The sequence below is a fragment of the Streptomyces sp. NPDC001858 genome (genome assembly GCF_053594615.1).
This window is the reverse complement of sequence record NZ_JBSFEV010000039.1, coordinates 1-55,222: the sequence shown is the minus strand read 5'-3', so window position 1 is coordinate 55,222 and position 55,222 is coordinate 1. Positions and strand designations below refer to the sequence as shown.

The following is a 55,222-nucleotide window of genomic DNA, read 5'->3' as shown; positions in this document are numbered from 1 at the left end:
GCTCCGTGAAGGAGGCAGCGCGGCAGGCCCGCGAACGCGCCGTCTAAGACCGACCGGCACATGGGGCGCGACGCCGCCCCCATGTGCCGGTCGGTCTAAGGTCTAGCCATGGCTTTGCAGATCAGCGCCACCAACCCGGAGCACCCGGCAGTCCTGCTGGGGCTGCCCTGGCACCTCCCCCTGGAGGAGTGGCCCGAGGAGGTCCTCGTCCCGTTGCCGCGGGGCATCTCCCGCCACGTGGTGCGCTATGCGCAGGCCGGCGACGAGGTGATCGCCGTCAAGGAGCTCGCCGAGCGGCCGGCGCTGCGCGAGTACGAGCTGCTGCGCGACCTGGACCGGCTCGGCATCCCGGCCGTCGACCCGCTGGCCGTGCTCACCGGCCGGGCCGACGCGGCCGGTGAGCCGCTGGAGTCGGTGCTGGTCACCCGGCACCTGGGCGGTTCGATGCCGTACCGGTCGATGTTCGAGACGACGATGCGGCCGGCGACCATGCACCGGCTGATGGACGCCCTCGCCGTGCTGCTGGTGCGGCTGCATCTGGCCGGGTTCGCGTGGGGCGACTGCTCGCTGTCCAACACGCTGTTCCGGCGGGACGCGGGCGCCTACGCCGCCTACCTCGTCGACGCCGAGACCGGCGATCTGCACCCGCGGCTGAGCCCGGGCCAGCGCGAGTACGACCTCGACCTCGCCCGCGTCAACATCAGCGGCGAGCTGCTCGACCTGGAGGCGTCCGGGGCGCTGCACCCGTCGGTGGACGCGATCGAGTTCGGCACCGAGATCTGCGCCCGCTACGGGGCGCTGTGGGACGAGCTGACCCACACCTCGGTGTACCCGGCGGGCAAGTACCACTACATCGAGCGCCGGATCCGCCGGCTCAACGAGCTCGGCTTCGACGTCGCCGAGATGCAGATCCAGCACTCCTCCACCGGCGACTCGGTCACCTTCGTGCCGAAGGTCGTCGACGCCGGCCACCACCAGCGCCAGCTGCTGCGGCTGACCGGCCTGGACACCGAGGAGAACCAGGCCCGGCGGCTGCTCAACGACCTGGAGAGCTGGATGGCCACCCAGGACGACTACGCCCCGGGCGACCCGCTCGCGGCCCGCCCGGAGGTGCTGGCGCACCGCTGGGTGCGCGACGTCTTCCGGCCCACCGTGCGCGCGGTGCCCCTGGAGCTGCGCGGCTCCATGGACGCGGCGGAGATCTACCACGAGCTGCTGGAGCACCGCTGGTACCTGTCGGAACGCGCGCAGCACGACATCGGGCTCGACACGGCGGTCGAGGCGTACATCGAGAACATCCTGCCCAGGGCGCGGGAGACGCTGGAGCCGACCGTTCCCGAGTGAGCCGGCCGGCCCCGGCGGTGCGTCAGTCGTGGGGCACGACGGCGACGGGGCAGTCCGCGTGGTGCAGGACGCCGTGCGCCACGGAGCCGATCCGCGCGCCCACCGCCGTGCGCCGGGCCCGCCGGCCGACCACCATCAGCTGCGCCCGCCCGGCGACCGACAGCAGCACCTGTCCCGCGCTGCCCATCTCCACGTGCTCCACCACGGGCACGTCCGGGAACCGCTCCCGCCAGGGCCGGAGCGCCTCGGCCAGCGCCTTCTTCTCGTACGGCTCCAGGCCGCCGGCCTCGTCGAGGAGCTTCATCGAGCCGGGGCTGTAGGCGAACACCGGCGGCAGCGTCCAGGCCCGCACGGCGCGCACGCTCGCGCCGCGGGCGGCCGCCGTCTCGAAGGCGAGGCGCAGGACGGGGGCGCTGTCGTCCGCCTCGCCCTGCTGGCCGACGACGATCTCGTGCCCGGCCACCTCGGCGGACGGCTGGTCGCCGGCCCGGACCAGCACGACCGGGCGGGCGGCCTCGGCGATCACCTGCTGGCCGACCGAGCCGAGCAGGAATCCGACGACCGCCGCGTGCCCGCGCGAGCCGAGCACCAGCAGCTCCGCGTCCGCCGCGGCGGCCACCAGCGTCTCGACCGGGCCGCCCTCGCGGACCTCGGTGGTGACGGTCAGCCCCGGGTGCCGCCCGGTGATCGTGGCGACCGACTGCTCGGCCGCCTCGCGCACCCAGCGCTCCTGGGCGTCCCGGTCCGCCACCTCGGCGGCCGCGTTCGGCTGGAACCGCCAGGCGTGCACCACCCGCAGTTCCAGATCGCGCCGGACGGCCTCGCGGGCCGCCCAGGAGAGCGCCGCGAGGCTCTCGTCCGTCCCGTCGACCCCTGCCGTGATCGGGCTCGTCATGCCGTCGCCTCCCTGCGTAAAGATCATCCGTCGCAGGCCAGTCTTCACTACGCTGGAGCACATGAGCCTGGAATGGGAACAGACGATCGTCGACGCGGCCGATCCCTTGGCGCTGGGCCGCTGGTGGGCCGCGGCCCTCGGCTGGGTCGTGGTCAACGGCGCCGCCGACGAGTACGAGATAAGGCCCTCCCAGGACCGGCTCCCCGGCCTCCTCTTCGTCCCGGTCCCGGAGGCCAAGTCGGTCAAGAACCGGCTCCACCTGGACTTCCGCCCCGACGACCGGGATGCCGAAGTGGCCCGGCTGCTGGCCCTGGGCGCGCGCCGCGCGGACGTCGGCCAGGGCGAGCAGTCCTGGGTGACGCTGCTCGACCCCGAGGGGAACGAGTTCTGCGTGCTGGCGTCCCGGCAGCGCCCCTGACCGGTCCGCGCCCGGCACTGTTCCAGGAGTGCACGATCTGCCGCCGGGTACGGCTGTCCCGGGCGAACCGCAGGCATCGAACATACGATGGGCGAAGTCGGCGCGGAGCTTCGCCGCGCGCCGTGATTCGCGTACCGATCGCTCTCGGGGTGGGAGACGTATGGCACAGGCCGCCGACACCGCGCGGACCGTCATCCTGACCGTGGACGACGACCCGGGGGTGTCCCGGGCCGTCGCCCGTGATCTGCGGCGCCGCTACGGCGCCTCGTACCGGATCGTGCGCGCCGAGTCCGGGGAGTCCGCGCTGGAGGCGCTGCGCGAGCTGAAGCTGCGCGGCGACCTGGTGGCCGTCATCCTGGCCGACTACCGGATGCCGCAGATGAACGGCATCGAGTTCCTCGAACAGGCCCTGGACGTGTATCCGGGCGCCCGGCGCGTCCTGCTGACCGCGTACGCGGACACGAGCGCGGCGATCGACGCGATCAACGTCGTCGACCTCGACCACTATCTGCTGAAGCCGTGGGACCCGCCGGAGGAGAAGCTCTACCCGGTCCTGGACGACCTGCTGGAGGCCTGGCGGTGCAGCGACCACCGGCCGGTGCCCGCCACGAAGGTGGTCGGCCACCGCTGGTCGGCGCGTTCCTCGGACGTGCGGGAGTTCCTGGCCCGCAACCAGGTGCCCTACCGCTGGTACTCCGCCGACGAGCCCGAGGGGCAGCGGCTGCTGGCCGCCGCCGAAGTCGACGGACAGCGGCTGCCGCTGGTGATCACCGCGGAGGGCGCCGCCCTGGTCGAGCCGGACGCGCTCGAACTGGCCGCGCACGTCGGGCTGGCGACGACGCCGACGGCCGAGTTCTACGACCTCGTGGTGATCGGCGGCGGTCCGGCCGGGCTCGGCGCGGCCGTGTACGGGGCCTCCGAGGGGCTGCGGACCGTGCTCGTGGAGCGGTCCGCGACCGGCGGACAGGCCGGGCAGAGCTCGCGGATCGAGAACTACCTGGGCTTCCCCGACGGCGTGTCCGGCGGCCAGCTCACCGAGCGCGCGCGGCGGCAGGCCGCCAAGTTCGGCGCGGAGATCCTCACCGCGCGCGAGGTGACCGGGCTCGAGGTCAACGGGTCCGCGCGGGTCGTCCGCTTCTCGGACGGCTCGGCGGTGGCCGCGCACAGCGTGATCCTCGCGACGGGCGTGTCCTACCGCCAGTTGGCGGCGCCCGGCTGCGACGACCTCACCGGCCGCGGGGTGTTCTACGGCTCGGCGCTCACCGAGGCGGCCTCCTGCCAGGGGCACGACGTGTACATCGTCGGCGGCGCCAACTCGGCCGGACAGGCGGCGATGTACCTGGCGAAGGGCGCCAAGTCCGTCACGCTGCTGGTGCGCGGCGAGTCCCTGGCGGCGTCGATGTCCTACTACCTGGTCCAGCAGATCGAAGAGGCGCCCAACATCTCGGTGCGCCCCGGCACGGTCGTCGAGGCCGCGCACGGGGAGGGGCACCTGGAGCAGCTGACGCTGCGGGACCTGGCGAGCGGGGAGACCGAACTCGTCGACGCGCAGTGGCTGTTCGTGTTCATCGGCGCGGCCCCGCTGACCGACTGGCTGGACGACACGGTGCTGCGCGACCGGCGCGGGTTCATCCTCGCCGGTCCCGACCTCACCCCGGACGGCCGGCCGCCCGCGAGCTGGGAGCTGGACCGGCCGCCCTACCACCTGGAGACCAACATTCCCGGCGTGTTCGTGGCCGGGGACGCGCGCGCCGAGTCCGCCAAGCGCGTCGCGTCCGCCGTCGGAGAGGGAGCCATGGCCGTGATGCTCGTCCACCGGTATCTGGAGCAGTCATGAGCGGGCAGCCGATGCCGTGCAACCCGGGCGAGATCAGCTCGCTCTTCCTGTTCGAGAAGCTCTCCCCCGAACAGCTCGGACGGCTGTGCGGCGAGGGCCGGGTGGAGCGGTTCGAACCCGGTCCGGTGTACACCGAGGGCGATCCGGCGACCTGCTTCTACGTGATGATCGAGGGCACCGTCGTGCTCTACCGCCGGGTCGGCGCGGACGACGTCGAGGTCAGCCGGACCTCCCAGCGGGGGGTCTACGCCGGGGCCATGCAGGCGTACCTGGGCGACCAGGTGCCGCAGGTCTACAACAACACGATGCGGGTGACCGAACCGACCCGGTTCTTCATGCTGCCCGCGCAGTCGTTCTCGGACATCATGCGGGAGTGGTTCCCGATGGCGTCCCACCTGCTGGAGGGGCTGTTCTTCGGCTCGAAGAACACCCAGCGCGCCATCGGCCAGCGCGAACGGCTGCTGGCCCTGGGCTCGTTGTCGGCGGGTCTCACGCACGAGCTGAACAACCCGGCCGCGGCGGCGGTGCGGGCCACGGCCACCCTGCGGGAGCGGGTGGCGAAGATGCGGCACAAGCTCTCCTTGATCGCCTCCGGCGGCTATGACCCGGAGGCCCTGACCCGGCTGATCGAGATCCAGGAGCGCACGGCCGAACGCGTCGCGAAGGCACCGGCGTTGAGCCCGCTGGAGGCCTCCGACCGGGAGGACGCACTGACCGACTGGCTGGACGACCACGACATCACCGAGGGGTGGCGGATCGCACCGACCTTCGTGCAGGCCGGACTCGACGTGGACTGGCTGGAGCAGGTCGCGGCGGCCGTGCCCGAGGACACCCTCCCCGGCGCGGTCGGCTGGCTCAACTACACCGTCGAGACCGAGCTGTTGATGGACGAGATCGACGACTCCACCAACCGCATCTCGCACCTCGTCGACGCCGCCAAGCAGTACTCGCAGCTCGACCGCGCCCCCTACCGGGTGGTCGACGTGCACGAACTCCTCGACAGCACCCTGCTGATGCTGTCCGGCAAGATCGGCAAGCGCATCGAGGTCGTCAAGGACTACGACCGGACCCTCCCGCCGGTCCCCGCCTACCCGGCCGAGCTCAACCAGGTGTGGACGAACCTCGTCGACAACGCCGTCTTCGCCGTCGACAGCACGGGCGGGGAAGGCACGTTGACCGTGCGCACATCGCGCGAGGGCGACCGGCTGCTGGTGGAGTTCCGCGACACCGGACCGGGCATCCCGCCGGAGATCCGCAGCCGTATCTTCGACCCGTTCTTCACCACCAAGCCGGTGGGCGAGGGCACCGGTCTCGGTCTGGACATCTCCTGGCGGATCGTCGTCAACAAGCACCACGGCAGCCTGCACGTGGAGTCCGCGCCGGGCGACACCCGCTTCCAGGTGCTGCTGCCGCTGACCGCCCCCGACCCCGACAGCGACCAGGACCCCGAGCCCGCCGAGGAGCCCGTATGACCGACACCGACGCCATCCGTCCGGACGTCCCGCCGAGCGGCACCGGCTGCGCCGACTGCGACGCCGTGGGCGGCTGGTGGTTCCATCTGCGGCGCTGCACGACCTGCGGCCACGTCGGCTGCTGCGACTCCTCGCCCGCGCAGCACGCCACCGCGCACTACAAGGCGACCGGGCATCCCCTGGTGCGCACCTTCGAGCCGGACGAGGAGTGGTTCTGGGACTACTCCGGCAACGAGCTGTACGAGTCCGGCCCGGAGCTGGCCCCTCCGGTGAGCCACCCCGAGGACCAGCCCGTGCCGGGACCGGCGGGCCGGGTGCCGGAGGACTGGGCCCAGTCGCTGCACCGCTGAGACCGCTGAGACCGCGGGGGCCGATGCGGCCCTTGCAGGGCTCCGTTCCTGGTCGTGGGCCGTGTTGTCGGTGCCACGTGCCAGGATGGAGCCGTGTCGCAAACCGTGTTCGCCACCCCGTTCGCCAGCCCGTTCATCGGCCGGGAAGAAGAGCTCGCCCGGCTCTCCCGCGTGCTGGAGCGCGCCCAGGCCGGTGAGGCACGCGCAGTGCTGGTGGCCGGGGACGCCGGAGTGGGCAAGACCCGCATGCTCGACGAGATCGCGGCACGGGCCTCGCACTCGGGCATGACCGTGGTCACCGGGCACTGCGTGGACCTCGGCGACGTGGGCCTGCCCTATCTGCCGTTCACGGAGATCCTGGGCGTGCTCGCCGCCGACGAGCGGTTCGCCGCCGCCCTCGCCGCGCATCCGGTGGTCGACCGGCTGCTGGGCGCGGGCACGGACGCGTCGCGCGGGGACGTGGGCGGGCGGCTGAGGCTGTTCGAGGGCCTGGCCGCGCTGCTCGCCGATCTGTCGGAGGTCACACCGCTGCTGCTCGTCCTGGAGGACCTGCACTGGGCCGACCAGTCCTCCCGGGACCTGCTGCGCTTCCTCCTCAGCCGGGGCTTCCTGCAGCGGCCGGCCGGTCACGGCTCCGGTCACCGGCTGGCGGTGCTGGCCTCCTACCGCGCGGACGACCTGCACCGCCGGCACCCGCTGCGGCCCCTGCTGGCCGAGTTGGTGCGGCTGTCGGCCGTGGACCGGCTGGAGCTGCGCCCGCTGGCCGACGCCGAGGTGGCCCGGCTGATCCGCGCCCTGGAGGACCGTCCGCTGCCGGAGGCCACGGTGGCCCGGATCGTGGAACGCGCGGAGGGCAACGCCTTCTACGCGGAGGAACTCCTCGCGGCCACCGACGCCGAGGCCGGCGGCATGCCCAGCGGGCTGGCCGACCTCCTGCTCATCCGCGTCGAGCAACTCCCCGACACGGCCCAGCAGGTGCTGCGCACCGCCGCCGTCGCCGGCCGGCGCGTGGAGCACGACCTGCTGCGGGACGCGGTGGGACTCCCGGAGGACGAGCTGGAGTCGGCCCTGCGGGAGGCAGTGGGCCGGCAGCTGCTGGTCGCGGGCGACGACGGCGCGTACGCCTTCCGGCACGCCCTGGCGCGCGAGGCGGTCTACGCCGATCTGCTCCCCGGCGAGCGAGCGCGGCTGCACGGCGCGTTCGCCCGTCTGCTGGCCGACCGGGGGCATCGCGCCGAGACCGCGGCGGAGCGCGCCCACCACTACCGCGAGAGCCATGAGCTCGGCGAGGCCCTGACCGCCTCGCTGGAGGCCGCCGGCCATGCCCAGCGCGTCGGGGCGCCCGCCGAGGAGCTGCACCATCTGGAAGCCGTCCTCGACCTCTGGGAGTCGGTGCCCGCCGCCGCGCTGCCGTCGGGCGAGGGGAGCGACCGGGTCGCGCTGATGCTGCGCGCCTCGGCGGCGGCTGCGCACGCCGGGGAGGCGCACCGCGCGGTCTCGTTGACCCGGGCCGCGCTCGCCGGCGTCGGCCGGGACACCGACTCCGAACTCGCCGCACGCGTGCGGTACACGCTCGCCGGCACCCTGATGAACGTGGACAGCCTGACGGCCGCGTTCGCCTACAGCAGCGAGGCGCTGGCGATGATCCCGGCCGAACCGCCGTCGCCGACCTGGGTGTGGGCCGCCGCCACCCACGTCCTGGCGGCGCGTCACATCGGCGACAACGAGACCGCTCTGCGGGTCGCCCACCGGGCGTTGGCCGTCGCCGAGCAGCTCGATCTGACGGACGCGCGCGCCGACCTCCTGGTCTCGCTGGCCAACCTGGAGGGCGAGGGCCGCCGCTCCCCCGAGGCCCGCGCGCGCCTGGAGGAAGCACGTGAGCTGGCCCGGCGCGCGGGCAACACCCCGGTGGAGATGCGGGCCCTGTTCACCCTCGCCATCGGCGCCTACGAGGCCGGCGAACTGGCGGAGTGTCTGCCCTGGCTCGCCGAGGGCCTGGAGCGCGCCCGCCGCGCGGGGCTGCTGTCCTCGCCGTATCCGCTGGAGATGCGTTACCTGCAACTGCTGGTGCTGTACACGCTGGGCCGCTGGGACGAATGCCTGCGGACGGCGAAGACCGATCTGGCGGTGCTGCCGTCGTCGGGCGGGTTCGCGATGGGCCCCGCCCTGTACGTGGCTCTCGCGCGCGGCGAGCAGGACGTCGTCGAGCGGGCCAGGGCCCTGTTGGAGGGGCGCTTCGACTGGATGGCGGCGCTCGTCGCGGACATCGTCCTGACCGACGCGGCCGCGCTGAGCGGTGACGCCGAGGCGGCGGTGGCCCAGTTGCGGTCCTCGATCGAGTCCCTGATCGACGACGCGGGATCGCGTCCGGACGTCACGGTCAGGCTGACCGCGCTCGCCCTCGCCGCGGTGGCCGACGCGGCGGCCGCGGCACGGCTCACCGGTGACGAGCCGGCGGCCCGGCGCTGGTCGGCCGTCGCGAGCGAACTCCTGGAACCGGCCCGGGCGGTGGCCCGGCACGGCCAGACCGGCGTGCCGCAGGGCCCGGAGGGGCGCGCCTGGCTGGCTCGCGCGCAGGCCGAGTGGGCGTGGGCCACGACGGGTCCGGACCCGGCGGCCTGGGAGCGGGCGGTGGCCGCGTTCGGCTTCGGCGACGTGTACGAGCTCGCCCGGTGCCGACTGCGCTACGCGCAGGCCCTGTTGGCGGCCGACCGGCGCGAGGAGGCGGCCGCCGAGGCCCGCGCCGCCCGGGACACGGCCGTACGGCTGGGCGCCACGCCGCTCCTGGAGCGGGCGGACGCGTTGATCCGGCGCGGGCGGCTCGCGCCGCACCCGTCGTCCATCGCCGGGGACCGCTCGGTCACGCTGACGGCCCGGGAGCAGGACGTGCTGCGGCTGCTCGCGCTCGGCCGCAGCAACCGGCAGATCGGCGAGGAGCTGTTCATCAGCGGCAAGACGGCGAGCGTCCACGTCTCCAACATCCTCGCCAAACTCGGCGCGGCAAGCCGCACGGAGGCCGCGGCGATAGCCCACCGAGAGCGACTCCTCTGACTCTGACGGGCCGTCGTCGTCGCCGGGCGCCTCCGGGAGCGGCGCTCCCGGCCCGCTCGCCGGGCGGCTCCGGACGGCGAGCGGGCGGTCCGCGGTCAGGCGGGCCCGTGCCGACGATCAGGCCGCTCGCCCGGGCTCCGGGAACCCTCGGGGCGGGCGGCCCGTTGTCCGGGCAGGGCCGCGGCGGGGCCCGTGCCACGACAGCAGGGCGGTCGGATGAGCGAGTTGGTACCCGGGGGCAACCTGCCCCTTCCCGGCGGCGCCCTGGCCGTCCGGGTGCCCGGTCCCTTCGACGTCAGCGCGCTCGTCACCGACGACGGCGGCCGCGTCCGGGGCGACGCCGACTTCGTGTTCTACAACCAGCCGACGGCGCCGGGGGCCCGGCTCCAGGGCGACACGCTCACGCTGGAACCCGGCAGGCTGCGGGCCGGCGCCACCCGTGTCACGGTGGTCGTCAGCGCCGCCGAGCCGGGCACGCCCCTGGCCCGCCTGCCCGTTCCCACGCTCCACGTCAACGACCCGCAAGGCCGCGTACTGGCCCGGTTCACACCGCCGCCCTCGCAGCAGGAGACGGTCCTGCTGCTCGCGGAGCTCTACCGGCGGGGCGGCGGCTGGAAGCTGCGGGCGCTCGGCCAGGGGTACGCGGACGGACTGGCGGGCCTGGCCCGGGACTTCGGGGTGGACGTCCTGGCGGAGGACACGGCGGCCACGGCAACCGGCCGGGCCCCTGCCGGCCAACGGCGCGACGGTCACGCGCGGGCCGCCGGCCGACCACAGCCACAGCCACAGCCACAGCCACAGCCACAGCCCATGGTCCCCGCGCCGCCCGGCGCCGCCGCCGGTGGCCCGCCGCGCAGCGCCTCGCTCGCCCGCCCGGTTGGCCTGCCCGCGCGTCCCGCCTCGCCGCCGCCGGGGTCCGACCCCGGCGGCGTCCTCGCCCTCCTCAACCCCGTTCGGGCCGCGGCCGGTTCGTCGGCCGTCTCGCTGGACGCGCGGCTCGCCGCGGCCGCCTCGGGGCACGCCGCCGCCATGGCCGCCGCCGGGCGGCTGGGCGTCGAGGGCCGGGACGGCGTCTCGCTCCACCAGCGGATCACAGCCGCCGGATACCGGTATCTCGCCGTGGGCGAGCACCTGGTCTCCGGTCCGCGCACGCCCGCCGAGTTCGTCGACTACTGCCTGCGCACCCACCGGACCCGCCGTACCCTGCTCGAACCGGCGTTCACCCACACCGCGCTGGCGCATGTCACCGACCGCGGCGGCACCACCTACTGGACCGCCGTGTGGGCGAGCCCGCTCACGCCGGACGGACTGGCCCGGACGGCCGCCGAGGTCGTCGAGCTCACCAACCGCGAGCGGGCCCGCGCCCGGCTGCGCCCGCTCGCCGTCGACCGGCTGCTCACCGCCGCCGCCCAGGCGCACAGCACGGACATGGCGGTGCGCCCCTTCTACTCCCACACCTCGCCCGAGGGGAGCCAGCCGTGGGACCGGGCCGCCGCCGCGGGCAGCACCCGGCGGACCATCGGCGAGAACATCGCCTGCGGCCAGCGCTCCGCCGCCGAGGTGGTGGACGGCTGGATGAACAGCCCGGGCCACCGCGCCAACATCCTCAAGCCCGCCTTCACCCACATAGGCGTCGGCTTCGCGGGCGGCGGCCCGTCGGGCACGTACTGGACCCAGCTCTTCGGCGCCTGAGACGCCCCGGCCACGACCTGCCGCAAACTGGCGGCGACCCGCCCCGACCTGCCGCGATACTGACGGAGCAACCGGACAGAAGGGTGACTGCCTTGATCGGCATCACGGACATCGAAGCCGCCGCCGAGCGGATCGCCGGACATGTGGTCCGTACCCCGACCGTGCCCAGCCCGGGCCTGACCGCGCTGCTCGGTGTCCCGGTGACCACCAAGCTGGAACTCCTCCAGCGCACCGGTTCGTTCAAGGCGCGCGGGGCGACGGCGAAGCTGCTGTCGTTGAGCGAGGCCGAGCGCGCGGCCGGGGTCGCGGCGGTGAGCGGCGGCAACCACGGGATCGCGCTCGCGGTCATGGCGGCGGCGCTGGAGGTGAAGGCCACGGTCGTGATGCCGCGTTCGGCGCCCGCCCGGGCCGTGGAGATCGCGCAGGCGGCCGGCGCCTCGGTGCGGCTCACCGACACCATGGACGGCGCGTTCGCGCTGGTGGACCGGTTGCGGGACGAGGGCCTCACGCTGGTGCACCCCTTCGACGATCCGACGGTCGTCGCCGGTCAGGGCACGGTCGGCCTGGAGCTGGCCGCCGACGCCGACCCCGACGCGCTGACGGACGTACTGGTCAGCGTCGGGGGCGGCGGACTGATCTCCGGCGTCGCCGCGGCCCTGCGTGCCCGCCGCCCGGACCTGCGGATCTGGGGCGTGGAGACCGAGGGCGCACAGGCCATGTCGGAGGCGTTGGCGGCGGGCGGGCCGGTCCAGGTGGCCCTGTCGTCGATCGTCTCCACCCTCAGCGCGCCCAGCGCCTCGCAGTTGACGTACGACCATGTCCGCGCCCTGGTCACCGAGGTGCTGGTGGTTCCCGACCGGGAGGCGGTGCGGGGTTCCCTGGACCTGGCCGAGCACGCCAAACTGTGGACCGAACCGGCGGCCGGCTGTCTCCTGCCCGCGGCCCGCGAGGTCGTGGCACGGGTGGGCGACGGCGCGCGGCTGGGACTGGTGGTCTGCGGGGGCAACGCGACGCTCGCGGACATGACGGCTTGGGCGGATCGGTTCGGGCTGCGCTGACGCGACTCGGCCGCGTTAGGGAAATCCGCCGGAAGGGCCTCCGAGCAGGAATGGCCCGTCGCCGAGAAGGTCGTTTTCGAGATCCTCAATGAGCCCCGACCGAACCTCTTACCGCTGGTTACACCGCAGGAGGGGCCCCGTTCACGTCCCCGACAAGCCCCGTCAATTCCCTTTTCTCGTACATACACTCGCCGAAACCGACACACCAAACCGACGGCGCTTTGAATGAAAGACAGAAATCACGACGGAGTTGCCGCCCAATTGAACGGACCCCCGCGCGCCGGTCGTACCACTGGGAAAGGTGATTACCAGCGGTTCAGCGAGGGATGACCATGGTCAAGACGCACGTCTCCACGCACGAGTTGGTCGCCGGCAGGTACCGGCTGCTCGACGTCGTCCACCAGGAGACGAACCGCGTCAGCTGGTACGGGGAGTACGTCGAGGACACCGGGGCGGCCCGGCCGTGCCTGGTCACCAGGATCGGGCTGCCCGTCGACCAGGCCGAGGAGAAGTCCCGCCAGGCCGCCGACCGGGTGCTGCGCGTGTCGGAGACGATGGCCGGCCTGTGCCCGGGCCGGATCGCCGAGGTCGTCGACGCCGTGCAGGAGGAGGGCTCCCTGTGGACCGTCACCGAGTGGATCGACGGCCTGCCGCTGAGCCAACTCCTGTCGCAGAAGGGCACGTTCAGCACCGCCAAGGCCGCGTCGATCGGGTTGCAGATACTCGAAGTGCTGGAGGCCGCGCACGATCAGGGCATCACCCACGGCGAGCTCAGCCCCGGCCAGGTCTTCCTGCGCAACGGTGGCCCCCTCGTCCTCACCGGGTTCGGACTGGCGGGCGCGACGCTCGCGCCGCGCGTGGCGGCGCCGTCGTACGCCTCTCCCGAGCAGGCCCGTGACGAGCGGATCGGTCCGGCGGCCGACATGTGGGCGCTGGGCGCGATGCTCTACGCGATGGTCGAGGGACGGCCGCCGTACCGTGATCGGGACCGGCCCGAGACCACGCTGAAGGGCGTGGACCGGCTGCCGCTGCGCACCCCGCTGCGCACCGGTTCGCTCACCCCGACCGTGCAGGGACTGCTGCGCAAGGACTCCCGGGACCGGCTGACCCGGACGGTCGTACGCCAGTCCCTGACCCGGGTGCTGGAGGAGGATCCGCACACCGCGCCCCCCGCGCCCCGGATGCAGCGGGTCCGGGCCGCCGCCCAGCACGTCGGCCCGCACTGGAGCGGCCGGGCCATGGCGGCCGGGACGGTGCTGGCCGTCGTCACCGTGGCGGTCGCCGCCCTCGCCGTGACCAACCAGCTGCCCGGCACCGAGGACACGTCGGCGAGCGGGGCGCAGGCCACGCCGTCCGCGCCCGACACGGCGCCCGGTGAGGGCTCCGTCGAGAAAGGCACCGCGACGGCGCTCCCGACGCCGACCCCGACCGCGTCGAACGGCTCGTCCCCGAGTCCCTCCGCCTCGCCCTCCGCCTCCGCCGGCGGTCTCCCGGCCGGCTACAGCGTCTACCGGGCGGCCGAGGGTTTCTCGGTCGCCCTGCCCAAGGGCTGGAAGCGGCTGGACACCGCGACCGGGGCCGACAACTCGTACCGCGTCACCTTCGGGGCGGCCGGCGATCCGCGCACCCTCGCGGTGACCTACAGCGAGAGCGCCGGACCGGACCCGGTCGCCGTCTGGCGGGACGACGTCGAGCCCTCGCTGAAGAAGGACGCCGGTTTTCAGCGGATCGGCGCGATCGCGCCGACAACGTACCTCGGGTTCAAGGCCGCCGACATGGAGTGGCTGACCGACGCCGACGGCACCCAGGTGCGCACGTTCGGGCGCGGTTTCCTCCTCGGCGGGCACCGGAGCTTCTCGCTGCGCTGGACCACGCCCGTCGCGGACTGGGACGACGCCGCCAGCAAGGAGGCCCTGGACACGTTCCTGGCGACCTTCCGGCCGGGTTCGGCCACCGGGCCGAGGTGAGCGGCGCGGGCGGCGGGCGCGGCGGGCCGCCGTGCAGCGGCGCGGTGTCCCAGTAGGCTGCCGGTCTGCACTTCCGCAGTGCTGATCCCTTGCCCAGCAGCCCGCAGCCCGCAGCCCGCAGCCCGCAGAGGAGAGTCATCCCGTGACCCTGGCGATCGACCTGCCCGAGACGTCCGTCGAGGCATCCGCCGAGGACTTCGTCGTCGTGCCCCTGTCCGACCTCGTGGCGCGGGACGCGCGCGAGTTCGGCGTCTACGCGCGGACCGGCGGGTGGGCCTTCGGCCTGATGGTGGCGCGCAGCGTGCGGCCGGGCGGGCAGAGCGCGGACGAGACGCCGAAGGTGTCGGCGAAGGAGTTCGCCGAACTGGCCGGCTGCTCCCCCGAGCGCGTGATGCGCTACTACAAGGCCTGGGACCGGGCCGCCGACGGCGGTCTCGTCCCGCACTTCGAGGAGCTGGCGCCCGGCCAGGAGGTCGAGCTGCCGGACGCCGACGTATGGCTGACGTTCTACGTCTCCCGCTCCAGCGCGACCTCCGAGCGCGGCGCCGCGATCGCGGAGGCGGCCGAGGCGGAGGGCATCCGCCCGACGAAGGCGCTGGAGGTCGCGGAGAACCCCACGGCCCTGCGCGCCGCGATCCTCGCCGACCCCTCCACCGCCCGCGCGGCCCGCGCCGCGCTGCTGGACCGCATCAAGGAGGACCCGGACCTGCAGACCGAGCTGGCCCGGGACGTCGTGCGCACCGACGACCTGAAGAAGGCCGTGGCCAGCGAGAGCCGCTCGGCCGACCGGATCGGGTATGTGCGTCAGATCGCCGAGTCCGGCCAGATCAAGACGCCCGCCGGGCAGACCGTGGACGCGCCGGCCGAGCTGCGCCAGGAGGCCGAACGGCATCTGTCGCTGCTCGACGAGCTGGACGACGCCGAGGACGCCGGCGAGTGGGCGTCCGAGGCCTACGACACGATGAAGAACCTGGTCGTCGAGACGGTGGAGGCCGATCCCGAGCTGCGCGTCCAGGAGCGGCGGACGAAGTTCTACAGCAGCCTGTCGCGGGCGACGAAGGTGTTCGAGGAGCTGACCTTCGACGACGCGCAGGAGTTCTACGAGGACGACATGGTGCAGCAGTTGGAGGAACTCCAGCAGGCGATCGGCAGCTGCATCTCCGCACTGCGCGGTGCGCGCGGCAACGCATCCGGGGCTGAGTAGCCGTACTCGCGCCACCACCCGGCGCGCGACCCGACGACGGGGGCTCCCAAGACGTTCACTTTTCAAGGAGCCCCCGATGCCCGCCGCCGCCCGCCCCTTACCGCGCGGTTCCCTGCCTTGCCCTTGCGGGCCGTGGTGTCGAGCCCCTCCAGCGTCGACTCCCGGATGTTCTCCCGTGCGGTCTCCGCCGTCGCCGCGCCGACTGGCGCGGCTGGACGCCCTTCGCCGGCCTCCAGGTGCCCTACAACCTGCTGAACCGGGACATCGAGCGCGAACTGCTCCCCATGGCCGAGGCCTTCGGGATGACCGTCGCAGCGTGGAGCCCCTTGGCGCACGGCATCCTGACCCGCCGGTCCTCCGACCTCACACCACAGCAGCACACCGCGGTCAGCGCCGTGCGAGAGGTCTCCGCAGAGATCGGCGCCACGCCCGCGCAGGTCGCCCTCGCCTGGACCCGGTCACATTCCGCGGCCGTGCATCCGATCCTGGGCGCCAGCACTGCCGAGCAGCTGACCGACAACCTCGGCGCGCTCGACACCACCCTGTCCGACGAGCAGTTGCGACGCCTGGAAGCCGCTACCGGCTTCACCCCGGGATTCCCGGGCGACTTCCTCGCCCAGACCCACGCTGCAGTGTTCGGCACAGCCACAGCCGGCCTTGCCCGAGGCAGCAGAAGGTGACGAAACCGGGACCGATGGACGCCACGGCAGCAGACTGCTCCTGACCGCACCGCCTCACTCGTCGAGGTCGGGGGCGTCCGGATCGCGCAGCGGACGCAAGGCACCACCCACCGACTGGGTGGAGGCGAAGCTGCAGCGGCCCAGGACATCGCGGTCGCGGATCTCATGCCCCTCGGCCCGGAGCTGGACGAAGGCGTCGTCGATGAAGCAAGACGTCCAGGTACGCGTCCCGGCCCACCACCACCTGCGGCAATTCCGCTGGGGTCCTCGATGCCCAGCTGCCCGGCCAGGTGCTCCACCACCGGCCACGGCACATCCAGCGGGTCCTCGCCCAGGAACAGGCCCACATACCGCACCGTGCGCATCTGGAGCGCGAAACCGAGCTGGTGATGCTGCGTACGCCGCAGCGCGATCAGATCCCGGTCCAATCATCACGGACTGACAGTGCAAGCGCCGGTTTTCGCTCTCTTGTTCCTCAGCCTCTGGGATCCTGACGAGGAGGAGGACGACTAGCAGGTGTGGTCGAGATCCTTCGCGATCACGCTGTGCAAGGTGGCGCTGTCCGGTGCGGCGGGGTCCGGGACGACGAAGGTGTAGTCGACGCCCTGCGGGTACTCCCCGACGACGACGGTGAGTTGGTCGGTGAGCGTGGGGAACGTGCGCGCTTCCCCCTCCACCCCGGCCGCACGGAGCAACTCTTTCAGCTCCCCGAACGTGACCTCCGACGCGAGGGGCACCGTCTCCCCCCGCCGCCCGGTCGGCACGTCCACCGTCCCGGTCCAGGTGCTCAGCGCGACCTGGAAGATCTCGCGACAGCCGCACACTTCGAGGCGCACGTCCCCGTACACGAAGGTCCGGGGCCAGGTCCCCTTCGGGTGGGGAAAGCAGTCGGCCTCGACCGGCGGTCCGAGTACCTCGGTGACGGCGTCCAGCGTGGCTCCGGGCCTGAGCACGCCGACGCCGCCGGTCGTCGCGTAGTCCGTCAGCACCTGTCGCATGTCCATGCCGGAGATGATCTCAGGCTTCGGCAAGACCGCAGGCCCGCCAGTCGACGTACAGGGTCTTCGTGAGGAAGCTCGCGGTCAGCAGGCGGCCCCGGTGGTGCATCCGGCCCTCGTGCAGGAGCCGGCGCATCGCCGCGTCGACGATCGGGTAGCCGGTCCGGCCCGCCTTCCACGCCTCGACGTCCTCCCGCGCGTCCTCGCCGGACCGCCAACGGCCGTGTTTCGGGCGGTAGTCGGTGTGCGCCGCGTGCGGGCGGGCGGCGAGGACCTGCGGTGGAAATCCCGCCGCGCAAGCTGCCGGACGAACGCCGCCGCTCCGGCCCCGGAGAGGTCGTCGTGCCGGCCCTCGTACGTCGCGATCCCGGTGTGCAGGCTGTCGGCTGTGCGGCCTGCTCGCGTTCCATGCGCCGGTGCCTGCGGCGGACGTGTTCCTGGCCACCCACCGGGCGCCGAGGCAGGGGTCAGTCCGTCGTGTGGCGCCACCGGGTCCACAGCGGCAGCGCGAACCAGCACAGTCCGTACCACATGACCACGCCGGCGACCAGCCACGGCACGTAGTCGTCGTCCGTGGCCACCCGCAGGATCAGCAGCAGTGAGGCCGTCATGGTGGCGAGCAGCAGCAGGAGACCGACGAAGGTGAGCCGGGACGCCCACCGCACCGCCTGCGCCTTCACCCGGCGTCCGGAGACCAGGCGGTGCAGGGAGACGGGGCCGATGAGGGCGCCGGTCGCGCAGGCGCCGAGGACAACGGTCACGATGTAGATGACCTGGTCGGCGTCGCGCAGGTCCGCGTAGCGCGGGGTGAACACGACCGTCAGGAGGAAGCCGAAGAGGATCTGCACGCCCGTCTGGGCGACCCGGATCTCCTGGATGAGCTCCCCCCACATCCGGTCGGCTCGCTCCTCCTCGGTCTCGTCGCGCCCGCTGCGTTCCTCGGCTCCCGCCGCCGTGTCCGTCACGTGGCCTCCTCCGCCCGGTGCGAGCGACCTTCGGGTCGTCTCCCCCGGCCGAGTACCCCGTGGGCGGCGATCCTCCCGCGATCACCGCCCGGGGCGGCCTACCAGCGTCCCTCGACCTGCTCCTTGATCCGCCGGTCGTAGAGGTCGCGGACGGCCGCCAGCGTCGCGTCGGAGAGCTCCGGGAGCCGGGCGGCGGCCGCGTTGGCACGGGCCTGCTCGGGCGAGCGGGCGCCCGGGATGACCGTGGTCACGCCGGGCTGCTGGATGATCCAGCGCAGCGCCAGCTGGGCCGGGGTGTACCCCTCGGGGGCGAGGGCCGCGAACTCGACGGCGGCCTCGACGCCGGTGGCGTAGTCGACGCCGGAGAAGGTCTCGCCCTGGTCGAAGGACTCGCCGTGCCGGTTGTAGGTGCGGTGGTCGTTCTCCGGGAAGACGGTGTCCTTGGTGTACTTGCCGGAGAGCAGGCCGGAGGCGAGCGGGACCCGGGCGATGATGCCGACGCCCGCCGCGCGGGCCGCCGGGAGCACCTCGTGCAGGGGCTTCAGCCGGAACGGGTTGAGGATGATCTGCACGCTCGCCACGCCGGGCCGGGCGATCGCGGTGAGGGCCTCGGCGCAGGTCTCGACGCTGACGCCGTACCGCGCGATGCGCTCCTCCTCGACGAGCGTGTCGAGCGCGTCGAACACCTCGTCGCTGGAGTAGACGGGGGTGGGCGGGCAGTGCAGCTGGACCAGGTCGATGCGGTCGACGCCGAGGTTGCGGCGGGAGCGGTCGTTCCAGGCGCGGAAGTTGTCCAGGACGTAGTTCTCGGGGATCTGGTCGACGCGGCGGCCCATCTTGGTGGCGACCAGCACATGCAGATCGGGCCGGCCGGCGAGGAAGGCGGCGATGGTCTGCTCGCTGCGTCCGTCGCCGTAGACGTCGGCGGTGTCGAAGAAGGTCACTCCCGACTCGGCCGCCGTCTCCAGCACCGCCAGGGCCTCCTTGTCGTCGACGTCTCCCCAGTCGGCCCCCAACTGCCAGGTGCCGAGACCGACGACGGATGCGTGCTGACCAGATGTACCGAATTCGCGCTCGTCCATGGCGTCAGTCTGTCATCCGTCGCGGCCTGCCGCGGAACGGGCCGGGCGAAGTCGGCTGCGGTTCGGCAGCGCCCTGAAGGGGCGCGGGGAACTGCGCGACCAGCCACAACGGCGTCGCAGCCGAACGACGGCACCTCGCGGCACCTCGCGGCACTTCCAGCGGAGCGCTCACGCCGGGTCCTGGGCGTCCAGGTGCGCCTGGACCGTCGGCGCGTACCGGTCGACGATCTGTTCGACCGGCAGCGCCCGCAGCTCCGCCCCGCGGGCGATGCCGAACATCACGCCGAGGCCGAGCAGGGCGGCCAGGGCAAGTTCGGCGCGGGCGCCCGGATCGGGTCCGGTGAGCCGGGCGGCGAGGCGATCGGTGACCTGGGCACGGAAGTTGGCACGCAGGATGTCGCCGTGGTCGCCGTGCAGGGGCGCGAAGACGATGCGCACGACGGGGTCGGCGCCGCGCTCGCGCTGACTGACCAGCACATGCCGGACCATGTGCCGGCCCAGCTGGTCGAGCGGTGCGTCGAGCAGGGCGTCGGCGTCCTCCTGGAAGGACATCACGCGGGCGAACAGGGCGTCCTTGTTGCCGAAGTACTTCAGGACCAGCGGCGCGCTGACCCCGGCGCGCTCCGCGACGGCCTTGAGGGTGATGTCGGCATGCGCCTGACGGGCGAGGAAGTGCCGGGCGGCGCGCAGGATGGCCGCCTTGGTCGCCTCGGCGTCGCGCCGGGCGGGGGCCGGCGGGTCGCTCACCGCCGAGGCGTCGGGTGGGGTGCTCACAGCACTCATGCTCCCTCCATCACCCCGTCGCCCACAGCCCGGATGGCACGGCCCCGGCCACGCCGCGGGTCCCGCGGGCCGTCGTCCGGGCCTGCGTCGCCGGGGATGGTGAGCGCCACCGCGCACGCGGCCAGGGCCACCGCGCCCGCGACGCCGAAGGCCAGCAGATAACCGTGCAGCGTCGGCACCCGGGCCCCGCCGACCAGGCTGGTGTGGTGCACGAGGACGGCGGCGACGGCGGCGCTGGAGACGGCCTGTCCGATCGTGCGCATCAGGACGTTGACGCCGTTGGCCGAGGCGGTCTGCCCGGCCGGGACCGCCCGCAGGATCAGCGCGGGCAGCGCCGAGTAGGCGAGCGTGGTGCCGGTCGCCACGACGGTCGCGCCCACCATGATCATCCACAGTTCACGGCTGTCGACCACGCGCAGGCCGTAGCCGAAGGCGATGACGGCGGCCCCGAGGGCGAGGGTGATCCGCGGCCCGCGCGTCTCGGAGATGCGCGCCGAGACCGGCGAGAACAGCAGCATGGTGATGCCGCCGGGCAGCAGACACAGGCCCGTCTGGACGATGGACAGCCCGAGCCCGTACCCGCTCGCCTCGGGGGCCTGCACCAACTGGGCGGTGACCAGCGAGTTGGCGTAGAAGGCGAAGCCGGTCAGGAGCGCGGCCACGTGGGACAGCCCGACCCTGGGCCGGGACACCAATCGCAGGTCCACCAGCGGCCGTTCGGTGCGCAGCTGCTGCCACCACCACAGGCCGAGGACGACCACGGCGGCGCCGAACAGCGCGAGGATCCGGGCGCTCGCCCAGCCCCACTGACCGCCCTGGGACACGGCGAGGAGCAGACAGATCAGCCCTGCGGCCAGTCCGAGCGCGCCCGTCACGTCGAACCGGCCGGGCTCGCGCACCGGTGACTCCGGAACCGCCCAGCGGATCAGCGCCACGCCGGTCGCGCCCAGGGCGGCGGTCACCCAGAACATCACATGCCAGTTCGCGTACTGCACCACCACGGCAGCCGCGGGCAGCCCCAGCGCCGCGCCGATCCCGACGGTGGAGCTCATCAGCGCCACGGCGGAGCCCCGGCGCTCCAGGGGCAGTTCGTCGCGCAGGATGCTGATGGACAGCGGGACGACGGAGGAGGCGGCCCCCTGCAGCGCGCGGGCCGCGATCAGCACCCGGATGTCGGAGGTCAGGGCGCAGATCACCGAGCCGACCGCCATCAGGGCGAACGACAGGAGCAGCACCCGCCGCTTGCCGTACATGTCGCCGGCCCGGCCGAGGACCGGGGTGAGGACCGCGCCGGACAGCAGCGAGGCGGTCACCATCCAGGAGACCGCGCCCGCGGAGGCCCCGGTCAGCCGGGGCAGGTCGGGCAGCAGGGGGACGACGACGGTCTGCATGACCGCCATGAGGATGCCGCAGTACGCCAGGACCGGGATGGTGAGCCGGGTCCGCAGACCGGCGCCTTCGCCGGTCGGGGCGGATATCGGAGCGGGCGACGCCATGGAGCACTCCAGCGGCCTGTGCGATATGAAAAAAGGGTGAATGGCGATTCACCATAGCAATGAATCGCCATTCACCCAAGGTCGGGCGGGCTGGTCGGCCGGGTCAGTCGCGCGAGGTCAGTGCCCTCGCGTGCGCGCCGCGCGCCAGCTTCGGACCGAGCCAGCGCTTGAGACGGCGCAGGGCTTCCGACTGTCCGGCGGCCTTGTCGAGCCGGTAGTAGAGCTGGGGCGGGACATAGGGCAGCAGGGGCGAGTGACGCTGGCCGAGCAGGGCGAACATCTGCTCCGGGGGGAGGTGGATGTAGCGGGCGAGGTTCTCGTACCACTGGGCGCTGTAGCGGGCGGCGCTCTGCGGGGTCAGCAGGGCGGACTTGCGTTCCCGTTCGTAGCGGGCGAGGGCGCCGGGGAGGTCGGCGCTCTCCCGCAACGCCTCGGCGAGGGCGATGGCGTCCTCCAGGGCGAGGGTGGTGCCGGCGCCGATCGAGTAGTGGGTGGTGTGGGCGGCGTCGCCGAGGAGGACGAGGTTGTCGCGGTGCCAGGTGCGGTTGGTGAGCGTGCGGAAGGTCAGCCACGGGGAGCCGCCGTCGGCCGCCGTGGCGCGGCCGGTCAGGGGGTGGCCGTCGAGGATGTGCGCGAAGAGCTTCTCCAGGTCGGCGAGGCCGTCGGCCTCGCTCGCCCGGTCGAGGCCGAGTCCGGCGAGGGTCTCGGGGGCGCACTCGATCACGCAGGTGCTCTGCTCGGCGCTGAAGGGGTAGCCGTAGCACCAGATCCAGCCGTGTTCCGTCTCCACGAAGGCGAAGGTGAAGGAGTCGAAGACCTTGCTGGTGCCGAGCCAGACGTAGGAGTTGCGGCCGGGTGTGAGTTCGGCGCCGAAGTCGTCGGCGTGGTGGGTGCGCAGGGCGCTGTGGACCCCGTCGCCGGCCACCACCAGGTCGGCCTCCGGCAGGTCCTCCGCGCTGATCTCGCTCTCGAACTCCAGCCGTACGCCGAGTGCGCGGGCGCGGTCGGCGAGGATCTCCAGCAGCCGGTGACGGCCGATGCCGTGTCCCTCGTCGCCGGGCCGCCGGGTCGCCAGGTCCCGTACATGGGCGACGCCTTCGTTCCAGCGGACGGAGCTGTCCTCGATGGCGCGCGCCGACTCGGGGTCGCAGACATGGAGTCTGTCCAGGAGCGCCCGCCAGTACGTGACGCCCCAGCCGTAGGTCGAGCCTTCCGGGTTGCGCTCGTGGACGGTGATGTCGTGGGACGGGTCCTGCCGCTTGAGCAGGATCGAGAGGTAGAGGCCGGCGGGCCCGCCGCCGACACAGGCGACCTTCACGCGCACTCCCAGGAGTTACCAGACGTGGTCGATTGACGACGCAGGGTAGCAGTGCGCGACGTCTGTCGGTGGACGCCTCACCCGCCCGTTCGCGCCGGTTTCCGCACGTCGGCGCGCGGGGTCGTCAACCGGACGCACTCCACGATCACACCGCGCGCTAGACATTTCGACGCCGGCCGATCGCCGCCCCGACGGTCAGCTCGCGTCGGCGTCCGCCGTGCGGCACTCCGGGTGGCCCCAGCCCTGCGCGTTCTTGGCGATGTCCTCGCCGGCCGCGTAGGGGCGGCCGCACACACAGCGGCCGGGGAACTTGGCCTTGATCGTGCGGGACGACGAACCACCGCTGCGCCGGGGCGACTTGCTCCCGGCGGAGCGGGCGGACTTCGGCCCGGACTTCGCCTTCGGGGTGTCCGGCGAGGCCGGCGGCTCCGGGGAGCCCCGGTCGCTGCCGGCCGGCTGCTGGACGATCGCCGCCTGGCTGGCGGCCCGGTCGGCGAAGTCGTTGAGCGGGTCGCCGTCGACCTGGTGGGCGGGCACATAGCGGAAGTCGACCGTGCGGCCGACGAGCAGTTCGTCGATGCGGACGACCAGCTCCTGGTTGGCCACCGGCTTCCCGCCGGAGGTCTTCCAGCCGTTGCGCTTCCAGCCGGGCAGCCAGGTGGTGACGGCCTTCATGGCGTACTGCGAGTCCATCCGGACCTCGAGCGGCACCGCCGGGTCGGTGGCCGCCAACAGACGCTCCAGGGCAGTGAGTTCGGCGACGTTGTTGGTGGCCTTGCCGAGCGGGCCCGCCTCCCAGCGGTCCGGCGCCTCGGCGCCGTCGGCGACCACCCACGCCCAGGCCGCCGGCCCGGGGTTTCCCTTCGAAGCCCCGTCGCACGCGGCCACCAGTCGTTCACGCATGCGCCCGATCATGCCATGGCCGCCCGCACCGACCGCTCAGACGGGTGTGGTCCCCGGCACCTCGCCCTCCGTCGTCGTGAGGTCGATCACCGAGAAGTTCGCGCCCTGCGGGTCGGTCAGGGCCGCGAACCGGCCGAACGGGCTGCTCATCGGCCCGAAGCGCAGGACGGCGCCGAGCTTGGTCGCCGTGGCGACGGCGTCGTCGCAGTCGGCGACGACGAAGTACACGTTGACGTAGGACGGCACCTCGGGCGGGAACTCCTCCGTCATCTTCATCCGGCCCAGCACGGTCTCGTCGCCGACGTTGAACATGCGGAAGTCGATCGCGTCGTCCTCCAGCTGCTGCGCCGTGTACGGGAACACGGCGCCGAGGAACCGGTCCGTCTTCTCCGGCTCGCGGGTGAAGACCTCGGCCCAGCCGTACGCGCCGGGGACGGCCTGCGCCTCGAAGCCCTTGTGGGCGCCCGCCTGCCACACGCCGAACACCGCGCCGCTGGGCTCGCGCCCCAGGCACATCGTGCCGAAGTCGCCGACCTGCATCGGCTCCATCAGCACCTCACCGCCGTTGGCACGGATCTTGCCGGCGGTCGCGGCGGCGTCCGGGGAGGCGAAGTACAGACACCACTGCGACTGGCCCTCCTGGCCGGACATGGGCGGGACGACGGCGGCGACCGCCTTGCCGTCGGCGTAGGCCTGGGTGTAGTTCCCGTACTCCGACGACGCCTCGCCGAAGGTCCAGCCGAGCACGTCGCCGTAGAAGCTCTTGGCGCCCTCCAGGTCGCTGAACATCGCGTCGGCCCAGCAAGGGGTTCCCTCTGGTCGTACGGCCATGACGACGGCCCTCCCGATGAGATGAGTTGTCGCGATCAGATGAGTTGTCCGGTTTCTCACGCTAGTCACCCGGCCGTCGACTCGCGCGCCGAACCCGGAACCAACCCTCGGGGACCCCTGAGCGCCCCCGGCGTGCGGAAGCACGCGCACGGAGCGGCCGGTCCACCCGAGCCGCACCCCGCCTCAGGCGACCGGTTTACACCTCCGCGTCACGAAAGTCGCCCCCTTCACGCCGTACCCCTTCCGTCACTCACGGTGTTTGGCTGGTCCTTGCGGATCACCGAACCGATCTTCGGGGACGGTCCGCTCATCTCCGCGCACCTTCCTGGAGGGAATGTGTCCACACCGGACAGCGCCACCGGTTCCGCCCTCGACGAACCCGCCCCGCAGCCGTCCGCCGAGGGGCAGCTCACCAGCCTCAGCACCCAGGCGGCCCGCCAGCTCGCCACCACCCACAAGTCCGAACCCCAGATGCAGGCCATCAGCTCGCGCTGGCTGCTGCGGATGCTGCCCTGGGTGGACGTCAAGGGCGGCACCTACCGGGTGAACCGGCGCCTGCAGCTCAAGGTCGGCCGGGGGCGGGTGCAGTTCGAGCACAACGGCGCGGACGACGTGCGGGCCATCCCCGAGACCCTGACCGAGCTGCCCGTGCTGCGCGGCTACTCCGACAACGGGACCCTCGCGGAGCTCTCCTCCCGGTTCCAGGTGCGCGAGGTGCGGGCCGGGCAGGTCGTCTTCGAGGCCGGGCAGCCGGTCACGGAGACCTACCTCGTCGTGCACGGCCGGTTCACCCGCTTCACGGCCGGCAAGTACGGCGAGGAGGAGATCGTCGGGGTGGTCTCCGGCGGCGACCAGCTCGGCGACGAGGCCGTCGGACAGGACGACCCGCTGTGGCTCAGCTCGGTGCGCGCGGACACCGCGGGCGTGCTGCTGGCCCTGCCGTGGGACGTGCTGATGGAGTTCGTGGGCCGTGTGCCGTCGCTCGCCGCCCATCTGACCGCTTACGCCGCCCGGCAGCGGCTGCCCATGAACCGCAAGGGCGAGGCCGATCTGCCGATCCAGGCCGGTCATGTCGGCGAGCCGACGCTCGGCGCGGGCTTCGTCGACTACGACCTCTCCCCGCGCGAGTACGAGCTGTCGCTGACCCAGACCGTGCTGAAGGTCCACACCCGGGTCGCCGACCTCTACAACGACCCGATGAACCAGACCCAGCAGCAACTCCGCCTCACCGTCGAGGAGATCCGCGAGCGGCAGGAGTGGGAGCTGGTCAACAACCGGGAGTTCGGGCTGCTGCACAACGCCGACTACTCCCAGCGCGTCAGCACGTTCACCGGCCCGCCGACCCCGGACGACATGGACGAGCTGCTGTCGATGCGGCGCAAGACCAAGCTGTTCCTGGCCCATCCCAAGGCGATCGCGGCCTTCTTCCGGCAGTGCAACCGGCGCGGTCTGATGCCGGGCACGGCCACCGTCGAGGGGCATGAGATCCCGGCCTGGCGCGGGGTGCCGATCTTCCCCTGCAACAAGATCCCGATCACCCCCCAGCACACCAGCAGCATCCTCGCCCTGCGCACCGGCGAGGCCGACCAGGGCGTCGTCGGCCTGTACCAGACGGGCATCCCGGAGGAGTTCCAACCCGGCCTGAACGTGCGGTTCATGGGCATCGACCCCAACTCGATCATCCGGTATCTGGTGACGGCCTACTACTCGATGGCCGTCCTGGTGCCGGACGCCGCCGGGGTCCTGGAGAACGTCCAGGTCGGCCGGACCGCCGAGTGAAGCCGGGGAGTTCGCGATGAGCACCGGGTTCACGATGCCCGGCCCGCCCGATCTGGCGAGCGGGGTGCGGGCCCGGCGCACCGGGGCGGTACCGGGCCTGCGCTACCGGCAGGTGGCGCCCGCCGATCCGGAGAAGGCGGCGGAGGTCGATCGCCGGCTGGAGGAGTGGGCGCGCGGCCTGGATCTGTTCCCGCCTGCCTGGGACGGGGACTTCGCGGAGTTCCAGGTCGGCCGGGCGGTGGTGCTCCAGCATCCGGCGGCCCTCGACCTGGACCGGCTGACGGCGGCCGGCAAGCTGCTGCTCGCGGAGAACGTCGTCGACAGCTGCTACTGCGAGGAGGACGAAGGCCGCGGCGCGTCCCGCAGCGGCCTGGCCGGACGGCTGGTCCTCGCGCAGTCGGCCCTCGACCCGTACCACGGCCCGCCCGGCTTCCAGGCGCAGTGGGAGGAGGGCATGCAGGCCGACGGTCCGCTGCGCTCCTACTACTGGGGGCTCAAGGACTTCGCGGCCCTCGCCACCCCCAGTCAGACGGACCGGTTCGTGCACGACATGTCCCGGCTGCACCTCGGCTATCTCGCCGAGGCGGCCTGGGGCGAGACCGGGTACCGGCCGCGGACCTGGGAGTACCTGGTGATGCGGCAGTTCAACAACTTCCGGCCGTGTCTGTCGATCGTGGACGCGGTCGACGGCTACGAACTGCCCGAGCAGCTCTACGCCCGTCCGGAGATCCAGCGGGTCACGGCGCTGGCGTGCAACGCCACGACCATCGTCAACGACCTGTACTCCTTCACCAAGGAGCTGGCCTCCGATCCCACCCATCTCAATCTGCCGCAGGTCGTCGCCGCCAACGACCGGTGCGGTCTGCGGGCCGCGTATCTGCGGTCGGTCGAGATCCACAACCAGATCATGGAGACGTTCGAGGAGGAGTCGGCCGTGCTGGCCGCCACCTCGCCGCTCGTCGCGCGCTATCTCCAGGGGCTGTCGGACTGGGTGGCCGGCAACCACGAATGGCACTCCACCAACACCCACCGCTATCACCTGCCCGACTACTGGTGAGCAGCTGCTGAGCATCTGGTGAGCAGCCGGCAGCAGCGAATCCCCGCTTTTCCCGACAGACCGTCATATCCAGCGTCACAAGGAGCCACCGTTGACCACAGCCCACGACGCCGGCACCAAGATCGTCCCGGTGCCCACCCAGTCCGTGTACCAGAACCGCGTCGCGGACTACTGGAACGCCGAGGAGAACCCGGTCAACCTCGAACTCGGCAGGATCGACGACCTCTACCACCATCACTACGGCCTCGGCGACGCCGACTGGTCGGTGCTCGACGAACCCGACGCCGAGCTGCGCCGTAAGGCCGTCACCGCCGAGCTGCACCGGCTGGAGCACGCCCAGGCCGAGCTGCTGGCCGGCCGCCTCGGCCGGCTCACCCCCGCCGACCGCGTCTTCGACGCCGGCTGCGGACGCGGCGGCGGCAGCATCGTCGCGAACCTGCGCCACGGCTGCCACACGGACGGCGTCACCATCTCGGCCAAGCAGGCCGAGTTCGCCAACGAGCAGGCCCGCAAGCGGGGCGTCGACGACAAGGTGCGGTACCACCACCGCAACATGCTGGACACCGGCCTCAAGTCCGGGGCGTACGCGGCGTCCTGGAACAACGAGTCGTCCATGTACGTCGAGCTGGACCTGCTCTTCGCCGAGCACGCCCGGCTGCTGCGCCGCGGCGGACGGTACGTCGTCATCACCGGCTGCTACAACGACACCTACGGGCAGGCCTCGCGGGAGGTGTCGCTGATCAACGCCCACTACATCTGCGACATCCATCCGCGCTCGGCGTACTTCCGGGCGATGGCGGCGAACCGGCTGGTTCCGGTCCATGTGCAGGACCTGACGGAGGCGGCTCTCCCCTACTGGGAGCTGCGCAGTCAGGCCGACCACCTGGTCACCGGCATCGAGCAGACGTTCCTGACCGCCTACAAGAACGGCAGCTTCCAGTACCTGCTGATCGCGGCGGACCGCGTCTGAAATCCGTCGGACGGCGCGGAGGTCGATCTCGGGCAGCGGGGCGAGATCGACCTCGACGCCCCGTCCTACTCGCCGTCGTAGGCCTTCTTCAGAGCGGCGACGTCGAGCTTGCCCATGGCGTACATGGCCTTGGTGGTGCGGACGGCCTTCTCGGCGTCGGCGTCGGTGACCATCTCGATCAGGCCCTCGGGGACGACCTGCCAGGACAGGCCGTACTTGTCCTTGAGCCAGCCGCAGGGGCCGGGCTCGCCGCCGTTCTCGGTGAGCCTGGTCCAGTAGTAGTCGATCTCCTCCTGGTCCGCGCAGAAGATCTGGAAGGAGATCGCCTCGCTGAACGTGAACTGCGGGCCGCCGTTGATGCCGATGAACCGCTGCCCGTTGGCCGTGAACTCCACGGCGAGCACGGAGCCCGCCGGGCCGGGGCCGGCCTCGTTGTAGCGGCTGATCCTCCCGATGCTGGAGTTCTTGAAGATCGAGACGTAGTGGTGGGCGGCTTCCTCGGCCTTGCCGTCGAACCAGAGAGACGCGGTGAGTCCGTCGGTGGTCATGAGTACCTCCTGGGCGTGGAACGCGGTCATCAGTGTCGACCGCCGCCGCCCCCGGAACTCATCGCCCGCCAGGAAGATTGATCCGAACGGCCCCGCCGAGCGCCCTGAAGGGGCGCAGGGGTTGCGCGACCAGCCAGGACGGCGCCGCATGACGTCACCGGGCTGAGACCGGGCTCTGCTCGTGGCGAATCTGCCGCGGGCAGAGAAACCGCTGAAGGACGCCTTCCCGGGTCAAGAGTGGAGTCGACGGCATCCCCGCCACCACGAGGAGAACCGATGACTCCACTCACCACGCTCGCCCCGCGGGCCGAGGAGGGCGACACCTCGCCCACCCGCTTCGACGACCAGTTGGCCGCCCAGTTGCTCGGTCAGCGGATCGTCCTGCTGGGCACCCAGGTCGACGAGGTCTCCGCGAACCGGGTCTGCTCCCAGCTGCTGATCCTGTCCGCGGAGGACCCGCGCACCGACATCAGCCTGTACATCAACAGCCCGGGCGGCTCGGTGTACGCGGGCCTCGCCATCTACGACACGATGCGGCTCATCCCCAACGACGTGTCGACGCTCGCCATGGGTTTCGCGGCGAGCATGGGCCAGTTCCTGCTCTGCGGCGGCGCGCCCGGCAAGCGGTACGCCCTGCCGAACGCGCGCATCATGATGCACCAGGGGTCGGCGGGGATCGGCGGCACCACGGCCGACATCGAGATCCAGGCGGAGAACCTGGACCACAGCAAGCGGACCATGGAGCGGCTGCTCGCCGAGAACACCGGCCAGACGCCGGAGACCATCGCCCGGGACGGCGACCGCGACCTCTGGTTCACGGCCGAGGAGGCCAGGGAGTACGGCATGGTGGACCGGGTCGTGGAGTCCCTTGCGAACGTTCGCCCGGCCGCCTCGAAGCGACGGATGGGGCTCTGACATGGGGAACTACACGATTCCGTATGTCGTCGAGCGAACCGCGCACGGCGAGCGCTCCTCGGATGTGTTCAGTCGGCTGCTGTCCGAGCGGATCATCTTCCTGGGCACCGAGATCGACGACGGCGTCGCCAACGTCGTCATCGCGCAACTGCTCCATCTGGAGTCGGCGGCCCCGGAGAACGAGATCGCGATCTACCTCAACTCTCCCGGCGGCTCGTTCACTTCGCTCATGGCGATCTACGACACGATGACGTACGTACAGGCGCCGATCTCGACGTTCTGCGTCGGACAGGCCGCGTCGACGGCGGCCGTGCTGCTGGCCGGCGGGGATCCCGGGCGGCGGTTCGTGCTGGAGCACGCGCGCGTGCTGCTCGGGCAGCCGGCCAGCGGCGGCAGCCGGGGCGCGATCTCCGATCTCGCCCTCCAGGCCAAGGAGATGGTCCGCATCCGCGGCCAGGTCGAGGAGGTGCTGGCCCGCCACACGCACCACGACGTGGCGACCCTGCGCGCGGACATGGACCGCGACAAGGTGTTCACCGCTCCCGAGGCAGTGGCGTACGGGCTGGCCGACGAGGTGGTGAGCCGGCGTCTGCTGAGGCCGTGAGACACCCGGTAGGACACCGGGTGTCCTACCGACGCCGACTCGCGCGGCTCGTCAGGCGGCCAGGCAGAGACCGTCGTGCGACGAGGTCGTCGTCGTCCCGCGCCGGTCGGGGCGCCGGAGGGACGGGCCGCCGGTGAGCCGGACCAACTCGCCCTGGGTCCGGGCCAGCAGGTCGCCGAGGCTCAGGCCGAGGGCTCGGGCGGCGGCCGCGAGGACCTCCGAGGAGGCTTCCTTGCGGCCGCGCTCCACCTCCGAGAGGTACGGCATCGAGATCCGGGCCGCGTCGGCGACGTCCTTCAACGTGCGCTCCTGCGCCCGGCGTTCACGGCGCAGGACGTCTCCGACCAGGTCGCGCCACAGCGGCTCGCGCTCGGCGGACGGGCGCAGGGGGATCACGCGGGCTCGGTTCGGCGCCTGCTTCGGCGCTTGGTTGCTCACCTCTCAAGCCTAGGAACGCGGGCCGCCACGGCAAGGGTCCGGCATTGCGCCCTCGGTGGAATCGGGGGGCCGGTGTTCGCGACGCGCTCACATCCGGCACGCATGGGCCGCCCAGGAGCGGGTAGCCGCCCCCTGAGCGGGCCCGTCCACACGTGTCCGATCGTGACTGTCCAGGGAGACGAGGGAGAGCCATGCAGACCGCCGTGATCCGGTCGGAGGCCAAGGGTGTCGAGGGCACCGCCGGCACCAGCACGGACGGCGCACCGCTGCCGGGTATCGAGGCGCCGCGCAGCGTGGCCCCGCGTGACGCGCGTGAACTGTCCCGGCAGTTCTTCCAGCGGCTGGCCGTACTCGAAGAGGGCACCCACGACTACCAGTACGCCCGCAACACGCTCATCGAGATGAACATGTCGCTGGTGCGGTTCGCCGCCGGCCGGTTCCGCAGCCGCGGGAACGACATGGAGGACATCGTCCAGACCGGGATGATCGGCCTGATCAAGGCCATCGACCGGTTCGAGATCGCGCGCGAGGTGGAGTTCACGTCGTTCGCGCTGCCGTACATCGTCGGTGAGATCAAGCGTTTCTTCCGGGACACGACGTGGGCCGTGCATGTGCCGCGGCGGCTGCAGGAACTGCGCGTCGAGCTGGCCAAGGCCCGGGACGAACTCGCCAGCCGCCTGGACCGGGAGCCGACGGTCGCCGAGCTGGCCACCCTGATGAACCTCTCGGAGGGTCAGGTGGTCGAGGCGCAGATCGCCGCCAACGGCTACAACTCCTCCTCGCTCGACGCGGCGCTGACCGGAGACGGTCCGGAGAACGGCGAGGCGGTCCTGGCGGACTTCATCGGTGTGGAGGAGGACGGGCTGCGGCTCGTCGAGGACTTCCACTCGCTGGCCCCCCTGATGGCCGAACTCAGCGAGCGCGACCGGCAGATCATCCATATGCGGTTCGTGGAGGAGGCCACCCAGGCGGAGATCGGCGAGCGGCTGGGCTGCTCCCAGATGCATGTGTCCCGCCTGATCAAGCGGATCATCACCCGACTGCGCCAGGGCATGCTGGGCGAGTTGGGCTGCGCCTGACCGCAGCGCCCCAAAGGGGCGCGAGGCTCTGACATCTGCGGCTCCGCCGCGCGGGCGCGACCAGCCACGACGGCGCCGCACCGAAACGACAGCACATCGCGGAACCACGGCACATCGCGCCACGGCCAGCGCAGCGCTCAGCTCTCGAAGCGGACCACGGCACGCACCCGCTTGCCGACCGGCACGCGCTCGGCGGTGACCTCCGCCGCCAGCGCGTGCACGATCTCCAGACCGTGCCGGCCGATGCGCTCGGGGTCCTTCGGGAAGCGCAGGGGCAGCGCGTCGCTGCTGTCGTAGACGCACACGGTGACCGAGGCGTCCGTACCCTCCAGTTCCAGGATGTACGGGCCGTTGCTGTGCCGGTCGGCGTTGGTGACCAGTTCGCTGACCACGAGCATCACCTCACCGCTCGCCCGGGCGCCGATCGCGGCGCACCATTCCGTTCTGAGCTGGTCGACGAAGTGGGCGGCGAAGGCACGGGCCTCGGCGATGCAGCCGGGTTCACCGCTGTAGTGCGCCGCCCGCCGCAGCGGTTCCACGGGTACGTCGAAGCCAGTCGGTATCACTGCCCCGTCCAGGTGCTCGATCATGCGTTTCTCTCTCGGAGGCCGGACTGGCCGGACGCTGCTGTGCACCTGTGCTCGTACCCCGTGCCGGGCCGTGCAGTCCCGTCTGTCGTCACACCGTCCCCGCGCCGCCCAGGCGACGCCTCACACGGTGGGGGAGACGGGCGCCGACCGGCCAGTCGTCGCGGACGAGGACAAAGAGCTGTCCGGCAGGCCCGTGACATCGGGCACCAGGCCCGGCGCCGAGTCGGAGCTCGGGGGCTCGGGGCTGCGCGGCGCGGAACTCGGGGGCTCCGACGGCGGCGACTCGGGGCTCGTCTCGTCGCGGCCCGGGGCTTCCGAGGCCGGCGATTCGGACTTCGGGGACTCGGACGAGGGCGACTCGGAGTCCGGCGACTCCGACGACGGCGACTCCGACGACGGGGAGGGCGAGGACTCCTCGGACGACGGCGGGGGCGACACACAGTCCGACGGCTTGCCGCCGGCGCACGTCGTCGGGGAGGTGGACGAGCCGGGGCTGGTCGGCGGGCTCGGTGTGCTGATGACGATGGACGGCGTCTGCTTGGGCGGCGGCTTCGTGGGCCGGTCCTTGTCGCCGTCGTCGCCCCGTGGCCGGGCGATCCAGTGGTGGTCGGGATCGGGGTCGTAGAGCACGAAGACGTCGATCACAGTCTTGGACGGGGTGACCACCACGGTCGTCGAGGGGCTGTACGACGGCCAGGTGGTGCCGGTCCGCTTGTAGCCGCTCTGCTGGGCGACGGGCGGGGTCAGCGGGTTGCCGCAGGCGCAGCGCACCTTCGGGACGCCGCGCGCGTCGATCAGGACGGCCGTGCCGGCCTGCAGCACGGCCTGGAAGCTGGTCGCGGCGCCGTCGCGGTATCCGTGGTTGGTGACCCGGGTGTCCAGCCGCAGCTGCACGGGGGTGAGCGAGCGCAGGTAGGCGGGGACCCCGGCGGGGGCGACGCCGGCGACGCCCGCGAACGCCCGGTTCTTGGCGGGGACGGCCGTGAGGGCCTTGATCTGATGCTCCACGTCGCAGCTGGAGACGTTGAGGGTGCCGCCGTACAGTCCGGCCTGTCCCCCGTCCACCGCGGGGACGGCGTTCGCGGGCGGGGTGGAGGACGACGGCGCGATGGAGGCCGGCGGGGCGGAACTCCTGGTGGGGGACTCCGTGTAGGCGTCCGGGCCCGTTTCGCCGGCCGGCAGCATGAAGACCTCGCCGGCCTGGGTGGAGCTGTCGCCGCCCGACAGGGTGAGCACCAGGGCGAGGGCCGTGGCGGCCACGACGGCGGTGGTGATCAGCGCGACCCGGGGAGCGGACCTCCACCACGGCGGGCGCGGTTCCCGGCCGCCGTCCGAGAAGTCGGCGGAGTCGTCGTGGGGCGGTGGCGGGGTGGGCGGCTGGGAGGGCGGTCCCGAGGGTCGCGAGGGTCCCGAAGGCGGCTCCGAAGGTCCCGAAAGGGGCCCGGAGGGCGGTCCGGCCGGTCGCCCGCCGGTGGGGTCCGTGGGGCGGCCTGATGACGGCGGTTCGACGCTCACAAGCACTCCCGACGTGGGTTTTCCGCGGCGGTTCATCCGATGGATCCCGTCCGGGCCCGCTGCACGGCGGGGCCGTTCGGTGGGCCGTGCGGCGACCGTGCGAGGGGCGGTGCGGCCGCCCCGACCGGCCCATTCGATATGCGCCGCTTTCTTCCACAATCAACCCATTGTGTGCTCCGGTCGGGCGCCGCTCGCAAGCCGGACGCGGACGGCCCACCCGACAGGCGCGCGCTCCCGGGGCTGCTTAGCGTGGACAGGGTGAGCGTGCGCACCCTGCATGACCAGGCAGTATCCCGCCACGGGTGGGTCCAGGCGGTCGCCGTGGCACTCGCCGGGCTGATCGCCATGGTGGTCATGGCCGTGCTGGGGCTGTGGGCGGCGGGCGCCTCGGATCTGCCCCAGGGCGCGTTCCCCCAGGTGGTCGCGGCGACGGTGGTCACGGCCGTGGGCGGCACGGTCGAGCTCTCGGGCAGCGCCGGTGGACTCGCCGGTACACAGGCCGGGCTGACGGTGACTCCGCTGTCCGTGACCCTCGTCGGGGCGCTCGTCGTCGGCGCGGGATTCCTGCGGCCGCTGCGGCACCGGGCGGTCGCCGGGGCCCCGGAGCTGGCGGGCTGGGCCCTGCGGATCGCCGTGGTGTGGCTGCTCGGCCTGCTGGGCCTGGCGCTCGCCGCCCGCAAGACCTTCACCCTCGACCTCGGCGACGACACGCTGAGCGAGCTCGGGGACCTGTTCGGCGTCCGCCCGAAGGTCGGGTTCACCACGGATGTGCCGCTCACCCTTCTGGTCGGGCTGCTGTGGCTGGCCGCCGTGCTGGCGCTGGCGCTGCTCGTGTCGCCCGGGGCTCCGCTGCCGGCCCGGCTGCTGCGCTTCCAGGAGTCGGTGCGTCCGGCCGCCCACGCGATGGTCGTGCTGCTGCTCGCGTGCGTGGCCCTGGGGCTGGTCATCGCCCTGGTCGTGGCGGCGACCCGCGGCCGGCCACGGGAGACCTTCGCGGTGATCCTGCTGGGCCTGCCCAACCTGGTGTGGCTGGTGTTCACCCTCGGTCTGGGGGCCACCTGGAACGGGCGTGTGGAGGGCCCGTTCGGGCTGCCCATGCCGCAGGTGCTGGACCAGGTGCTGCGCAGCGACGACACGGCCGCGCTCAATCTGAGCAGCATGGCCGAGTACGACGGCCGGGTGTGGTGGCTGGTGGTGGTGGACGCGGTGCTGCTGCTCGGGGCGGCGTTCGTGATGGCGGCCCGTTCGCCGGCCCGGATGCGGGCCTGGCAGCACGCCCTGCACATGGCGCTGGCGCTGGTGCTCACCGTGCTGATGCTCTGTCTGATCGGCCGGATCACCGCGCATTACGGCCTGACCGTGCTCGGCATCAACGACGTCTCGGGCCTGTCCGGCGATCTGTTCCTGCACCCGGACATCTGGCCCGCCCTCGGCCTGGCCGCGCTGTGGGGCCTGGTCACCGGGTTCCTGGGCGCCCTGGCGGCCCGACCGGTGCACCGCCGCGGCGAGACGCCCTCGCCTTGACGGTGGTTCAGGGCTGACGTCGGTTCAGGGCTGACGCGGGTCGAGGACCGGGCGGGCCCAGCTCGGGGGTCGGGGGGCTGGGCCCCACGGATCGGCCGGTTCCGTCGGGGGGCGGGGCGTGCGATGGCCGCCGGTCTCCGTGGACCTCAGTTCCGCGACGAAGGCGGCGCAGGTGGGGTGGCGGGACTCGGGGTTCTTGGCGAGGGCCCGCGCGAACACCCCGTCGACCTCCCGGGGCAGGTCGGGGCGCACCTCCGTCAGGGGGGTCGGGTCGGCGTTCTGGTGGGCCCAGAGCAGGGCCATGTCGTCGTCGCGGAGATAGGGCGGGCGGGCCGCGAGGCACTCGTAGACCACGCAGGCGAGTCCGTAGACGTCGCAGCGGCCGTCGACGGGCCGGCCCGAGATCTGCTCGGGGGCGACGTAGTCGAGGGTGCCGACGAACTGGCCGACCGTGGTGAATCCGGTCAGCGACAGCGACTTCTTCGTCAGGCCGAAGTCGGTGAGGTAGACATGCTCGGGATGGTCGCTGTCGGTGCCCCGGGACACCAGGATGTTGCCGGGCTTGACGTCACGGTGGACCAGCCCGTGGTCGTGCGCGGCGTCCAGCGCGGAGGCGACCTGCGCGGCGATCCGGACGGCCGTCGCCAGCGGCAACGGGCCCTCGCGGTCGAGGAGATGGCGCAGGTCGCTCCCCTCGACGTACCGCATGGCGATGTACAGCACGCCGTCGGTCTCGTCGGCCTCGAACACGGGCACGATGTGCGGGTGGTCGATCGCCGCGGCCACCCGTGACTCATGGGTGAAACGCTTGCGGAAGGTGTCGTTGCGGGCCAGTTCCGGGGCGAGCAGTTTGAGCGCGACCGTCCGGTCCAGGCGCAGGTCACGGGCGCGGTAGACGACGGCCATCCCCCCGCGTCCGATCTCGCGCTCGATGCGGTAGCCGGCGACCTGGCGGCCCACCAGTTCGGAGGGCCGGCCGGCGAACGGGCTCGTGCCGTGCGACATCAGGGTTCCCGGTCGGGGTGGACGATCCGGGTGGGGGCGTGCGACTGGTCGTCGAGCACGTCGGTGGCGTCGTTCTCGGCGGTCTCGGCGGTCTCGGCGGTCGCGGCGGTCGCGTCCGGCGCCGCGAACGCGTCGCCGACGTCGAGCGCCCGGTCGGTGGCGTAGGTGCTGAGGCGGGTGCCGTCGCCGTACACCCAGCGCCTGCGGGCGGAGTCGTACAGCCACATGTCCTCGCCCTCGACGACCACCCCGATCCGCAGGCCGTGGGTGCGGCGGCGGAAGGACTCGCCGTCCAGGCCGCCGTCGGCCAGCTCCTCCACCGCCGCCCGGTAGCGGGCGAGGGACTGTTCGGCGCGGCCGAGGAGGGGGCGCGGGTCGGCGGAGGTCGCGAGGGGGTCGTCGGAGCGGGGCGGGTCCTGGGGGACGGCGATCAGGAAGCGGCCGTCCACCCAGGCCGACCAGCCGTTGGAGCACAGCACATGCCCCCAGTCGCCGCGCCGCTCGGTGAGCCGGACCGGCAGCAGCGCGTCGAGCGGCACGGTGGGCCGGGTCGGGTCGGGGGCCTCCCAGGCGGGCATGCCGTGCTGGGGGACGACGTGGGTGGGACGGAATCCGGGAGTCGTCATCGGCCGCCCCCTACTTCCGCATCACGACGGGCTCGTGCCGGCGCAGCAGCCGGGAGACGGCGAATCCGAAGGCCACCGAGAGCACGACGAGCATGCCCATGTTGAGCAGCCACACCCCCGCCGAGTGTTCGAACAGCGGGTCGGCGGTCTTGGCGCCGGGCACGATCCGGGCCAGCTCGATGGTGCCGGCCATCGCGCCGAACGCCCAGCGCGCGGGCACGAGATAGGCCAGCTGCTCCAGGACGGGTTTGCCGTCCAGCTTCAGCAGCGCGCCGCAGAAGACCACCTGGACGACGGCGAGCAGCACCAGCAGCGGCATCGTCACCTCCTCCTTGCTCACGAGCGCGGAGACGAGGAGGCCGAGCATCATGGCGGCGAAGGAGAGCATGGCGACGGCCACGGTGATCTCCAGCAGCGGTGGCATCAACACGCCTTTTCCGCCGGGCGCGTTGAGGTCGACGCCGAGCAGGGCGACGAGCGTCAGCACCACCGCCTGGACGACGGTGACCGTGCCCAGCACGACGACCTTGGACATCAGGTACGCCGATCTGGACAGGCCGACGGCCCGTTCCCGCTGGTAGATCACGCGTTCCTTGACGAGTTCGCGCACGGCGTTGGCGGCGCCGGTGAGCACGCCGCCCACGCACAGGATGAGCAGCGCGTCCATCGCGCTGTCCAGGACGAGTTTGCTGCCCGCCAGGGCGCGGTCCATGGCGCCCATGATGAACGGCAGCGCGATCATGATGGCCAGGAAGGTGCGGTCGGCGCTGAGCGCGGCCGTGTAGCGGCGGATCAGGGTGCTGAGCTGGGCGCCCCTGCTGCGCGGCCGGGGCGGCGGCAGGACGACCACCGGGCCGGTGCGCGGCAGCCGGGGCTGCTCGCTGGAGTTGACGACGTACTCCCGCTGGAACGGCGAGTCGCGGAACTCCCCCGCCCAGTCCCGGCCGTGGTCGCCCTCGAACGCCTCGAACGCCTCGGGCCAGTGCTCGAAGCCGAAGAAGGCGAGGGCGTCCTCGGGCGGGCCGAAGTAGGCGACCTTGCCGCCCGGCGCGAGCACCAGCAGCCGGTCGCACACTTCCAGGCTGAGGACGCTGTGGGTGACGACGATGACCGTGCGGCCGTCGTCGGCGAGGCCGCGCAGCATGTGCATCACGGAGCGGTCCATGCCGGGGTCGAGGCCGGAGGTCGGTTCGTCGAGGAAGAGCAGCGACGGCTTGGTCAGCAGTTCCAGGGCCACGCTGACCCTTTTGCGCTGGCCGCCGGAGAGGCTGTGCACGGGTTGCGCGGCGCGCTCTTCGAGACCCAGTTCGCGGATGACCTCCTCGACCCGTTCGCGGCGCTCGGCCTTGGCGGTGTCCTGCGGGAAGCGCAGTTCGGCGGCGTAGGAGAGGGCGGCGCGCACGGTCAGCTGGGCGTGCAGGATGTCGTCCTGCGGAACCAGTCCGATGCGCTGGCGCAGTTCGGCGTAGTCGCGGTAGAGGTCGCGGCCGTCGTAGACGACCGTGCCGTGGTCGGCGGGGCGCTGTCCGGTGAGGGCGTTGAGCAGAGTGGACTTGCCGGCGCCACTGGGGCCGACGACGGCGAGCAGGCACTTCTCGCCCACCGGGAACGACACGTCGTCGAGGAGGACCTTGCGGCCGCGGTCGACGGTGACGGTGAGGTCCTGGACGTCGAGGGAGACCTCGCCGGTGTCGACGTACTCCTGGAGTTCGTCGCCGACCAGGCAGAACGCGGAGTGGCCGATGCCGACGACGTCGCCGGGGCCGAGCGGGGCGCGGGTGACGGGCGAGCCGTTGAGGTAGGTGCCGTTGTGGCTGCCCAGGTCGAGGATCTCGTGGCCGCCGTCGGGCAGGGTGCGCAGTTCGGCGTGCCGGCGCGAGACGACGAGGTCGTCGACGACCAGGTCGTTGTCGGTGGCGCGGCCGATGCGGACGGTGGTCGTCGGCATCGGCCGGACGTTGGTGGGCTGTTTGAAGGTGCTCGTCAGCGCGGGCATGGAGACGGCCGTCGGGCGCCGCACCACAGTCGGCGGGCGGCGGTCCGACAGGGAGACGGACGGCCCGTCGGAGGGACTGCCGAAGCGGATCACGCTGCCCGGGCCGACGCCCCACTCGCGGATCCGGCGGCCGTCGGCGTAGGTGCCGTTGGTGCTGTGTTCGTCCTCAAGGGTCCAGTGGTCGCCGTCGGGCCGCAGCACCGCGTGATGCCAGGAGACTCGGGTGTCGTCGATGACGACGTCGCTGAGTGGGTCCCGGCCGACGTGGTAGTCGTGGCCCGGGGACAACACCAGGGAACCCGACTCGGTCTCCAGCACGAGTTCGGGCGCAGTCGAGGAGACCGGACGCTCCGCCATGCCCTGATTCTATCGATTGATCACCTTATGTGCCCGACGGAGAGATCCGTGCCGGGCGTCAGCCGACGGAGACGACGAGGGCCGGAACGGTGCGCTGCATGCGCAGCGCGTCGACGGACTCGGCGAGCAGTTCGTACTCGGTGGTCTCGTCGCCGACGGCGATCCGCACGAGCCGGCCGCCCGCCAACTCGTCGGCCACCAGCTCCTGTCGGTCCCCGTCCGCGCACCAGGCCCGCAGCAGTGCGGGCACGTCGGGCACGGTGTCGGCCACCGGGACCAGGGCCCCCTGCGGGAAGTGTTCGCTCTCGGGCTGCGGGTCCAGCCGTTCGGCCATCCAGGACGCCCGGTCGCGCAGCCACCACAGGGCGAGTGCCAGCGTCGGCGCACGGTAGGTGCCGAGCGGTACGCCGATGCGCCGGCCGTCACAGACGCCGTACGCCGTGACATGGCACAGGAATTCGTCGTGCACGTCTTCTCCCCCGGTGCTCGCCTGTCGGTTGCGCCTCGCTTCCGTGCGGCTCCTGTGAGTGAAGTGCCTTGACGTTCGAGTATGTTCACTACTGAAACAGTGTCACCATGAATTTCCGGCCAGTCTCTTGGCATATTCGCCGACGTTCATGGCCGGAATACGGCGAGCATCCGGGCGTGATGCGGTCGCCTGACGGAAAGTCGACCAGGACGGCGGGCGCGGGCAGGCCGCTCCCCCGGCGATCGCGCCGGAACGACGAAGGCCGTCGATCCCGGTGCTGACCAGGATCGACGGCCTCCGCGCGGGCATGGTTGCCCCCACCCGCGAATACTGTGGGTGACGAAAACGCCGTGGCTGACCGCCGCAAGGCCGAAACGCGCGCCGCGGAGTCGTTCCCGGCCCTCAGCCGTTGATCACCGCGTCGATCCGGGCCAGCTCGGCGTCCTCGAAGTCCAGGTTGGTCAGGGCGCCGACGCTGTCCTCGATCTGCCGGGCGCTGCTCGCGCCGACCAGCGCGGAGGTCACCCGGCCACCGCGCAGCACCCAGGCCAGGGCGAGCTGGGCGAGGGACTGACCGCGGGACTTGGCGATGTCGTCGAGGGCGCGCAGCTTGCCGACGAGCTCCTCGGTCAGCTCCTCGGAGTTCAGGAACGGGCTGTCGCTCGCCGCGCGCGAGTCCTCCGGGATGCCGTCCAGGTAGCGACCGGTCAGCAGGCCCTGCTCCAGCGGCGAGAAGACGATCGAGCCGACCTGGAGCTCGTCCAGCGCGTCGAGCAGGCCCTCGGTCTCCGGGCGGCGGTCGAGCATCGAGTAGCGCGGCTGGTGGATGAGGAGCGGGGTGCCCAGCTCACCGAGGATCCGGGCGGCCTCGCGGGTCTGCTCCGCCGAGTAGTTCGAGACGCCGACGTAGAGCGCCTTGCCCTGCTGCACCGCGGAGTGCAGGGCGCCCATCGTCTCCTCCAGGGGAGTCTCCGGGTCGGGGCGGTGCGAGTAGAAGACGTCGACGTAGTCGAGGCCCATCCGGGTCAGGCTCTGGTCCAGCGAGGACAGCAGGTACTTGCGCGAGCCCCACTCGCCGTACGGGCCGGGCCACATCAGATAGCCGGCCTTCGTGGAGATGATCAGCTCGTCGCGGTAGGGCGCGAAGTCCGCCTTGAGCGCCTCGCCCAGCGCGGACTCGGCGGCGCCGGGCGGCGGGCCGTAGTTGTTGGCCAGGTCGAAGTGGGTCACGCCGAGGTCGAAGGCGCGGCGCAGGATCGCCCGCTGGGTCTCGACCGTGCGGTCCGCGGGGCCGAAGTTGTGCCACAGTCCGAGCGACAGCGCGGGGAGCTTCAGGCCGCTGCGTCCGGTGCGCCGGTAGGGCATGTCCGCGTAGCGGTCGGGATGTGCGGTGTACAACGCGTCTCCAGGAGATCAGTTTCAGCAGGTGACCTCCACTCTCGCGCCGCCCCCGGCAGTGGTCCAACAGAAGAATGCGATGAGATTCAGCAGATACGCTTCTCAATCATGGAACTGCGCCACCTCCAGCATTTCGTCGCCGTCGCCGAGGACCAGCATTTCACCCGGGCCGCCGAACGCCTGATGGTCTCCCAGTCGGGCCTGTCGGCATCGATCAGGGCCCTGGAGCGGGAGCTGCGCGCGCCGCTGTTCGTGCGGACCACCCGGCGGGTGACGCTGACGGAGGCGGGCCGGGCGCTGCTCGCCGAGGCGGAGCGGGTCCTGGCGCAGGTGCGGGCGGCCCACGAGGCGGTGGCCGCCGTGCAGGGCGTGGTCCGCGGCACCCTGTCGGTGGGCACCGAGCAGTGCATCGCGGGGGTGCATGTCGCGGGGGTGCTCGCGGCGTTCCGGCGGCGGCATCCGGACGTGGAGATCCGGCTGCGGCAGACCGGCTCCGGCGCGCTGGGCGAGGAGGTGGCGGCCGGCCGGCTCGACCTGGCCTTCGCCTACCGCACCCAGACGGACACCGACCAGCTGCGCTGCGTGCCGCTGGCGGTCGAGCCGATGTACGTGCTGTGCCATCCCGACCACCGCCTCGCCGGGGCGGCGGCGCTCACTCCGCAGGACCTGGCCGGCGAGGTGTTCGTCGACTTCCACCCGGACTGGGGCCCGCGCCGCGCCACCGACGCCGCGTTCGCCGAGGCCGGGGTGGGGCGCACGGTCGCCCTGGAGGTCAACGACGTGCACAGTCTGCTGGACCTGGTGGACGAGAACCTGGGCGTCGCGGTCGTCCCGCGGCACTTCCGGCACAAGCGCGAGGCGCTCACCGCGCTCGCCCTCAAGGGCGTCGGCGCGGCGCGGTACGAGACGGTCGCCCTGCTGCCGCCGGCCCGCGCGACCAGCCCGGCGGCCCGGGCGCTGATGGGGCTGCTGGAAACAGCGGGCGGGTGAGCGCGCCCTGCGCGATGGTGGACGTATGCACGCGAAGGACATCCTCATCGACGGGTACGACCGCATCCGGGAAGAGGTCCACGCCGCCGTCGAGGGCCTGGACGCCGACCGCCTGGTCGCCCGGCCCGGCGACTCGGCCAACTCGATCGCCTGGCTGGTCTGGCACCTCGCCCGGGTCCAGGACGACCACCTGGCCGACGCCTTCGGGCTCGACCAGGTGTGGCTGAGCCAGGACTGGGAGAAGCGGTTCGGCCTCGACCTGCCGCGCCGGGACACCGGGTACGGGCACAGCGCGGCGCAGGTGGCGAAGGTGCGGGTGGCCGAGGGCGGCCTGCTGACCGGGTACTACGACGCGGTGCACGCGCAGAGCCTGACGGCGTTGCGCGCGCTGACGGCGGCGGACCTGGAGCGCGTCGTGGACGAGCGCTGGGATCCGCCGGTCACGCTGGGCGTACGGCTGGTCAGCGTCCTGTCCGACGATCTCCAGCACGTCGGACAGGCCGCGTACGTGCGCGGACTGCTTCAGAGCGCGGGCGCGTAACCCGGCAGGACGACGTCCTCGATGAGCGCCTCGCGCTCGTCGAACGGGATGAACGCGCTCTTGAGGGCGTTGACGGTGACCGTGCGCAGGTCCTCGGCGGTCCAGCCCGCCTGCTCGACCAGCAGCGACATCTCGCGGGTCATGGTGGTGCCGGACACCAGCCGGTTGTCGGTGTTGAGGGTGACCCGGAAGCCGAGGTCCTTCAGCGCGGTGATCGGGTGCTCGGCGATGGAGGTCGCCGCGCCGGTCTGGAGGTTGGAGGTCGGGCACATCTCCAGGGCGATCCGGCGGTCGCGCACCCAGCCCGCCAGCCGGCCGAGCTTGCCGTCGACGATGTCCTCGGTGATGCGCACGCCGTGCCCGATGCGCTGGGCGCCGCACACCTGGAGTGCCTGGTGGATGCTGGGCAGCCCGTGGGCCTCGCCCGCGTGGATGGTGAACGGCACGCTCTCGCGGCGCAGGTGCTCGAAGGCGGCCAGGTGGTCGGCGGGCGGGAAGCCGTCCTCGGCGCCGGCGATGTCGAAGCCGACGACGCCGGCGTCCCGGAAGGCGACGGCCAGGTCGGCGGCCTCACGGACGCGGTCGAACATCCGCATGCCGCACAGCAGGGTGCCGACCCGGACGGGGGTACCGGCGGCGGCCGCCTTCGCCATGCCCGCCGCGAGGCCCTCCTGGACGGTCTCGACGACCTCGCCCATGGTGAGGCCGCCGTCGGTGTTCAGCTCGGGGGCGTAGCGCACCTCGCCGTAGACGACTCCGTCGGCGGCGAGGTCGAGGACGTACTCCTCGGCGGCGCGCAGCAGGCCCTCGCGGGTCTGCAGCACGGCGAGGGTGTGCTCGAAGGTGGCTATGTAACGCACCAGGTCGCCCGAGTTGGCCGCCTCGAAGTACCACGCGGCCAGCGCGTCGGGGTCGGTGCTGGGCAGGGTGTGGCCGACCGCTTCCGCCAGCTCGACGACGGTGGCGGGACGCAGACCGCCGTCGAGGTGGTCGTGCAGGACGGCCTTGGGGAGCCGGCGGATGGCGTCGATGTCTACGCGCGTAGCAGTCATGGCGGATCTTTCCTTGGCGAGGCGAGGCGAGGCGAGGCGGGGCGGGGTGGTGCGGCGGGTGCGGCGGGCGCGGTGCGGTCTTCAGTCGGCGGGCTGGAGCAGGTCCCAGCGGTTGCCGTACAGGTCCCGGAAGACGGCGACGGAGCCGTACGGCTCATGCCGGGGCTCCTCCAGGAAGGTCACGCCGGCGGCGAGCATGCGGGCGTGGTCGCCGGCGAAGTCCTCGGTGTGCAGGAAGAACCCGACCCGGCCGCCGGTCTGGTCGCCGACACGGGCGCGCTGGGCCTCGCCCTTGGCCCGGGCGAGCAGCAGTCCGACGCCGTCCTGACGCTCCCCCGGCCGGACGACGACCCAGCGGGCGCCGTCGGGGCGGGGTGCGTCCTCGACGAGCCGGAAGCCGAGCGCCTCGGTGTAGAAGCGGATCGCCTCGTCGTAGTCGTCGACGACGAGGGTGACCAGGGCGATGCGACTCATCGGGGCCTTTCGGGGTGCGTGCGGAAGGTACGGGAGGGGTGATCGTCGGAAGAGGTTATACGTAAAACGTCCCCCACGCCAGTCACCGCGGCACGGGTGCCCGGGAAGGGCCCCAAGCGGGTGGGGCGAAGTCAGCTGCGGTGCGGCAGCGCCCCAAAGGGGCGCGGGGCGCTGACATCAGCGGCTCCGCCGCGCGGGCGCGACCGGCCACGACGGCGCCGCAGCAAAACGACGGCCCATCGCGGCACATCGCGGCACATCCAGCGGAGCGCCTGCGCCTAGGTCGCAGGTCCGAGGCGCGGTCGGGCCGTGGCCCGAGGTGGGCGGCCCGCTTTACCGTTACCGTCCGGGACATGAAGATCACAGAGCCGCCCCGCAGTCCCGAGCGGCGCAGGCGGGAGGTCCTGGAACGGCTGGAACGGGAGACGGACGTCTGGGTCGCCACGGCCGACCGGGAGGGCCTGCCGTGCCTCGTCGCCCTGTGGTTCGTCTGGGACGGCGAGCACCTGTGGCTGGCCACCCGGCCTGCCAACCCCACGGGCCGCAACCTCCGGGACGGCCGGCGCGCCCGGCTGGCTTTCGGGGACACCCGGGACGTGGTGCTGATCGACGCGGCGGCGGAGACGTTCTCGGCGCAGGACGTGCCGCCGGCCGCCGCCGAGGCGTTCCTGGCGAAGACGGGCTGGGATCCGCGCGAGGAGCGCGCGGAGTACGCCTGGTTCCGGATGCGGCCGACGGCGGTCCAGGCCTGGTGCGAGGTGCGGGAACTGCCGGGGCGGCACCTGATGCGGGACGGGGTGTGGCTCGTCCAGGATCCGCGGTGAGCGGCGTCCGGCGCATCGGGGCCTGGGCGGGCGTCAGTGCAGCGGCTTCTCCAGCACCGCCTTGCGGTGGCCGAAGGTCTCGATGGAGTAGCGCCCGTGGTAGCTGCCCATGCCGCTCTCGCCCACTCCGCCGAACGGCAGGTCGGAGACGGTGAGATGGGCGAGCGGCAGCCCCAGGCCGAGCCCGCCGGAGGAGGTCTCGGCGGCGATGCGGCCACGCGTGTCGTCGGACTCGGTGAACACGTACAGGGCGAGGGGCTTGGCCCGGTCGTTGATGAAGGCGATCGCCTCGTCCAGGCCGTCGACGGTCACGATCGGCAGGATCGGGCCGAAGATCTCCTCCCGCATGACGGGCGACGCGGGGTCGACGTCGGCGAGGACGGTCGGCGCGATGTACTTGTCCGCGCGGTCGTTGGCCCCGCCGACCACGATCCGGCCGGAGTCGAGCAGCCCGGCGAGCCGGTCGAAGTGGCGTTCGTTGACAATGCGGCCGTAGGCGCCGGAGGTCTGCGGGTCGGCGCCGTAGACGGCCTCGACCGCCCGCGCCAGCAGGGGTTCGAGGGCGGCGGCCGTCGCCGGGTCGGTGAGGACGTAGTCCGGGGCGACGCAGGTCTGCCCGGCGTTGAGGAACTTGCCGCGGGCCAACCGGTCGGCGACGACGGCGAGATCGGCGTCCCGGTCGACGAACGCCGGGGACTTTCCGCCGAGTTCGAGGGTGACCGGGGTGAGGTGCTCGGCGGCGGCGCGCAGGACGATCCGGCCGACGGCGCCGTTGCCGGTGTAGAAGATGTGGTCGAAGCGCTCGGCCAGCAGCGCGGTGGTCTCCGGGATCCCGCCCTCGACGACGGCGATCGCGTCGGTGTCGAGGTGGGCCGGGAGCAGCCGGGCCAGGGCGGCGGAGGTGGCGGGCGCGAGCTCGCTGGGCTTGACGACCACCGCGTTCCCGGCGGCGAGGGCGCCGACCAGCGGGGCGAGCAGGAGCTGCGCGGGGTAGTTCCAGGGCGCGATGACGAGGACCACGCCGAGGGGGTCGACCTGGGTCCAGGCCCGCGCGTCGGCGCCCAGGTGGGCCGGGACCGGGGCGGGCTCGGGGCGCAGCCACTCGTCCAGGTGGTCGAGGGTGTGGTCGATCTCGCGGACGGTGAAGTCGATCTCCGTGCGGTAGGCCTCGGCGGTGCTCTTGCCCAGGTCGGCGTGGAGGGCTGCGGCCAGTTCGGCGCCGTCCTTCGTGAGCAGTTCGCGCAGTCGGCGCAACTGGTCCGTGCGCCACGCGACGGGCTGGGTGCGGCCGGTGCGGAAGGTGGCGCGCAGCCGGGCGACGACGTCGGCGGGCCGCTCGGGGCCTGCGGGCTGCTCGGGGGTGGCGGCGGTGGTCACGGTGCCTCGCTGGGGTGCGCGGGCCTGTCGGCCCTGGGTTCTCGGGGTCGGCCCGGGTTTCTGGTCTGCCGGATCTGCCGGATCTGCCGGGGGCGAGCGGTCAGCTCGGTGTATATGCCAACCTTTCACGTACCAAAATACATTCCCGGGGCGCGGAGCGTTCTCAACAGGAGGTTTCTCAGGGAGCCCGGCGCGCGAGTTCGCGCACTCGCCGTTCGAGGAAGGCGCGTTCCGCCGGGTTCTCGCTCAGCGCGAGGGCCGCCTCGTAGGCCTCAAGGGCCTCCCCCACCCGGCCGAGCCGGCGCAGCAGGTCCGCGCGGACCGCGTGCCGGACGTGGTAGCCGTCGAGGTCCAGCGCGTCGACGAGGTCCAGGGCCGGCCCCGGCCCCTCGGTCTCGGCCACGGCGACCGCCCGGTTCAGGGCCACCACCGGGCTCGGGGCGACCACCATGAGCTGGTCGTACAGGCTCAGGATCTGCCGCCAGTCGGTCTCGGCGGCGGTCGGCGCGTCGCTGTGGACGGCCTGGACGGCGGCCTGGATCTGGTAGGGCCCGGGCCGGTCGCGGCGCAGGCAGCGCCGGACGAGCGTCTGTCCCTCGGCGACCAGTTCCCGGTCCCAGCGGTCGCGGTCCTGGTCGGGCAGCGGCACGAGCGTGCCGTCGGCCGTCTCACGTGCGGCCCGGCGGGACTCGACCAGCAGCATCAGCGCCAGCAGCCCGGTGGCCTCGGGCTCGTCCGGCATCAGCTCGGTGAGGAGCCGGCCGAGGCGCACGGCCTCCGCGCACAGGCCCGGATCGCCCCCGTACCCCTCGTTGAAGATCAGGTAGACGACGGCGAGCACCCCCTTCAGCCGGTCGGGCAGATCGGCGTCGCGCGGCACGCGGTAGGGGATGCGCGCGTCGCGGATCTTCGCCTTGGCACGGACCAGGCGCTGCGCCATGGTCGGCTCGGGCACGAGGAAGGCGCGGGCGATCTGTGCGGTGCCGAGGCCGCCGAGGAGTCGCAGGGTGAGGGCGACCCGCGCCTGCGGGGCGAGTGCGGGGTGGCAGCAGGTGAAGATCAGCCGGAGCCGGTCGTCGCGCACGGGGCCCTCCTCCACGGGCGGGTCGGCCTCGTACAGCAGGGCGGCCTCGGCCTGCCGGGCGTTGCGGGTGGACTCGCGGCGCAGCCGGTCGACGGCCCGGTTGCGGGCGGTGGTGATGATCCAGCCGGCCGGGCTCGGCGGCGCCCCGGTCTCCGGCCAGCGCCGCACGGCCGTGGTGAAGGCGTCCTGGACCGCTTCCTCGGCGAGGTCGATGTCGCCGAGGAAGCGGACGAGGACGGAGACCGCGCGCCCGTACTCGGCGCGGAAGACGGCCTCGACGTCGGTGGTGCCGGGCACGGTTCAGTGGGTGTCGGCGAAGGGGCGCACCTCGATGGGGAGGGTGGTGGCCAGAGCGGCCTTCCTGCCCCACTCCAGGGCCTCGTCCAGGTCGGCGGCCCGGATCAGACAGAGGCCGCCGAGGTACTCCTTGCCCTCGGCGTACGGCCCGTCGGTGATGAGCACCTCGCCGTCCTCGGGACGCAGCACGGTGGCCGTCTCCGGTCCGTGCAGCCCGCCGGAGAAGACCCAGACCCCGGCGGCGCGCAGTTCGTCGTTGAACGCCGTCACCCGGCGCATGATCTCCGCCAGCTCGTCGGGGGGCGGGGGCATGCCGCCCGCGGGCTGGACCACGCTGAGCAGGTAGTGCTGCATGACGTCCTCCTTGGCGTCGTTCGGTCTGTGTCACCTCCTACACGAACGGCAGTCCCCCGGATCGACACCCCACACCGGGAATCGGGAAAGAATCTTGCCCATGACCGCACCGCACCCGCACCCGCACCCGCTCCTCGACCGGGCCCGCCGCCTCGCCGACGACCTGCTCGCCCCGCACGCCGAACAGGTCGACCAGGCGGAGGTGCCGGTCGGCCATCTGACGGAGATCAGGCGCTCGGGTCTGCTCGGCCTGAACGCACCGCATGAGTACGGCGGGGCCGCGGCGCCCGGCGCGGTGGTGCGCGGGACGGCGGAGATCCTGGCCGGGGCCTGCTGCGCGACCTGGTTCGTGCAGACCCAGCACCACACGCCGGTGCTGACGCTGGTCAAGAGCGACCGCCCGGTGCGCGAGCGGCTGCTGGCCCGGCTGGCCACCGGCGAGCTGCTGTCCGGGGTGGCGTACGCGCATCTGCGCGCGCACCCGCGCACGCCCGTGCGGGCCACCCGGGAGCGGGGCGGCTGGCGCTTCGACGGGACGGTGCCCTGGTACACGGGGTGGGGCCTGAACGACGTGCTGCTGCTCGCCGGGGTGACGGAGGCGGACGAGGCGCTGTTCGCCTTCGCCGAGGCGCGGGAGCAGCCGGGCCTGCGGGCCTCGGCTCCGTTGCGTCTCGCCGCGCTCACGGCGGCCCGTACGGTCTCCCTGGAGCTGGACGGCCTGTGGCTCCCGGAGGAGGCGGTGGCCCTCCATACCCCGTTCGAGACCTGGTCGGCGACGGACCGGCTCAGGACGGTGAACGCCAACCCGGCGGTTTTCGGCGTCACGGAGTCCGCCCTGGCCTTGTTGGACGAGGACACGGCGACGCCCCTGCGCACCCGGCTCGTCAAGATCCGCGACCGGGCCTACGCGCTGATCGACACCGCGCAACCCCACGAGCACCTGGAGGAACGCCTGGCCCTCAAGACACAGGCGTTCGAGGTGCTGCAGGCGGCGACCACGGCGGCGGTGGTCACGGGCGGCGGCCGCACGATGCTCCTGACGAACCGGGCCCAACGCCTGGCGCGAGAAGCCCTGTTCCTCCTGGTCCAGGGCCAGACAACACGATCCCGAAGGGCACATCTCGACGCCCTGGCCTTTTAGGGGCGCGGGGCGCTGACATTTGCGGCTCCGCCGCGATGGGGGTCCCCCCGCTCGAGCGCAGCCGAGAGTGGGGGAGCGACCAGCCACGATGGCGCCGCAGCGAAACGACGGCACACCGCGGCACTCTCGGCGGAGCGCTCAGTCGGCGAACGGCACCCGCACCGACGCCGTCTGCTCACCGGCCGGATGCTCCCAAACCCCTTCCCCGGCGAGCCGCGGCAGCACCCCCTCGCCGAACCAGTACGCCTCCTCCAGATGCGGATACCCGGACAGCACGAACTCCTCGATGCCCAGCGCCGCGTACTCCTTGATCCGCTCGGCGACCTCCTCGTGGCTCCCCACCAGCGCGGTCCCCGCGCCCCCGCGCACCAGACCGATCCCGGCCCAGAGACTGGGGTGGATCTCCAGCCCGTCACGACCGCCGCCGTGCAGCGCGAGCATCCGCTGCTGGCCCTCGGACTCGCTGCGCGCCAGCCCGGCCTGTACGGACTTCACCGTCTCCGCGTCGAACCCGGCGAGCAGCCGGTCGGCCTCCGCCCAGGCCGCTGCGGAGCTGTCCCGGGTGATGACGTGCAGCCGGATGCCGAACCGCAGCGTGCGTCCTCGCTGCGCCGCGAGCCCCCGGATCCAGGCGATCTTCTCGGCGACCTGGGCCGGCGGCTCGCCCCAGGTGAGGTAGACGTCGACGTGCTGCGCGGCGATCTCCCCGGCGATCGGCGAGGACCCCCCGAAGTACACCTCGGGCACCGGATCCGGCACCCGGGCCAGCTTCGCGTCCTCGACCCGCAGGTGCTCACCCTTCAGGTCGACGGTCCCGCCCCGCCACAACTCCCGGACGATCTCCAGGAATTCGCCGGTACGCCGGTAGCGGTCGTCCTTGTCCAGGAAGTCGCCGTAGGCCCGCTGCTCGTGGCTCTCCCCGCCGGTGACGACATTGAGCAGGAGCCGTCCGCCGCTGTGCCGCTGGAAGGTGGACGCCATCTGCGCGGCGAGCGTCGGCGAGACGGAGCCGGGCCGGAACGCGACGAGGAACTTGAGGCGTTCGGTGTGCTGACTCACCATCGCGGTGGTCAGCCAGGCGTCCTCGCACCAGGCCCCGGTCGGAGTCAGCGCCCCCACGAAGCCGAGGTCCTCCGCGGCACGGGCGATCTGGCTCAGATACCCGACCGTCGGCGGCCGGTCGCGCCCGGAGGCGGTGGCGGGGGTGCCGTGACCGCCTCCGACGACATGGCGGCTGTCGCCGTTGGTGGGGAGGAACCAGTGGAAGGTGAGAGACATACGGGGTCTCCGATCGGGGTGGGGGGCTGGAGTTCAGCTCGCCGCGGCCAGGTGCGGCGTCCGTCCCAGCGCGGCCGAGAACTGGTCGACGACCTGGGTGAGCGCCTCGGTGGCGCCCGCGGCGACCGTGACGGAGCCGTCCTCGTGGGCGGTGATGTCCTTGTCGAGGGTGAACCAGCCCTGCACGATGTGGGCCGCGCCCATGGAGTTGAGGACGGGGCGCAGGGCGTAGTCGATGGCCAGGACATGGGCGGTGGAGCCGCCGGTGGCCAACGGCAGGACCGTCTTTCCGGTGAGCGCGTACTGCGGCAGCAGGTCGAGGAGCGCCTTGAGGACACCGGAGTAGGACGCCTTGTAGACGGGCGTGCCCACGACGACGCCGTCGGCGCGAGCGAACAGCTCGGTCGCCTCGACGATCGCCGGGTGCCGGAAGTCCGCGCCGAGCAGGGCCTCGGCCGGGATGGTCCGGACGTCGAGCGGGATCACCTGGTGGCCCTGGGCGGCGAGCCGCTGGTCGAGGTGGCGGAGCAGCCGGCCGGTACGGGAGAAGGCGGAGGGGCTGCCGGAGACGGACAGGACGGTGGCCATGGGTCCTCTTTCACGATGCGATGCGATGCAGTCAGTGCAGTGCGGTGTTGTCTCGCGCGATGCGCTGTGGTGCAGTGCAGTCCTGTTGCGGAATGTTTTCGGGCACACCGATTTCAGGGCGCGCGTCGACGCGGGGAGGCACGAATGCCAAAAGGCGTGCGGACGCGGCGAATTCAGGTGGCGATCAGGCGGGAATCAGACAGGAAACGGAAAAGCGCGGCGGATCTCGGAACGGATCAGGCCGCGGCGCAACAGGAGGCGCTGGAGACGCGCGCGAGGTCGACATGGCGTCGCCGCGTGAGGTCCAGTCGCATCATCATGTCTTTGATCGTGGCAGCCGTCGCCGACGGCAGTCAAGGAAATCCCCGGCGATCTCGGATCGCGGACCGTTGCATCGGGTCGGGAAATACCTCGGCCGCGTGACGGACAACTGTCGTCAGAAGTGGGCCCGCCCGGGATCGGCGCGATCGTGTTCGGGCCGCTCGGCCAGGCCTGTGCGCGGCGTCCGCGTCCAGCGCCCGCCGTGGGTCATCATCGGCGACCATGAACGTCTCGCTCGTCCTGTTCACCGCTGATCTGCGCCTGCACGACCATCCGCCGCTGCGGGCCGCCCTCGCCGGAGCCCGGCGGACGGTGCCGCTGTTCGTGCGCGACCGGGCCGTGGCCGGGGCCGGGTTCGCCGCGCCCAACCGGCTGGGGTTCCTCGCCGACTGTCTGCGGGATCTCGACGCGGGGCTGCGGGCGCGGGGCGGGCGGCTCGTGGTCCGCTCCGGGGACCTGGTGGAGGAGGTGTGCCGGGCGGCCGCCGAGACGGGCGCCGGCGAGGTGCACATGTCGGCCGATGTGAGCGCGTTCGCGCAGCGCCGTGAGGAGCGGTTGCGGCGTGCGCTGGAGGCGGCGGGCGTACGCCTGCACGTGCACGACACGGTGACGACGGCGGTCGCGCCCGGGGCCCTGACTCCGGCCGCGTCGGATCACTTCGCCGTGTTCACGCCGTACTTCCGGCACTGGTCGCGGCAGCCGCTGCGCGATGCGCTCGGCGCGCCCCGGACCGTGCCGGTGCCCGAGGAGATCGCCTCCGAGCCGCTGCCCTCGCACCGGGGTCCGGCGCCGGGCGGGGAGACCGAGGGCCGGGCGCGGCTCGCCGCCTGGCTGCGCGACGGCGTCGAAGGCTACGCGGACCGGCACGACGACCTGGCCGGCGACGCGACCTCCCGGCTCTCGCCCCATCTGCACTTCGGCACCCTCTCCCCCGTCGAGCTCGTGCACCGGGCGCGGAGGGCGGGCGGGCCGGGCGCCGAGGCCTTCGTACGGCAGCTCGCGTGGCGCGACTTCCACCGCCAGGTGCTGGCCGTACGGCCGGACGCGGCGGTCGCCGACTACCGCCCCCGGCAGGACCGTTGGCGTACGGAGCGGACGGCGGGCGCGGACATCGAGGCGTGGCGGGAGGGCCGTACCGGCTATCCGGTCGTGGACGCGGCGATGCGGCAGTTGCGCGAGGAGGGCTGGATGCACAACCGGGGCCGGCTGCTGACCGCGAGCTTCCTCACCAAGACGCTGTACGTCGACTGGCGGATCGGCGCCCGGCACTTCCTGGACCTGCTGGTCGACGGGGATGTGGCCAACAACCAGCTCAACTGGCAGTGGTCGGCGGGCACCGGCACCGATTCCCGGCCCAACCGGGTGCTCAACCCCGTCGTCCAGGCGCGGCGCTACGACCCGGACGGGGCGTATGTCCGGCGCTGGGTGCCGGAGTTGGCGGGGATCGCGGGCGGGGCGGTGCACGAGCCGTGGAGACTGCGTGACCCGGACCGAGCGGCGGCGGCCGGCTACCCGGACCGGATCGTCGACCTCTCCGACGGACTCGCACGCTTCAGGCGGGGGCGGGGGCTCGTGCCCTGACGAATTCCGCCCGCCCGGCCGGCCGACGCGCCGGGGTCACTCGTGCACGGGCAGGAGCGCGGGTCGTTTCGCGGGGCGGCCGTCGCCGGAGGAGCGGCCGCGCAGGCGTCGGCCGACCCAGGGGCCCAGGAATCCGGCGATCCAGCGCAGTTCGCCCGGTCCGGCCCGCAGACCGGACCGGACGGGGTGCGGCGGGGCCGGCAGCGGATGGGTCCAGGAGTCGTCGCTGCCCGGCAGGCCGAGGGCGTGGGCGACGGCGGCGGCGATCCGTTCGTGACCGAGCGGGGAGGCGTGCAGCCGGTCCGGGCTCCACAGCCGCGGGTCGGTGACCACGGGGTGCCGGCCGGCGTCGGCGACGACCACGTCGTGCCGCCGGGCCGCCTCCCGGATACGGGCGTTCAGGGCGAGGACCCGCGGGGCGAGGGGCCGAGCGAGCGGGATCAGCCGGGTGGGGTCCGGGAAGGTGACGGTGGCGACGCGGGCGCCCTGTCCGGTGAGTGCGGCGAACGTGGCCTCCAGGTGGCCGGCGACGTCGTCGGCGTCGAAGCGGGGGCGCAGCAGGTCGTTGACCCCGGCGACGACGGTGGCCAGGTCGGGGCGCAGCGCGAGCGCCGGGCCGAGCTGCTCGGCGTGCACCTGTCCCGCCAGTCGGCCGCGGACGGCGAGGTTGGCGTACCGCAGGCCGGGGTTGTGGTCGGCGAGGCGGGTGGCGAGCCGGTCGGCCCAGCCGCGCAGGCCGGTGCTGTCGTCGCCGTCGCCGAGTCCCTCGGTCTGACTGTCGCCGAGGGCCACGTAGCGCGTGTAGTGGATTTCCGTGCCGGACATGAGCAGCCCCCGTGCGGTGCAGTGCGGTACGTGGACGCGGATATGGAACCAGCGGCAACAGCCTACTCACTTTTTTGGCTATACAGATAGGTGCCCAAGAGCGCCCGACCGCGCCGACGAGTGGCCGATATTCCCGGGGGGACTCGCACCCCACTTGGATTCCCTCGCCCCGCACGGCCTGCGTTCGATCACGAGATCGCCGTCGCCACGCCCGGCGGCGTCGTCCCGACGGTGGACAAGGGCAGCCTCGCCGCCGAGCTGAACGGCGGGCAGGAGGGCGCCGACCGGATCGCCGCCACGCTCGCCGCGATGAGCGGGCTGCGCGAGCCGATCCGTCTGGAGGACGTGGACCTCGGCGACTACGCGGCCGTCTTCTACCCCGGCGGGCACGGCCCGATGGAGGATCCGGCCGTCGATCCGGGCCGGGCCGGCTCCTCGTGGACGCCCTCGACTCGGGCAAGCCGCTGGGCGTCGTCTGCCACGGCCCGGCCGCGCTCCTGGCCGCCGTGCGGGAGGACGGCGGCAACGCGTTCGCGGGCTATCGAGTCGCCCCGCTCGCCGTCGAGCTGCTGGAGAAACTGGGCTGAACCGCCGGTGCGGGTGCGCCTCACCTCTACACATAAAGGCCAAATAAGCGCAGAATGAACAGGCGCGGCACTTACCGCACACCGCACCGAAGCGGTCGGGCCCTGAAAGCCAAAGGAGACGAATCATGGCCAACGTCTCGCCCACCAGAGGTGACATGTCGACGCACCCCGATGTCTCCGAGATGCAGGCGCGGTACGCCCGCATGCTCGGCGGCCGTGATGTGGCGCTCGTGGACGGACCGGTGTTCCTGCTCGGTCTGTACTGCGCCGTGTCCCCATGGATTCTCCACTACACCGTCAGCCAGCCCGCGCTCGTGACCCACAACCTGATCGTGGGCATCGCGATCGGCCTGCTGGGCCTCGGATTCACCGCGGCTCCCGCCCGGATGTACGGCCTCAGCTGGGCCATGTGCGCGGCGGGCATCTGGATGATCATCGCACCGTGGGTCGTCGGCGACAGCCCGGACGCCGGTGTCGCGGTCAACAACATCATCATCGGCGCCCTCGCCCTGGTCCTGGGGCTGATGTGCACGGCCACGGCGGCGAAGAGCACGCCGAAGCCCTAGCCTCCCTCTCCCGTCACCCGGAAAGACGGCCGGGCCGGCCCGCACGGGCCGCTGGGCGCTGGGGACTGGCGCGGCATGCCGTTGCTGAAGTCCGGAGGCGTTCGCTTCCTGGAGGGTGAGTATCGCTT

The 55,222-nt window shown here is 72.6% G+C and carries 51 protein-coding genes and 4 pseudogenes (1 of these 55 cut by a window edge); 26 read left to right on the top strand and 29 right to left on the bottom strand.

Features of this window, described 5'->3' with window-relative positions; genetic code table 11:
* Positions 1-47, top strand: partial view of an MBL fold metallo-hydrolase gene (locus ACWCPF_RS36990; protein WP_451049510.1) — the 3' portion only. 706 nt of this gene lie to the left of the window's left edge; 47 of the gene's 753 nt are visible here — the last part of the coding sequence; its start codon lies off the left edge, out of view; it ends in the stop codon at positions 45-47.
* A gap of 61 nt (positions 48-108) precedes the next feature.
* Complete coding sequence (locus tag ACWCPF_RS36985) at positions 109-1,344, top strand: DUF4032 domain-containing protein (RefSeq protein ID WP_451049509.1); 1,236 nt, start codon at positions 109-111, stop codon at positions 1,342-1,344.
* A 22-nt stretch (positions 1,345-1,366) separates the two neighbouring features.
* On the opposite strand, the gene ACWCPF_RS36980 is transcribed toward ACWCPF_RS36985, so the two are convergent.
* The gene (locus ACWCPF_RS36980) at positions 1,367-2,239 is read right to left on the bottom strand and encodes a universal stress protein (protein WP_451049508.1); all 873 of its coding nucleotides are present in this window, start codon (positions 2,237-2,239) and stop codon (positions 1,367-1,369) included.
* Between the two features lie 61 nt (positions 2,240-2,300).
* Between ACWCPF_RS36980 and ACWCPF_RS36975 the strand changes: the two genes are divergently transcribed.
* The 10 genes and pseudogenes from ACWCPF_RS36975 to ACWCPF_RS36930 all read left to right on the top strand — a co-directional run.
* Positions 2,301-2,657 (top strand): VOC family protein, encoded by a 357-nt coding sequence (locus ACWCPF_RS36975; RefSeq protein ID WP_451049507.1) that lies wholly within the window; start codon positions 2,301-2,303, stop codon positions 2,655-2,657.
* Between the two features lie 160 nt (positions 2,658-2,817).
* Positions 2,818-4,494, top strand: a complete 1,677-nt coding sequence (locus ACWCPF_RS36970) for an FAD-dependent oxidoreductase (protein ID WP_451049506.1) — start codon at positions 2,818-2,820, stop codon at positions 4,492-4,494.
* Positions 4,491-5,966 (top strand): ATP-binding protein, encoded by a 1,476-nt coding sequence (locus ACWCPF_RS36965; protein WP_451049505.1) that lies wholly within the window; start codon positions 4,491-4,493, stop codon positions 5,964-5,966. The genes ACWCPF_RS36970 and ACWCPF_RS36965 overlap by 4 nt, the downstream gene beginning before the upstream one ends.
* Complete coding sequence (locus tag ACWCPF_RS36960) at positions 5,963-6,316, top strand: UBP-type zinc finger domain-containing protein (protein ID WP_451049504.1); 354 nt, start codon at positions 5,963-5,965, stop codon at positions 6,314-6,316. Before ACWCPF_RS36965 ends, ACWCPF_RS36960 begins: the two co-directional genes overlap by 4 nt.
* 93 nt (positions 6,317-6,409) lie before the next feature.
* Entirely contained in the window at positions 6,410-9,367 is a 2,958-nt protein-coding gene (locus ACWCPF_RS36955) for an ATP-binding protein (RefSeq protein ID WP_451049503.1), read from the top strand.
* 216 nt (positions 9,368-9,583) lie between these two features.
* Entirely contained in the window at positions 9,584-11,059 is a 1,476-nt protein-coding gene (locus ACWCPF_RS36950; RefSeq protein ID WP_451049502.1) for a CAP domain-containing protein, read from the top strand.
* Between the two features lie 92 nt (positions 11,060-11,151).
* The gene (locus ACWCPF_RS36945; RefSeq protein WP_451049501.1) at positions 11,152-12,117 is read left to right on the top strand and encodes a threonine/serine dehydratase; all 966 of its coding nucleotides are present in this window, start codon (positions 11,152-11,154) and stop codon (positions 12,115-12,117) included.
* A gap of 326 nt (positions 12,118-12,443) precedes the next feature.
* Entirely contained in the window at positions 12,444-14,084 is a 1,641-nt protein-coding gene (locus ACWCPF_RS36940; protein ID WP_451049500.1) for a serine/threonine protein kinase, read from the top strand.
* 142 nt (positions 14,085-14,226) lie between these two features.
* Positions 14,227-15,288: a hypothetical protein gene (locus ACWCPF_RS36935; RefSeq protein WP_451049499.1), complete on the top strand. Its 1,062-nt coding sequence runs from the start codon at positions 14,227-14,229 to the stop codon at positions 15,286-15,288.
* Positions 15,289-15,506: 218 nt separating this feature from the next.
* Positions 15,507-15,968: pseudogene (locus tag ACWCPF_RS36930) on the top strand (aldo/keto reductase); the annotation flags it as partial.
* A gap of 257 nt (positions 15,969-16,225) precedes the next feature.
* Here ACWCPF_RS36930 and ACWCPF_RS36925 read toward each other — a convergent pair.
* The 10 genes and pseudogenes from ACWCPF_RS36925 to ACWCPF_RS36880 form a co-directional block, all read right to left on the bottom strand.
* Positions 16,226-16,396: pseudogene (locus tag ACWCPF_RS36925) on the bottom strand (DUF4158 domain-containing protein); the annotation flags it as partial.
* 81 nt (positions 16,397-16,477) lie between these two features.
* Positions 16,478-16,972 (bottom strand): hypothetical protein, encoded by a 495-nt coding sequence (locus ACWCPF_RS36920; protein ID WP_451049498.1) that lies wholly within the window; start codon positions 16,970-16,972, stop codon positions 16,478-16,480.
* 37 nt (positions 16,973-17,009) lie between these two features.
* Positions 17,010-17,296, bottom strand: a pseudogene (locus ACWCPF_RS36915) (FAD-binding domain-containing protein); the annotation flags it as partial.
* Positions 17,297-17,433: 137 nt separating this feature from the next.
* Positions 17,434-17,859: a DUF6328 family protein gene (locus tag ACWCPF_RS36910; RefSeq protein ID WP_451049533.1), complete on the bottom strand. Its 426-nt coding sequence runs from the start codon at positions 17,857-17,859 to the stop codon at positions 17,434-17,436.
* Positions 17,860-18,029: 170 nt separating this feature from the next.
* Positions 18,030-19,013 (bottom strand): aldo/keto reductase, encoded by a 984-nt coding sequence (locus ACWCPF_RS36905; RefSeq protein WP_451049497.1) that lies wholly within the window; start codon positions 19,011-19,013, stop codon positions 18,030-18,032.
* 168 nt (positions 19,014-19,181) lie between these two features.
* A complete protein-coding gene (locus tag ACWCPF_RS36900) occupies positions 19,182-19,796 on the bottom strand; it encodes a TetR/AcrR family transcriptional regulator (RefSeq protein ID WP_451049496.1) in 615 nt (204 codons plus the stop codon).
* Complete coding sequence (locus tag ACWCPF_RS36895; protein WP_451049495.1) at positions 19,793-21,292, bottom strand: MFS transporter; 1,500 nt, start codon at positions 21,290-21,292, stop codon at positions 19,793-19,795. Before ACWCPF_RS36895 ends, ACWCPF_RS36900 begins: the two co-directional genes overlap by 4 nt.
* Positions 21,293-21,395: 103 nt before the next feature.
* Entirely contained in the window at positions 21,396-22,610 is a 1,215-nt protein-coding gene (locus tag ACWCPF_RS36890; RefSeq protein WP_451049494.1) for an FAD-dependent monooxygenase, read from the bottom strand.
* Between the two features lie 195 nt (positions 22,611-22,805).
* Positions 22,806-23,525 (bottom strand): ribonuclease H family protein, encoded by a 720-nt coding sequence (locus ACWCPF_RS36885; protein ID WP_451049493.1) that lies wholly within the window; start codon positions 23,523-23,525, stop codon positions 22,806-22,808.
* A gap of 24 nt (positions 23,526-23,549) precedes the next feature.
* Positions 23,550-24,344: a VOC family protein gene (locus ACWCPF_RS36880; protein WP_451049492.1), complete on the bottom strand. Its 795-nt coding sequence runs from the start codon at positions 24,342-24,344 to the stop codon at positions 23,550-23,552.
* Between the two features lie 336 nt (positions 24,345-24,680).
* Between ACWCPF_RS36880 and ACWCPF_RS36875 the strand changes: the two genes are divergently transcribed.
* The 3 genes from ACWCPF_RS36875 to ACWCPF_RS36865 all read left to right on the top strand — a co-directional run bounded on the left by ACWCPF_RS36875 (position 24,681) and on the right by ACWCPF_RS36865 (position 28,150).
* Positions 24,681-26,123: a family 2B encapsulin nanocompartment shell protein gene (locus ACWCPF_RS36875; protein ID WP_451049491.1), complete on the top strand. Its 1,443-nt coding sequence runs from the start codon at positions 24,681-24,683 to the stop codon at positions 26,121-26,123.
* Positions 26,124-26,139: 16 nt separating this feature from the next.
* Complete coding sequence (locus tag ACWCPF_RS36870; protein ID WP_451049490.1) at positions 26,140-27,180, top strand: family 2 encapsulin nanocompartment cargo protein terpene cyclase; 1,041 nt, start codon at positions 26,140-26,142, stop codon at positions 27,178-27,180.
* A 91-nt stretch (positions 27,181-27,271) separates the two neighbouring features.
* Positions 27,272-28,150 (top strand): geranyl diphosphate 2-C-methyltransferase, encoded by an 879-nt coding sequence (locus tag ACWCPF_RS36865; RefSeq protein ID WP_451049489.1) that lies wholly within the window; start codon positions 27,272-27,274, stop codon positions 28,148-28,150.
* A 65-nt stretch (positions 28,151-28,215) separates the two neighbouring features.
* On the opposite strand, the gene ACWCPF_RS36860 is transcribed toward ACWCPF_RS36865, so the two are convergent.
* Positions 28,216-28,698, bottom strand: a complete 483-nt coding sequence (locus ACWCPF_RS36860; protein WP_451049488.1) for a VOC family protein — start codon at positions 28,696-28,698, stop codon at positions 28,216-28,218.
* A gap of 276 nt (positions 28,699-28,974) precedes the next feature.
* Here ACWCPF_RS36860 and ACWCPF_RS36855 point away from each other — a divergent pair, with 276 nt between their 5' ends.
* Positions 28,975-29,613, top strand: coding sequence for a ClpP family protease (locus ACWCPF_RS36855; RefSeq protein WP_451049487.1), 639 nt, complete (start codon positions 28,975-28,977; stop codon positions 29,611-29,613).
* 1 nt (position 29,614) lies between these two features.
* A complete protein-coding gene (locus ACWCPF_RS36850) occupies positions 29,615-30,217 on the top strand; it encodes a ClpP family protease (protein ID WP_451049486.1) in 603 nt (200 codons plus the stop codon).
* 51 nt (positions 30,218-30,268) lie between these two features.
* On the opposite strand, the gene ACWCPF_RS36845 is transcribed toward ACWCPF_RS36850, so the two are convergent.
* Positions 30,269-30,655: a helix-turn-helix domain-containing protein gene (locus ACWCPF_RS36845; RefSeq protein WP_451049485.1), complete on the bottom strand. Its 387-nt coding sequence runs from the start codon at positions 30,653-30,655 to the stop codon at positions 30,269-30,271.
* 191 nt (positions 30,656-30,846) lie between these two features.
* Between ACWCPF_RS36845 and ACWCPF_RS36840 the strand changes: the two genes are divergently transcribed.
* Positions 30,847-31,734, top strand: coding sequence for an RNA polymerase sigma factor SigF (locus ACWCPF_RS36840; RefSeq protein WP_451049484.1), 888 nt, complete (start codon positions 30,847-30,849; stop codon positions 31,732-31,734).
* 137 nt (positions 31,735-31,871) lie between these two features.
* Here the strand turns inward: ACWCPF_RS36840 and ACWCPF_RS36835 are convergent, their stop codons facing one another.
* Positions 31,872-32,324 carry an ATP-binding protein gene (locus ACWCPF_RS36835; RefSeq protein WP_451049483.1) on the bottom strand — a complete coding sequence of 151 codons (453 nt, stop codon included), beginning with the start codon at positions 32,322-32,324 and terminating at the stop codon, positions 31,872-31,874.
* A gap of 120 nt (positions 32,325-32,444) precedes the next feature.
* Positions 32,445-33,839: a DUF6777 domain-containing protein gene (locus tag ACWCPF_RS36830; RefSeq protein ID WP_451049482.1), complete on the bottom strand. Its 1,395-nt coding sequence runs from the start codon at positions 33,837-33,839 to the stop codon at positions 32,445-32,447.
* 258 nt (positions 33,840-34,097) lie between these two features.
* On the opposite strand from ACWCPF_RS36830, the gene ACWCPF_RS36825 reads away from it, so the two are divergent.
* Positions 34,098-35,363: a streptophobe family protein gene (locus ACWCPF_RS36825; protein WP_451049481.1), complete on the top strand. Its 1,266-nt coding sequence runs from the start codon at positions 34,098-34,100 to the stop codon at positions 35,361-35,363.
* A 24-nt stretch (positions 35,364-35,387) separates the two neighbouring features.
* Here ACWCPF_RS36825 and ACWCPF_RS36820 read toward each other — a convergent pair whose 3' ends face one another.
* The 5 genes from ACWCPF_RS36820 to mgrA all read right to left on the bottom strand — a co-directional run bounded on the left by ACWCPF_RS36820 (position 35,388) and on the right by mgrA (position 41,214).
* The gene (locus ACWCPF_RS36820) at positions 35,388-36,368 is read right to left on the bottom strand and encodes a serine/threonine-protein kinase (RefSeq protein WP_451049480.1); all 981 of its coding nucleotides are present in this window, start codon (positions 36,366-36,368) and stop codon (positions 35,388-35,390) included.
* Positions 36,368-36,994, bottom strand: a complete 627-nt coding sequence (locus tag ACWCPF_RS36815) for a hypothetical protein (protein WP_451049479.1) — start codon at positions 36,992-36,994, stop codon at positions 36,368-36,370. Before ACWCPF_RS36815 ends, ACWCPF_RS36820 begins: the two co-directional genes overlap by 1 nt.
* Before the next feature lie 10 nt (positions 36,995-37,004).
* Positions 37,005-39,347, bottom strand: a complete 2,343-nt coding sequence (locus ACWCPF_RS36810; protein ID WP_451049478.1) for an FHA domain-containing protein — start codon at positions 39,345-39,347, stop codon at positions 37,005-37,007.
* A gap of 58 nt (positions 39,348-39,405) precedes the next feature.
* A complete protein-coding gene (locus ACWCPF_RS36805) occupies positions 39,406-39,816 on the bottom strand; it encodes a hypothetical protein (protein WP_451049477.1) in 411 nt (136 codons plus the stop codon).
* Positions 39,817-40,218: 402 nt separating this feature from the next.
* Positions 40,219-41,214, bottom strand: coding sequence for an L-glyceraldehyde 3-phosphate reductase (gene mgrA, locus ACWCPF_RS36800; RefSeq protein WP_451049476.1), 996 nt, complete (start codon positions 41,212-41,214; stop codon positions 40,219-40,221).
* A gap of 108 nt (positions 41,215-41,322) precedes the next feature.
* Here mgrA and ACWCPF_RS36795 point away from each other — a divergent pair, with 108 nt between their 5' ends.
* Complete coding sequence (locus tag ACWCPF_RS36795; RefSeq protein WP_451049475.1) at positions 41,323-42,204, top strand: LysR substrate-binding domain-containing protein; 882 nt, start codon at positions 41,323-41,325, stop codon at positions 42,202-42,204.
* Between the two features lie 25 nt (positions 42,205-42,229).
* Positions 42,230-42,745, top strand: coding sequence for a mycothiol transferase (locus ACWCPF_RS36790; protein WP_451049474.1), 516 nt, complete (start codon positions 42,230-42,232; stop codon positions 42,743-42,745).
* On the opposite strand, the gene ACWCPF_RS36785 is transcribed toward ACWCPF_RS36790, so the two are convergent.
* Both ACWCPF_RS36785 and ACWCPF_RS36780 read right to left on the bottom strand, forming a co-directional pair.
* Entirely contained in the window at positions 42,727-43,797 is a 1,071-nt protein-coding gene (locus ACWCPF_RS36785) for an adenosine deaminase (RefSeq protein WP_451049473.1), read from the bottom strand. The genes ACWCPF_RS36790 and ACWCPF_RS36785 overlap by 19 nt on opposite strands.
* A gap of 81 nt (positions 43,798-43,878) precedes the next feature.
* The gene (locus tag ACWCPF_RS36780; protein WP_451049472.1) at positions 43,879-44,271 is read right to left on the bottom strand and encodes a VOC family protein; all 393 of its coding nucleotides are present in this window, start codon (positions 44,269-44,271) and stop codon (positions 43,879-43,881) included.
* Between the two features lie 353 nt (positions 44,272-44,624).
* Here ACWCPF_RS36780 and ACWCPF_RS36775 point away from each other — a divergent pair, with 353 nt between their 5' ends.
* On the top strand, positions 44,625-45,095 hold the full coding sequence (locus ACWCPF_RS36775; RefSeq protein ID WP_451049471.1) for a pyridoxamine 5'-phosphate oxidase family protein: 471 nt from the start codon (positions 44,625-44,627) through the stop codon (positions 45,093-45,095).
* A 33-nt stretch (positions 45,096-45,128) separates the two neighbouring features.
* Here the strand turns inward: ACWCPF_RS36775 and ACWCPF_RS36770 are convergent, their stop codons facing one another.
* The 3 genes from ACWCPF_RS36770 to ACWCPF_RS36760 all read right to left on the bottom strand — a co-directional run bounded on the left by ACWCPF_RS36770 (position 45,129) and on the right by ACWCPF_RS36760 (position 48,207).
* Positions 45,129-46,472: an aldehyde dehydrogenase family protein gene (locus ACWCPF_RS36770; RefSeq protein WP_451049470.1), complete on the bottom strand. Its 1,344-nt coding sequence runs from the start codon at positions 46,470-46,472 to the stop codon at positions 45,129-45,131.
* A gap of 178 nt (positions 46,473-46,650) precedes the next feature.
* Positions 46,651-47,853 (bottom strand): RNA polymerase sigma factor, encoded by a 1,203-nt coding sequence (locus ACWCPF_RS36765; protein ID WP_451049469.1) that lies wholly within the window; start codon positions 47,851-47,853, stop codon positions 46,651-46,653.
* 3 nt (positions 47,854-47,856) lie between these two features.
* Positions 47,857-48,207, bottom strand: a complete 351-nt coding sequence (locus ACWCPF_RS36760; protein WP_451049468.1) for a YciI family protein — start codon at positions 48,205-48,207, stop codon at positions 47,857-47,859.
* Positions 48,208-48,307: 100 nt separating this feature from the next.
* Here ACWCPF_RS36760 and ACWCPF_RS36755 point away from each other — a divergent pair, with 100 nt between their 5' ends.
* Positions 48,308-49,348, top strand: coding sequence for an acyl-CoA dehydrogenase family protein (locus tag ACWCPF_RS36755; protein WP_451049467.1), 1,041 nt, complete (start codon positions 48,308-48,310; stop codon positions 49,346-49,348).
* 138 nt (positions 49,349-49,486) lie between these two features.
* On the opposite strand, the gene ACWCPF_RS36750 is transcribed toward ACWCPF_RS36755, so the two are convergent.
* The 3 genes from ACWCPF_RS36750 to ACWCPF_RS36740 form a co-directional block, all read right to left on the bottom strand.
* Positions 49,487-50,626: an LLM class flavin-dependent oxidoreductase gene (locus ACWCPF_RS36750; protein WP_451049466.1), complete on the bottom strand. Its 1,140-nt coding sequence runs from the start codon at positions 50,624-50,626 to the stop codon at positions 49,487-49,489.
* 33 nt (positions 50,627-50,659) lie between these two features.
* Complete coding sequence (gene ssuE / locus ACWCPF_RS36745) at positions 50,660-51,214, bottom strand: NADPH-dependent FMN reductase (RefSeq protein ID WP_451049465.1); 555 nt, start codon at positions 51,212-51,214, stop codon at positions 50,660-50,662.
* Positions 51,215-51,450: 236 nt separating this feature from the next.
* The gene (locus ACWCPF_RS36740; RefSeq protein WP_350786652.1) at positions 51,451-51,528 is read right to left on the bottom strand and encodes a putative leader peptide; all 78 of its coding nucleotides are present in this window, start codon (positions 51,526-51,528) and stop codon (positions 51,451-51,453) included.
* 229 nt (positions 51,529-51,757) lie between these two features.
* Between ACWCPF_RS36740 and ACWCPF_RS36735 the strand changes: the two genes are divergently transcribed.
* Entirely contained in the window at positions 51,758-53,116 is a 1,359-nt protein-coding gene (locus ACWCPF_RS36735) for a cryptochrome/photolyase family protein (RefSeq protein ID WP_451049464.1), read from the top strand.
* 36 nt (positions 53,117-53,152) lie between these two features.
* On the opposite strand, the gene ACWCPF_RS36730 is transcribed toward ACWCPF_RS36735, so the two are convergent.
* Positions 53,153-53,941, bottom strand: coding sequence for an SGNH/GDSL hydrolase family protein (locus ACWCPF_RS36730; RefSeq protein WP_451049463.1), 789 nt, complete (start codon positions 53,939-53,941; stop codon positions 53,153-53,155).
* A 90-nt stretch (positions 53,942-54,031) separates the two neighbouring features.
* On the opposite strand from ACWCPF_RS36730, the pseudogene ACWCPF_RS36725 reads away from it, so the two are divergent.
* Together ACWCPF_RS36725 and ACWCPF_RS36720 are read left to right on the top strand one after the other, a co-directional pair.
* Positions 54,032-54,489, top strand: a pseudogene (locus tag ACWCPF_RS36725) (hypothetical protein); the annotation flags it as partial.
* Positions 54,490-54,653: 164 nt separating this feature from the next.
* On the top strand, positions 54,654-55,094 hold the full coding sequence (locus tag ACWCPF_RS36720; protein WP_451049462.1) for an SPW repeat protein: 441 nt from the start codon (positions 54,654-54,656) through the stop codon (positions 55,092-55,094).
* Positions 55,095-55,222 lie beyond the last annotated feature (128 nt).

What these genes read in the sequence shown, in the direction of transcription:
- ACWCPF_RS36980 (WP_451049508.1), bottom strand. Translation starts at nt 2,239, where the DNA reads ATGACGAGCCCGATCACGGCAGGGGTCGACGGGACGGACGAGAGCCTC.
- ACWCPF_RS36950 (WP_451049502.1), top strand. Translation starts at nt 9,584, where the DNA reads ATGAGCGAGTTGGTACCCGGGGGCAACCTGCCCCTTCCCGGCGGCGCC.
- ACWCPF_RS36855 (WP_451049487.1), top strand. Translation starts at nt 28,975, where the DNA reads ATGACTCCACTCACCACGCTCGCCCCGCGGGCCGAGGAGGGCGACACC.
- ACWCPF_RS36910 (WP_451049533.1), bottom strand. Translation starts at nt 17,859, where the DNA reads ATGTGGGGGGAGCTCATCCAGGAGATCCGGGTCGCCCAGACGGGCGTG.
- ACWCPF_RS36790 (WP_451049474.1), top strand. Translation starts at nt 42,230, where the DNA reads ATGCACGCGAAGGACATCCTCATCGACGGGTACGACCGCATCCGGGAA.
- ACWCPF_RS36835 (WP_451049483.1), bottom strand. Translation starts at nt 32,324, where the DNA reads ATGATCGAGCACCTGGACGGGGCAGTGATACCGACTGGCTTCGACGTA.
- ACWCPF_RS36720 (WP_451049462.1), top strand. Translation starts at nt 54,654, where the DNA reads ATGGCCAACGTCTCGCCCACCAGAGGTGACATGTCGACGCACCCCGAT.
- ACWCPF_RS36975 (WP_451049507.1), top strand. Translation starts at nt 2,301, where the DNA reads ATGAGCCTGGAATGGGAACAGACGATCGTCGACGCGGCCGATCCCTTG.
- ACWCPF_RS36850 (WP_451049486.1), top strand. Translation starts at nt 29,615, where the DNA reads ATGGGGAACTACACGATTCCGTATGTCGTCGAGCGAACCGCGCACGGC.
- ACWCPF_RS36905 (WP_451049497.1), bottom strand. Translation starts at nt 19,013, where the DNA reads ATGGACGAGCGCGAATTCGGTACATCTGGTCAGCACGCATCCGTCGTC.
- ACWCPF_RS36820 (WP_451049480.1), bottom strand. Translation starts at nt 36,368, where the DNA reads ATGTCGCACGGCACGAGCCCGTTCGCCGGCCGGCCCTCCGAACTGGTG.
- ACWCPF_RS36895 (WP_451049495.1), bottom strand. Translation starts at nt 21,292, where the DNA reads ATGGCGTCGCCCGCTCCGATATCCGCCCCGACCGGCGAAGGCGCCGGT.
- ACWCPF_RS36900 (WP_451049496.1), bottom strand. Translation starts at nt 19,796, where the DNA reads ATGAGTGCTGTGAGCACCCCACCCGACGCCTCGGCGGTGAGCGACCCG.
- ACWCPF_RS36795 (WP_451049475.1), top strand. Translation starts at nt 41,323, where the DNA reads ATGGAACTGCGCCACCTCCAGCATTTCGTCGCCGTCGCCGAGGACCAG.
- ACWCPF_RS36965 (WP_451049505.1), top strand. Translation starts at nt 4,491, where the DNA reads ATGAGCGGGCAGCCGATGCCGTGCAACCCGGGCGAGATCAGCTCGCTC.
- ACWCPF_RS36860 (WP_451049488.1), bottom strand. Translation starts at nt 28,698, where the DNA reads ATGACCACCGACGGACTCACCGCGTCTCTCTGGTTCGACGGCAAGGCC.
- ssuE (WP_451049465.1), bottom strand. Translation starts at nt 51,214, where the DNA reads ATGGCCACCGTCCTGTCCGTCTCCGGCAGCCCCTCCGCCTTCTCCCGT.
- ACWCPF_RS36810 (WP_451049478.1), bottom strand. Translation starts at nt 39,347, where the DNA reads ATGGCGGAGCGTCCGGTCTCCTCGACTGCGCCCGAACTCGTGCTGGAG.
- ACWCPF_RS36885 (WP_451049493.1), bottom strand. Translation starts at nt 23,525, where the DNA reads ATGATCGGGCGCATGCGTGAACGACTGGTGGCCGCGTGCGACGGGGCT.
- ACWCPF_RS36840 (WP_451049484.1), top strand. Translation starts at nt 30,847, where the DNA reads ATGCAGACCGCCGTGATCCGGTCGGAGGCCAAGGGTGTCGAGGGCACC.
- ACWCPF_RS36920 (WP_451049498.1), bottom strand. Translation starts at nt 16,972, where the DNA reads ATGGACATGCGACAGGTGCTGACGGACTACGCGACGACCGGCGGCGTC.
- ACWCPF_RS36940 (WP_451049500.1), top strand. Translation starts at nt 12,444, where the DNA reads ATGACCATGGTCAAGACGCACGTCTCCACGCACGAGTTGGTCGCCGGC.
- ACWCPF_RS36730 (WP_451049463.1), bottom strand. Translation starts at nt 53,941, where the DNA reads ATGTCCGGCACGGAAATCCACTACACGCGCTACGTGGCCCTCGGCGAC.
- ACWCPF_RS36735 (WP_451049464.1), top strand. Translation starts at nt 51,758, where the DNA reads ATGAACGTCTCGCTCGTCCTGTTCACCGCTGATCTGCGCCTGCACGAC.
- ACWCPF_RS36815 (WP_451049479.1), bottom strand. Translation starts at nt 36,994, where the DNA reads ATGACGACTCCCGGATTCCGTCCCACCCACGTCGTCCCCCAGCACGGC.
- ACWCPF_RS36870 (WP_451049490.1), top strand. Translation starts at nt 26,140, where the DNA reads ATGAGCACCGGGTTCACGATGCCCGGCCCGCCCGATCTGGCGAGCGGG.
- ACWCPF_RS36750 (WP_451049466.1), bottom strand. Translation starts at nt 50,626, where the DNA reads ATGTCTCTCACCTTCCACTGGTTCCTCCCCACCAACGGCGACAGCCGC.
- ACWCPF_RS36785 (WP_451049473.1), bottom strand. Translation starts at nt 43,797, where the DNA reads ATGACTGCTACGCGCGTAGACATCGACGCCATCCGCCGGCTCCCCAAG.
- ACWCPF_RS36970 (WP_451049506.1), top strand. Translation starts at nt 2,818, where the DNA reads ATGGCACAGGCCGCCGACACCGCGCGGACCGTCATCCTGACCGTGGAC.
- ACWCPF_RS36985 (WP_451049509.1), top strand. Translation starts at nt 109, where the DNA reads ATGGCTTTGCAGATCAGCGCCACCAACCCGGAGCACCCGGCAGTCCTG.
- ACWCPF_RS36740 (WP_350786652.1), bottom strand. Translation starts at nt 51,528, where the DNA reads ATGCGACTGGACCTCACGCGGCGACGCCATGTCGACCTCGCGCGCGTC.
- ACWCPF_RS36880 (WP_451049492.1), bottom strand. Translation starts at nt 24,344, where the DNA reads ATGGCCGTACGACCAGAGGGAACCCCTTGCTGGGCCGACGCGATGTTC.
- ACWCPF_RS36775 (WP_451049471.1), top strand. Translation starts at nt 44,625, where the DNA reads ATGAAGATCACAGAGCCGCCCCGCAGTCCCGAGCGGCGCAGGCGGGAG.
- ACWCPF_RS36960 (WP_451049504.1), top strand. Translation starts at nt 5,963, where the DNA reads ATGACCGACACCGACGCCATCCGTCCGGACGTCCCGCCGAGCGGCACC.
- ACWCPF_RS36755 (WP_451049467.1), top strand. Translation starts at nt 48,308, where the DNA reads ATGACCGCACCGCACCCGCACCCGCACCCGCTCCTCGACCGGGCCCGC.
- ACWCPF_RS36760 (WP_451049468.1), bottom strand. Translation starts at nt 48,207, where the DNA reads ATGCAGCACTACCTGCTCAGCGTGGTCCAGCCCGCGGGCGGCATGCCC.
- ACWCPF_RS36780 (WP_451049472.1), bottom strand. Translation starts at nt 44,271, where the DNA reads ATGAGTCGCATCGCCCTGGTCACCCTCGTCGTCGACGACTACGACGAG.